The organism is Frigidibacter oleivorans, from assembly GCF_003993775.1.
Lineage (GTDB): Bacteria > Pseudomonadota > Alphaproteobacteria > Rhodobacterales > Rhodobacteraceae > Frigidibacter > Frigidibacter oleivorans.
On sequence record NZ_RJRZ01000007.1, the window covers coordinates 1 to 56293 of the forward strand.

Here is a 56293-nt window from a genome sequence, read left to right on the forward strand (position 1 = left end):
GCTGGGCGCTGCCGGGTCTGGCCGGGGCGATGGTGCGGGCCGGGCGCACGGGCCGGGCCGGCGGCCGGGGCCTTTACCTCTGGCGGCAGGGGCGGCCCCTGCCGGACCCGGAGGTGGAGCCGCTGCTGGCGGCCTGGCGGCGGGGTGCGGGGATGGGGCCGGGTGCCGCGCCCGTGACCGGGGACGAAATCGCCCCGGCGGTGCTGGCGGCGCTGGCGGCCGAGGGCGCGCGGCTGATCGGCGCGGGCCGGGCGGCGGATGCCGGGGCGGTGGACCTGCTGGCCATGGCGGTGCTGGGTCTGGATGCCGGGCGCGACGGGCCGATGAGCCGGGCGGCGGAGCAGCCGGCGGACCTGACCGCCGCGCTGTCGGCGCGGATCGCCGGGGCCCTGCCCCCGGCGCGGCGCGGCTTCTGGCGGGGCGCGGCGGAGATCAGCCGAGGATGATGCCCAGCACCACCAGCATCAGCCCGAGCATCGAGACCATCAGCGCCCCGAGGTTCAGCGCAACCGCCCGCTGCAGCGCCGCCCGCAGCCCCGCATCGTCGAGCCCCGCGCGGCGTGCCCGGTGCACCCGCGCCGCGCCCCAGAGGATACCCGCGAGCCCCGCGGCCGAGACCGCCGCGCCGATCCAGATCAAGATCTCCATGCCCGTCCTTGCCCCCGCATTCCCTGTTCCGGGCCTGTTGCCGCAAGCCGCCCCGCTGCGCAAGCCTCGCATCGCCCGCGCGGGTCTTGCGGCCGGTGGGCATCGCGTCTAGCACACGGTCGATCTTCGACAGACGCGCAGGAGAGGCAGATGAACAGCCCCGTCACCGACACCGCCTACAATGTCACCGCCGACGAACTGCGCCAGTTCATCGAGCAGTACGAACATCTGGAGGCGGAGAAGAAGGACATCACCGAACAGCAGAAGGACGTCATGTCCGAGGCGAAGGCCCGGGGCTATGACACCAAGGTGATGAAGAAGATCATCGCGCTGCGCAAGCGCGACAAGAACGACCTGGCCGAGGAGGAGGCGATCCTCGACCTCTACAAGGCCGCGCTCGGGATGGGCTGAGCCCCGGCGAGGCGGGCGACGCGGGGCGGCGGCTCAGCCGCCCCGGCCGGATGTCCGGCCCCTTGCGGGGGAACGGGCCGTCCGCCGGTCGGGCGGACGGGCCGGATCAGATCGACGCCCAGTCGGTGTAGCGCGCCGATCCCTGCTGCATCTGTTGCGGGGCCGCGCCCGCGCCCTGCTGCTGCCGGGGGGCCGTCGCCGCCGCCTGCTGTTGCGTCGCACCATGCTGCCCCGCGCCGGGGGTCGCCGGGGTGGTGGAATTGTCGCTCATCACTCGAGTCCTGCCTCTGCCTTGCCCGCGCGGATTTGACGCGCCATCAGGGCGCCGTCGCGATGCGCTGGCGGAGATAGGGCCGGATCGGACTTTCGTCAATGCACTTCCGCGTGCGCCCCGCCGGGTGTGGCGGGAACCCCCGCTGCCGCCTGAACCGGGGCGTAGCCGGCGGCCGCCATCCCCGGCCCCGCCACGATGCCGCGGGCGGGGCGGGGCGCGCAGGCAAGGATCGTTTCCAGCCGCCCGTTCTCGGCGCACAGTTCCGCCAGCGTCACCGCGTCGAGCGTGGAATAGAAGGCCTCCAGCGCCCGTTCCAGCACACCCTTCAGCCGGCAGCCGCCGGTCAGCGGGCACTGGTTGGCATGGGGATCGAAGCATTCGCTGAAGGGCAGGGGCGATTCGAAGGCGCGGAACACCTGCCCCACGGTGATCTGCTCGGCCGGGCGGGCCAGCCGCATGCCGCCCGACCGCCCCCGCTGGGTATCGACGAAATCGAGGTTGGCCAAGGCGTTGATCACCTGCGCCAGGTGATTTTCGGATGCGTTGCAGGCCACCGCGATCTCGTGCTTGCGGACATAGCGGTCGCGGTTGATCGCGCAATACATCAGCGCGCGCATGGCAAGGTTGGTGCGGATCGTCAGGCGCATGATACTCTTCCCCCGTTCGAACTGCGGCCAGACTAGGCCGCGGCACGAGGGGCCGCCTTGATGCAGATCAGATACGGATTGCCGGGCGGGGGCGGTGCCGCCCCCGGTCAGACGCGGTAATAGTCGCGATACCAGTCGACGAAGCGGCCCACGCCCTCGGCCACGCCGGTCTGCGGGCGATAGCCGGTCAGCCGCTGCAGCAGCGTCGCATCGGCCCATGTCGCCGGCACGTCGCCCGCCTGCATCGGCAGCATGTTCAGCGTCGCGCCGCGCCCGGTGGCGGCCTCGATCGCGCCGATAAAATCCATCAGCGCCACGGGTTCGGAATTGCCGATGTTGACGATGCGGAACGGGGCCACCGGCGACAGGCTGTCGCCCTCGGGCACCTGCCCGTCCCCGGGCCGGACCGGGGCCACGTCGATCAGCAGGCGGATGCCCTCGACCAGATCCTCGACATAGGTGAAGTCGCGCCGCATGTCGCCGTGGTTGAACACGTCGATGGGTTCGCCCTGCAGGATGTTCTTCGTGAACTTGAACAGCGCCATGTCGGGCCGGCCCCAAGGCCCGTAGACGGTGAAGAAACGGAACATCGTCACCGGCAGACCGTAAAGATGCGCATAGGAATGGGCCATCGCCTCGTTGGCCTTCTTCGTCGCCGCGTAGAAGGACATCTGCGTGTCGGCCTTCGCGGTTTCGGCATAGGGCATGTCGGTATTGGCGCCGAAGACCGAGGAGGTGGAGGCCAGCAGGAGATGTTCCGGCGGATGGGCGCGGGCGGCCTCCAGCAGCTCGAACGTGCCGATCAGGTTCGCCTCGACATAGGCGCGGGGGTTGTCGATCGAATAGCGCACCCCCGCCTGCGCGGCCAGATGCACCACCACCTCGGGCCGGTCCTCGGCCATGACCTGCATCAGCAGGCCGGGGTCTTCCAGTTTCGCGTGGAGGAAGCGGAACCCCTCGGCCTGCATCAGCATGGCGCGGCGGCGCTCTTTCAGCGCCACGTCGTAGTAGTCGTTGAGGCTGTCGAGCCCGATCACCCGGAACCCGTCCGCGATCAGCCGGCGGCACAGGTGGAAGCCGATGAAGCCCGCCGCCCCGGTGACGAAGGCGGTGCGGGGGCGGGTGGCGTCGGTCATCGGCAGTCTCCCGGTCTGGCTGGCCGGGCGTCAATGGGCGGGGGTCAGCGCCTCGGCGTCGAGCATCTTCTGCAGGAGCGCGGTCTTTTCCGCAAGCAGCCGCGCATCGCCGCGCGTCTCGACATTCAGCCGCACCACCGGTTCGGTGTTGGACGAGCGCAGGTTGAACCGCCAGTCGGCGAATTCGAGGCTGACCCCGTCCATGTCGTCGCGCGACTGCGCCTGCGGCGCGAAGGCATCGACCACCGCGGCGATGGCCGCCTTCGGGTCCGGAAGGCGGAAGTTGATCTCGCCCGAGGAGGGGAAGGCCGCCATCCGGGCGCCGACCAGATCGGCGAGGCTGGCGCCGCGGCGGCCCATCAGCTCGGCCACCAGCAGCCAGGGGATCATGCCGCTGTCGCAGCAGACGAAATCGCGGAAATAGTGATGCGCCGACATCTCGCCGCCATAGACGGCACCGGTCTCGCGCAGGGCGCGCTTCAGGAAGGCGTGGCCGGTGCGGGCCTGCACCGCCCGCCCGCCCGCCGCGGCGATCACGTCGCGGGTGTTCAGCACCACGCGCGGATCGTGGACGATGGCCGCGCCCGGCTGCTTTTCCAGGAAGGCCGCCGCCAGCAGCCCCACGATGAATTCGCCGTCGATGAAGCGGCCACCGGCATCGAAGAGGAAGCAGCGGTCGAAATCGCCGTCCCAGGCCACGCCCATGTCGGCCCCCGCCGCGCGCACGGCCTCGGCCGTCGCGGGCTGGTTTTCCGGCAGCAGCGGGTTCGGGATGCCGTTCGGGAAGCTGCCATCCGGGTCGTGATGCATCCGGACGAAGCGCAGCGGCGCGTCCCGGCGGTCGAGCTCGGCGGCGATGGCGTCGAAGGTCGGCCCCGCGGTGCCGTTGCCGGCATTGACGAGGATGGTCAGCGGGCGCAGCGCGGCGATGTCGACGAAGGACAGCACCCGGTCGACATAGGCCGCCCGCGCCTCGGGCACCGGGGTGACGGTGCCGCCGGGCCGGGCCGGGGCGAAGGCCTGCGATTCCGCCAGCGCCTTGATCCGCGCCAGCTCGCCCTCCGGGTCCAGCGGCGCCGAGCCGCGCATCACCAGCTTCATCCCGTTGTAATCCATCGGGTTGTGCGAGGCGGTGATCTCGATCCCGCCATCGGCGTCGAGATGGGTGGTGGCGAAATACATCTCTTCGGTGCCGGCAAGGCCGAGGTCCAGCACCTCGACCCCCGCAGCGATCAGCCCCTCGCACAGCGCCGCCCACAGCGCATCCGACGAGGCGCGGCAGTCCCGCCCCGTCACCACCCGCGCGGCGCCCAGTTCCTCGGCGAAGGCGCGGCCGATGCGGCGGGCGATGTCCTCGTCAAGGTCGATACCGAGCCGCCCACGAATGTCGTAGGCCTTGAAGCAGGTGAGCGTCATGCCGGAACCTCAGTCGGTGTAGTACTTCTTGCCATAGGCCGAATAGGCGCCGTAGCTGTCGCCGTAGCCATAGCGCTTCATCCCCTGCGGCGAGATCTGGCTCAGCACCAGCCCGGTCACCTTCAGGTTCGCGGTGTCGAACAGGCGCATCGATTCCTCGACCTGCACCTGCGAGGTGGAGTCCCATTTCACCACGAACAGCAGCGCATCTGCCTGATGGCCGATGATCCGCACATCGGGCACCACCAGAACCGGCGGCGTGTCGATGATGATGAAGTCATAGAGCGCGCGCATGTCGCGCACGAAGCCGGCGAAGCGGTCGGAGGAGAAGACGTCGGCGGCATTGGCCTTGGTCTCTTCCCCGATCAGCACGTCGCCGACGCGGGGGTCATGCGCGACCACATCCTCGACCCGCGTCTCGCCGGCCAGGACCGACAGCAGGCCCTTCTTCCCGTCGAAGCGGAAATACTGGCTGAAGACGCGGCGGCGGATGTCGCCCTCGACCAGCAGCACCTTGCGGCCCATCTGCGTCAGGTTCTGCGCCAGCGCCAGCGCCGTGGTGGTCTTGCCCTCGCCCGGCACCGCCGAGGTGGTGACGATCACCTGCGGCTGGCTGTCGAGGTTCGACAGCAGCACCGATGTGCGCAGGTTGCGCACCGCCTCGGCCGCCGAGGAGGTGGGCTTGTCGGCGAGATAGGCGATGGCGTCCTTGCGCGAGCGCGAGGGGATCATCGGGATCTGGCCCATCACCGTGCGGCGGGTGGACAGTTCCAGATCGCGGGCGGTGCGATAGGTGCTCTGCCGCGATTCCGTCACCAGCACGATGCCGGACCCGAGCATCAGCCCGAGGATCATCGACATGGCGAGGATCAGCGGCTTGTTGGGGGCCGAGGGCGCGCCCGGCACCACCGCCTGCGACAGGATGCGGCTGTCGGCCTGCTGGATGCCCTGCTGGACCGAGGTCTCCTTCATCCGCGACAGGAAGTATTCATAGATCAGCCGGCTCGATTCCGCCTCGCGGGTCAGCTGCTGCTGCGTGATCAGGTCCGCCGATTGCGACTGGATCTGGCCCTCGAACTCCTGCAGGCCGGTGCGCAGCGACACGAGCTGGTCGGCGGCCCGCTGCGCGTCCAGCCGCGCGCGGTCGATCAGGGTCTGATAGCGCTGGTCGAACAGCGCGGCATCCTCGGCTGAAAGCGGTTCCGCACCGGTGCCCGCCAGCCGTTGCAGCACCGCGTCGCCGCTGATCTCTGCCCGTTCGGCGAGGCTCGTCGCCGCTTCCAGCCGGGCCACGCGATCGGTGGCGGCGGCGGCCTGCTGTTCGGCCGCGCCGATGCGGTCGCGCAGTTCCTTGGCCTGCCGGTCCAGCGCCAGCAGCGTCTGTTCGTCCACCAGCTGGGTCGAGGCGCGGAAATCCTGCAGCCGCTGTTCTGAGCTTTCCAGTTCGGTGCGCAGTTCCGCCACCCGGTCGGACAGCCAGTCCGTCGCCTGTTCGGTCGCCTCGAACTTCACCTGCAGCTGGTCGAGGATGTAGGCATCGGCGATCGCATCGGCGAGAAGCTTGGACTTCACCGGGCTTTCCGTCTCGACCGAGATCTGGAAGACCATGCTCTGCGGCACGTTGCGGATGCTGGTCCGTTGCAACAGCGCGCTCACCACGCGGTCGCGGGCGCGCGCCTCGGCCAGGTCGGGCGGCAGTTCGGGGGCGGGCGCCGAGGGGATCAGCGAGGTGACCATCGCCTTCAGCCGGTCCATGGTGCCTGGCTGCTGCAGCGCGCTGTTGAATTCGGGGTCCTGCATCAGGCCCGTCGCCTCGACGACCTGTGCCATCAGCTGGCGGCCGCGCAGCACCTCGACCTCGGTATTCACCACGGAGGTGTCGCCCGACAGGCCGCCGATGACGTCCTCGAGCCCCGAGACCTCGGATTCCCGGCTTTCCAGCATGACGACCGAGGTGGAGGTGAAGGTGGGCACCGCCGCCACGAAGGCGAAGTAGCCGCCGACCAGCATCGCCGCGAGGGTGACGCCGCCGATCAGGACCTTTCCGCGCCAGAGGGTGCCCAGGACCTGACCCAGGTCGATGACGTCATCTGCCGGTTCGGCCGCGGCGCGGGGGGCGGTGGTCGTCGCGCCGTCTTGAAACATTCTGTTCACGTTCACTCTGGTCACTTGCCCGTACGGTTCAGCACGGCGCCTGCCGTCTGGAGGATGATCCGCAGATCCGCCAGCAACGACGCCGTCTGCAGGTATCTTACATCAAGGGCCACGCGCTCGGCATAGCTGACATCGTTGCGGCCCGACACCTGCCACAGGCCGGTAACGCCGGGGCGCACCGCGCAATAGGCATCCCGGTGCTTTCCGTAGCGCTCCATTTCCTCGGAGATCACCGGACGGGGGCCGACAAAGCTCATATCGCCACGGATGACGTTCCAGAATTGCGGAAGTTCGTCGAGGCTGGTCTTGCGCAAAAAGCCGCCGATGCGGGTGATCCGCGGATCGCGCGCCAGCTTGAAGTCGCGCGCCCATTCCGCCGCCGCCTCGGGATCGGCGAGAAGATGTTCGCGCAGCCGCGCCTCGGCATCCGGCACCATGGTGCGGATCTTCCAGCAGTGGAACATCCGGCCCCCGCGGCCGACGCGGACATGACCGAAGAAGCCCGGCCCGCCGTCCAGGCGCACCAGAACCCAGAGAACCGCGATCACCGGCGCGATGACCGGCGCCAGGAACACCGCCAGCACCAGATCGAAGGCGCGCTTCGGCAGGTCCAGGTAACGCGGGCGGCCGCGGCTCTCGATCTCGATCCGTTCGAAAGTTTCGGGAACGGCGAAGTCCTTCATGGTCCCTCCGGACAGGTTAGGCAGCAGTCGGGCGCCATACGGGCAGAAATTTCCAGTTACGCGGCGACACGCGCATCCCCCTATCAAGAATTCATTGGGGCGGCTTGAAACGCAAGTCGAATAACGCTGCACCTGCATGGTCGGCGGGTTCGCGCCGCAGACGGCAAATGCCGCGATACGGGGCTGCTACTGCCGCAATCGGCGTGTTTTTGCCAGTCGGCCGGAATTGTGCACCGCGCGGTGCTGCAGTGCAGCAACAGGGGAAACGATCAGGTCGAAATGAAGCGGACGGGCGCGTCCGGGGCAACGATGGCCGCGGTCAGCATCCCCGTCGCATAGGCGCCGGTATCGACGCAGATCCGGCCCTGCGCGACCAGCGGCGCCCTCACGATCGTGTGACCGTGGGTGATCCACAGGCCGTCGCTGCGGGGCAGGTCGGGGAATCGCTCGTCCCCCCACAACAGCGCGGTGCGCGGTTGCGCGGCGATCGGCAGCGACGGCACCGCCCCGGCATGGACCACGGCCACGTTGCCGCTGCAATAGGTCAGGGGCAGCCCCCGCAGCCAGGCGATCAGCGGCTCGCCCATCGCCTGTGCCAGGTCGTCGCGCAGCGCCACCAGCCGCGCGCCGCGCGCGCCCTCGCTCGCCCCGCCCAGGCCGAAGCTCGCCAGCGTCTGCAACCCGCCGTGACGCAGCCACCGCGGACCGTGCGCCTCGGGTTCGTCGAGGAACATCAACAGCATGTCCTCGTGATTGCCGGCGATACACGCCACCTCGTCGCGGCTGGCCGCGTCCATCAGCACCCGCAGGACCGAGGCGCTGTCCTCGCCGCGGTCGACATAGTCGCCGACGCAGACGATACGCGCCTCGGGCGCCTCGTCGAGGATCCGCCCGGCCAGCCGCTCCAGCGCCGACAGGCTGCCATGGATGTCGCCGATCACGCAGAGCGGTTCCGCCGGGGCGGGCGGCGCCAGACGGGCGGCCGCCTCCTCCGGGGCCGGGAGAGGCCCGGCAGGTGTCCCGGCGCGGGACGGTCGCAGCAATCCGGCGAGTTTTCTCATGATGGCGAAATTAGGGCGCGCGCGCGGGGAAGCCAAGCCCGGGTGCCTGCGGCAGGTTCGCGTGGGCGCGGGGTCGGGCCCGGGGGCAAAGCGCGGCCCTGAGGCATCATGTCGGAGGAAAGCCGCCGCCTGTACCGCATCCCGCTTGCTCCGTCGCCGCACCGCCAATAACAGGGACTGAACGAACACGGGACAGTGAGGATCATGCGCGGCAGCGAAGACGGCCCATCGCCCGCCCGGTCGCATCCGGCCCCGTCGCGCCCGTCCCGGTCGCGTGGGGGCAGGTCGGCGCGCCGGCGATTCGCATTGCGGCTGGCCTTGCTGATGCCGGGGCTGTGGCTCGCCTTGCCGCCGGGCGCCGGCGCGCAGGACCGGCCGACCTATTCCACCTACGGCACCCCCGGCCTGATCGACATGCCGACGGCGGAAATGGCGCCGGACGGGCAGCTGGCGCTGTCCTCCGCCTATCATGACGGGTCGCTGAAAAACACGCTGACCTTCCAGATCTGGCCGCGCGTTTCCGGAACCTTCCGCTATTCCTGGTTTCAGGAATACCTGTCGAGCGGGCAAGACCTCTATGACCGCAGCTTCGACCTTGCGGTGCTGCTGTTCGACGAGGGGTCCTGGACTCCGGCGGTGGCGATCGGCCTGCGCGACTTCGGCGGGACCGGGGTGCTGGCCTCGGAATATGTCGTGGGGACGAAGCATCTGGGGCGGGGCGTCACCGTCTCGGCCGGGATCGGCTGGGGCCGGCTTGGTACCTATGGCAGCTTCGACAACCCGCTGGGCGTGATCAGCGATGCCTTCGATACGCGGGGCGGCTTCGACGGGATCGAGGAAACCGGCCAGGTCTCGTTCGACTCGTTCTTCCGGGGGCCGGCGGCGTTGTTCGGCGGGGTCGAGTGGCGGCCGAACGAAAGGCTGTCGTTCAAGGCCGAATATTCCTCGGACGATTACGAGACCGAGGTCGAGCGGATGGGCTTCGAGCGCCGCACGCCGCTGAACTTCGCCGCCACCTGGCGCACGCCGCGCGGGGTGGACCTGACGGCCTATGCCCTGCATGGCGCGCAGTTCGGGATGGTGGCGACGCTCGCCTTCGATCCCGGCCGTGCGCCCTTTCCCTCGGGGCGCGAACCGGCCCCGCCGCCCGTCTACCGCATCGACCCGGCCTCGGCCGCGGCGGGCGCGAGCTGGGGCCAGGCCGGGGCGGGCGGCCGTCCGGTAGTGGATGTCACCCTGAACGAGATGGCGCGGCAGGCGCTCGACGCGCAGCGGATCACGCTCGACTTCCTGACGATCGAGGGCGATGCCGCAACGGCGCGGATCCAGGCCGGCGCCTACGATTCCGAGGCGCAGGCCATCGGCCGGACCGCCCGCATCCTGACGCGGACGCTGCCGCCCAAGATCGGCACCTTCGACATCGTGCTGGTGCGGCAGGGTCTGCCGCTGTCCTCGGTCCGGATCCGCCGTGCCGACATGGAAGAGCTGGAATTCGCGCCGGACAACAGCTGGCAGTCCTTCGCCCGCGCGCAGTTTTCCGACGCCTCGGCGCTGTCGAGCCTGTCGGCGCCCGGCGAGGTCACGACCTATCCGGCCTTCGACTGGCAGCTGTCGACCTACCTTTCGCCCTCCTATTTCGACCCGGACCAGCCGGTGCGCGCCGATTTCGGGGCCCAGCTGTCCTTCGGGGTCGATCTGGCGCCGGGCGTGATCCTGTCGACCTCGCTGCGGCAGAAGATCGTGGGCAACCTCGACCAGGTCGAAAGACGTTCGGATTCGGTCCTGCCGCATGTCCGGTCGGACTATGCGCTGTACGACAAGACCGAAGGTCTGGAGATGACGCATCTGACCGGCGAATACTTCTTCCGGCCGGGCACCGATCTCTATGGCCGGATGACGGCGGGCTATCTGGAACGGATGTATGCGGGCCTGTCCACGGAACTGCTGTGGAAGCCGGTCGACAGCCCGCTCGCGCTTGGCGCCGAGCTCAACCATGTCGCGCAGCGCGACTATGACACGGGCTTCGGGCTGCTCGACTACGAGGTGACGACGGGCCATGTCTCGGCCTATTACGACTTCGGCAAGGGCTATCTGGGGCAGGTGGATGCCGGGCGCTATCTGGCCGGGGACTGGGGGGCGACCTTCTCGCTCGACCGCGAATTCGGCAACGGCTTCACCTTGGGCGCCTTCTTCACGCTGACCGACGTGTCCTTCGACGATTTCGGCGAAGGCTCGTTCGACAAGGGCATCCGCTTCGTCGTGCCGCTCAGCTGGATCGCGGGCGAGCCGTCGAACCGTGCGCTGGCGCAGACGATCCGCCCGACCACCCGCGACGGCGGACAGCGCCTGGCGGTGCGCAACCGGCTTTACGGCCTGGTCCGCGACACGCACGCGCCGGAGATGCAGGACGACTGGGGGAGATTCTGGCGATGATGCGACCGCCTCGCCGGTCCGGCGCCCCGACCCTGCCGCGCCTGATCGCCGGCGCGGTGGGCCTGTCGCTGCTGACGGCCTGCGTTCCGGTCCAGCAGGGGGTGAGCCGGGTGGCCGGGCTCGGCCCCTCGGCGACCGAGGTGGGTAGTTCCACCCGGCAGTTCGTCGCCCGGGTCGAGGCCGGCGCGCCGGTCAAGATCGTGGCGCTGGAGGATCGCGGCGGCGCGCTGACCTCGATCGTCCAGATGACGGATAGCGCGCAGGGCGGCCAGTGGCGCACCCCTGACAATGTCGGCTTCGCGCTGCAGGACGGGTTCCTGCTAGGCACGGCGGCGCTCGGCAACGACCTGATGACCGCCGACATCGCCGAGACGCGGGCGCTGGTGCTGGCGGGGCGCGACGGGCTGGCGGTGCGGGTCCATCGCTATCTGGACGGGCAGAACGCCACGCTGATCCGCAGCTTCGTCTGCGATGTCACCATCGGCGGACCGGCGCCGCTGGTGCTGGACAACCGCAGCTTCGACACGCGGCTGGTGACCGAGACCTGCCGCAACCCCGACCTGTCCTTCGAGAATTACTACTGGATCGGCGGGGGCCGCATCTTGCAGTCCAAGCAATGGGTCGGCCCGCAGGTCGGCTATGTCTCGATGCGCGAGGTCATCCTCGGATGACCCGCCGTCCCAATCCACCGCCGGCCGCCTCCGGCCGTGGCGCCCTGATCGGAGGTTTCCCCTTGCGCAGTCTCGTTTCCCTTGGTCTCGCCGTGCTGCTCGCCGGATGCGGCACCATCTACCAGACGCCCGGGGTCCGCGAGGGTGTGACCCGCGGCTCGAAGGTGCAGGTGGTGCCGATCACGCCGGAAACGCTGCTGGCCGCCAACCGCTCGTCCTACGAACCGCGTCCGCTGCCCGCGATCTTCACCGCGACCGCCGGCGCGGGCGGGGCGCTGCGCGGGGCGGGGGCGCTGCCCGACCCGGCCTTCCTGCCCGAGGGACGCCCCGAGGCGATGGAAACCCGCATCCCGCCGGAGGTGCCGGACCGGCCCTACACCATCGGCGTGGGCGACGTGATCCTGCTGGCCACCCCCACCGCCGGCAGCACCGTCGAGGAACTGACCGGCCTGCTGGCCGCGCAGAACTCGCGCCAGGGCTATACGGTGCAGGACGATGGCGCGATTGCGGTGCCGGATGTGGGCCGCGTGCAGATCGCCGGGCTGACGCTGGAAGAGGCCGAGGCGGTGGTCTTCCGCCGGCTGGTCGAGGCGCAGATCGACCCGGCCTTCAGCCTCGAGGTGTCGGGCTTCAATTCCAAGCGCGTTTCCATCGGCGGCGCGGTGGGCACGCCCACGGTGGTGCCGATCACGCTGACGCCGTTGCGGCTCGACGCGGCGCTGGCGGCGGTGGGCGGCGTGCAGGTCGCGGATCAGGACTATGCGACGATCCGGCTGTATCGCGACGGCACGCTCTACCAGATCCCGATGCGGGAATTCTTCGCCAACCCGGCCTATCAGAAGATCCGCCTGACCGATGGCGACAGCGTCTTCGTCGATACCGAATTCGATCTGGAAAAGGCGCAGTCCTATTTCCAGGAACAGATCGCGCTGGCCGACTACCGGCTGGAGGCGCGGACCCAGGCGATCAGCGAACTGAACACGGAAATCCAGATCCGCCGCGCCGACCTGTCCGAGGCGCGCGAGAACTTCTCGACCGGGCTGGAACTGGGCGCGGTGGATCGCGACTATGTCTATCTGACGGGCGAGGTCGGCGAACAGTCGCGCTTCGCGCTGCCCTTCGAACAGCGGGCGACGCTGGCCGACGCGCTGTATGACCAGGGCGGCGGCGTGCCGAACCAGACCGGCAGCGCCGGCCAGATCTACGTGCTGCGCGGCTCGCAGGACCCGCGGGAATTCGGCGCGGTGACGGCATGGCAGCTCGACGCGCGCAACGCCGCGAACCTGACGATGATGACCCGGTTCGAACTGCGCCCCAATGACGTGATCTTCGTGGCCGAACAGCCGATCACCCGCTGGAGCCGCGTGGTCAACCAGATCACGCCGTCGATCATCAACATCACCGCCAACGCGGCCAACGGCAACTGAGCCGGGCAGGCCCGCACGCGACTGTTGCCGCGGCGGGCCACAATGCCGCAGAATTTCCGCAATTGCCCGGGCGGCGGTCAAGAAACCGCCGCCTGTTTCTGTCATAGCGGGCAGAGCGATAGAGAAGGCGACGGGGCGCGGGACGGATGAAGATGCAGCCGGTGCTGGTGGTGGATCTGGACGGGACGCTGATCCGCACCGACATGCTTCACGAAACCTTCTGGTCGGCCTTCGCGAAAGACTGGACCACGCCCCTCCGCGCGCTGGCGGCGCTCGGCCGGGGCCGGGCCGCGCTGAAGCAGGTGCTGGCCGACCGGGCCGCGGTGGATGTGGCGACGCTGCCCTATGACGAGGGCGTGCTCGCGCGGCTGCGGGACTGGCGCGCGCAAGGCGGGCGCACCGCGCTGGTCTCGGCGGCGGACGAACGGCTGGTGGCGGCGGTGGCGGCGCATCTGGGGCTGTTCAACCATGCGGTCGGCACCACCGCCGGCCACAATCTGAAGGGCGAGGCCAAGGCCGCGCGTCTGGTCGAACTGTTCGGCACCGACGGCTTTCACTACATGGGCGATGCCGAGGTGGATCTGCCGGTCTGGCGCGCGGCGGGCGCCGCGATCACCGTCAACGCCCCGCCGGACCTGCAGCACCGGGTGACGCAGGCGGTGCCGGGGGCCGAACATCTGCGCACCTTCACCCGCAGCGGCCGCGACTATCTGCGCGCGCTGCGCCCCCACCAGTGGCTGAAGAACCTCTTGGTCTTCGTGCCGATGCTGGCGGCGCATGACCTGACGCCCTTCACCGCGCTCTATGCGCTGACCGCCTTCGTGGCCTTCAGCCTGATCGCCTCGAGCGTCTATGTGCTGAACGACCTGCTGGACCTCGGCGCCGACCGCGCCCATCCGCGGAAATGCCGCCGCCCCTTCGCTTCGGGCGCGGTGCCGGTCGCGCATGGCACCGCGATGGCCGCGCTGCTGATCGGGGCCGGGATCGTGCTGGCGGCCCCGCTGGGAATGGGCTTCGTCATTGTGATGGCGGGCTATTTCGGCATGACGCTGGCCTATTCGCTGTATCTCAAGCGGCGGCTGGTGGTGGATATCTGCGCGCTTTCCACGCTTTACACCTTCCGCATCCTCGCGGGCGGGGCGGCGACGGCGCTGCCGATCTCGGTCTGGCTGCTGGCCTTTTCGGTGTTCTTCTTCTTCGCGCTGGCGGCGGTGAAGCGGCAGGCGGAGCTGGTGGACAGCGCGGCGGCGGGCGGGCTCGGCGCCCATGGCCGCGGCTACCGGGTCGAGGATCTGCCGCTGGTATCGATGATGGCCATCGCCGCGGGCTATGTCTCGGTGCTGGTGATGGCGCTCTATGCCAGTTCCGACGAGGTGACGCGGCTTTATTCCGCGCCGCACATGCTGTGGGGCATCTGCCTCGTGCTGCTCTACTGGCTCAGCCGGATGGTGATGCTGACCCATCGCGGCCGGATGCATGACGACCCGGTGGTCTTCGCGGTGATGGACCCGGTCAGCCGCAGCTGCGTGATCATGGTTCTCGCGCTCGGCATCGCGGGGTCGCTGCTGTGACGACGATGACGCTGACCCTGCGCTATGCGGGCTTCGCGCTCTTGGCGACGGCGCTGAACCTCGCCGTGCAGCGGGCGGTGCTGGCCGCGATGCCCGGCACGGCAGGCTTCGCCCTGGCGCTGGTGGCGGGCACGGGCGCGGGGCTGGTGGCCAAATACCTGCTCGACAAGCGCTGGATCTTCGGCGACCGCGCCACCGGCCTTGCCGCCCATTCCCGCCGCTTCGGGCTCTATGCGCTGATGGGACTGGCCACCACCGCGATCTTCTGGGGGACGGAGACCGCGGCCTATGCGATCTGGCGCAGCGACGCCGCGCGCGAGGCCGGGGCGATCCTCGGCCTGGCCATCGGCTATGCGGTGAAATACCGGCTGGACCGGCGGTTCGTGTTCGCGGCGGAGGGGGCCGCATGAACCTGTCCGGCTGGGGCCGCTTCCCGCAGGTCGACAGCCGCGTCCTCCGGCCGCGGACGCCGGAGGCGGTCGCCGATGCGCTGGCCGGGGGGCGGGCGATCCCGCGCGGCAACGGGCGGGCCTATGGCGATGCGGCGGTATCGCACGGGGTGACGCTGGACCTGCGCGGGCTCGACCGGATGCTGGCCTTCGACCCCGCCACCGGGCAGCTGGTGGCCGAGGCCGGGGTCCTGCTGTCGGACATCATCGACGCCTTCCTGCCGCGCGGCTGGTTCCCGCTGGTCACCCCCGGCACCCGCTTCGTCACGCTGGGGGGGATGATCGCCGCCGATGTCCATGGCAAGAACCATCACCGCGCCGGGTCGATGGCCGAAAGCGTCGACTGGGTCGAGGTGATGGTGGCGCCGGGGCAGGTGCGGCGTGCCGCGCGGGACGAGAATCCCGAGCTGTTCGAGATGACCTGCGGCGGCATGGGCCTGACCGGGCCGATCCTGCGCGCCGCGATCCGGCTGCAGCGGGTGGACAGCGGCTGGATCCGGCAGGACAGCATCGCCGCCCCCGACCTCGACGCGGCGCTTGCCGCCTTCGAGGCGCGGATGGCGGCCACCTATTCCGTCGCCTGGATCGACTGCCTCGCCTCCGGGCGGTCGCTCGGCCGGTCGATCGTGATGACCGGCGAACATGCGCGGCTGGCGGAACTCGACAACCGCCGCCGGCTGCGGCCCTTCGCCATCCCGGCGAAGCGGCGGTTGAGCGTGCCCTTCGACCTGCCGGGCCTCGCGCTCAACCGCTGGACGGTCGGTGCCTTCAACGCCGCCTACTGGCGGCAGGGGCGGCGCGGCGCCGGCCCGCGGCTGGTGGACTGGCAGAGCTATTTCTACCCGCTCGATGCCATCGACGGCTGGAACCGCATCTATGGCCGGCGCGGTTTCGCGCAATGGCAGGTGGCGCTGCCGCTGGACCGCGCGGCGGTCGGGCTGCGGGCACTGCTGGCGGAAATCGCGGCAGCGGGGCAGGGGTCTTTCCTCGCGGTGCTGAAGCGGTTCGGTCCCGGGCGCGGCGGCCTGTCCTTCCCCGTCGAGGGCTATACGCTCGCGCTCGACTTCCCCGCCACCCCGGCCGCGCTGGCGCTGATGGATCGGCTCGACGCGCTGGCGCTGGCCCAGGGCGGGCGGTTCTACCTGGCCAAGGACGCGCGGATGACGGCCGCCACCTTCGCCAGGGCCGAACCGCGCCTCCCAGGCTTCCAACGCTTCCGCAGCGCGGCGGGGCTCGACCTGCGCTTCGCCTCGGCCCAATCCGAAAGGCTGAACCTGTGACCCAAGACCTTGCGAAATCGCCGGTGCTGATCCTCGGCGGGCGGTCCGATATCGGCCTCGCCTGCGCCCGCGCCTTCGCCGCCGCCGGCCATCCGCTGCAACTCGCCGCCCGGAACGCCGCGACGCTGGAGCCGGCCGCGCAGGACCTGCGGCTGCGCGGCGGCGGCGCGGTCAGCCTGCACGAGTTCGACGTGCTGGACATCGCCGGACACGCGGCCTTCCTCGATGCGCTTCCCGAACCGCCGGGCATCGTCCTTTGCGCGGTGGGCGCGATGGGCGACCAGGAGGCGAGCGAGCGCGACCCGCAGGCCGCGGCCCTGGTGATGCGGGCGAATTTCGAGGGCCCCGCGCTGATCCTGGGCGAGATCGCCAACCGGATGGAGGCGGCGGGCCGGGGCGTGATCGTCGGCATCTCCTCGGTCGCGGGCGACCGGGGCCGGGCCACCAACTATGTCTACGGCGCCGGCAAGGCGGGCTTCACCGCCTTCCTGTCCGGCCTGCGCAACCGGCTGGCGCGGACCGGGGTGCAGGTGGTGACGGTGAAGCCCGGCTTCGTCGCCACCCGGATGACCGAGGGCATGGACACGCCCGCCCCCCTGACCGCCCAGCCCGAGGAGGTCGCCCGCGCGATCCTGCGGGCGATCCGCACCGGCGGCACCGTCGTCTATGTCCGCCCGGTCTGGCGGCTGGTGATGACGGCGATCCGCGCGATCCCGGAACCGCTGTTCAAGCGGATGAAGCTGTAGGAGTGGTCACTCCCATGGTGCCGGCTCGGCGCTGGTGACCTGCCCGAAGACCATCTCACGGTGCCATTTCAGATAGGCCGGGTGCGGATGATTGATAGGGTCGCGCGGCAGGCACAATTTCCCGCCCGGCACGATCAGCCGCCGCACGACATCCCCCGGCACCTTGTTGTGCGACACGAGGATCATGTGATCCTCGGCCACCGACAGCAGGCCGCGGTCGAACATCCAGTGCAGCGTCCCGGACAGGGCAAGGCCGTTGCGCACCGCGTCGCTGCCTTGCCGTTCGACCGGTCGGATATGTGCGGCCTGGACCTCGGGGCGGCCGCCCCCGTTGCGCAGCTGCAGGCCGGACATTGCACATCGGTAGTCATAAGCCGCGCGCACCTTGCGGCGGAAGGCGACCTCCCGGTAGGGGCGGCGCATCAGGCGCTCGATCACAGGCCGCTCGAAGGGCGCGGGCGACTCCTGAAGCGAGGGATCGTAGCGTCGGGCTTCTTGCGCCTCCAGATCGGGCGGCAGGCCCAGACTGATGATGCGGGCGAAATCGGCCTCGTCGAGCCGGCGCACTGCCGACTGCGTGAGGCCGCCGCTGACCGGCAGCCCGTCCGGACCGGTCAGCCGCGACTCCAGCGGGCGCCCTTCGGACAGGCGCGGCACCTCGCGGTCGAAGGGCAGGAACGTCCCCGGCGCCATCAGCGCGAGAAAGCGTCCGGGCATGTCCGGCTTCGGCACCACATCCGCAATCTGGGCTGTGGCGAAATAGCCGCGCGGGCCGGCCTTCACTGGTTCATAGTAGATGATCCAGTCGCCGATTGCCTCGCGCACGGCCGTTAGATAGGCCCTGGGAAAATCATAGACCGTCTCGGGTTCGTCTTCATAGATCGACCCGGCCTTGTGCAGCAGAACGAGCTTCGTCATGCGAGATAGAAAGGCTGAGCCTCGCGGCAAAAAGCAAGCCGAAAACGTCCTCCGCCCGCCTGCCCCCCGCCTCAGCCGTTCACCGGCGTTCCGCCGTTCGGATGGATCACCTGCCCGGTGATGTAGCTCGCATCCTCGCAGGCGAGGAACAGGAAGGCGGGCGCGACCTCGTTGGGCTGGCCGGGCCGGCCCAGGGGGGTGTCGGTGCCGAAGTCGGGCAGGTCCCCGGGTGCCATCGTCTCGGGGATCAGCGGGGTCCAGATCGGGCCGGGGGCGACGCCGTTGACCCGGATCCCGCGCGGGGCGAGGTTCGCCGCCAGCGACCGCAGCAGCCCCAGTTCCGCGCCCTTGCTGGCGCTGTAGTCGATCAGGTCCTTGTGGCCGCGATAGGCGTTGACCGAGGTGGTGCAGACGATCGACCCGCCCCGTGCCATATGCGGCAGCGCCGCCTGCACCAGCCAGAGATAGCCGAAGACATTGGTGCGGAACAGCTGCTCGACCCCGGCCTCGTCGATCCGGGTGACATCGGGCTGGAAGGTCTGGATCGAGGCGTTGCAGACCAGCACGTCGAGGCTGCCGAACCGCTGGACGGTGGCGGCGATGGCCGCGAAGCACGAGGCGCGGTCGGCGGCGTCGAGCGGCAGGACCAGGACCTCGGCCCCCTCGGCCCGGGCCAGCGCCGCCACCTCGCGCGCCTCGGATTCGTCGCTGTGCCAGGGGATCGCCAGCCGCGCGCCTTCCCGCGCGAAAAGCTCCGCCACCGCCCGGCCGATCCCGGACGAACCGCCCGAGACGAAGGCCGTCCGCCCGGCGAGGCGGCCCGAGCCGGGATAACGTGGCGCGTGGTCGGCGGGGGCGTTGGCGTCCATTCCGGGCTCCTTGCAGGTCTGTCCTGTCGGGTCTGTCTTGCGGGTTCTGGCGGGCGGCCGGCGGCGGGCCGGCGCTGCCGCGGGACCAAGTGCGGCACGCCCGGATTGTTCCCTCGCGTCCTGCCCCTGCCGCCACGTCCGTCCGCCGCCCCGCCGCCCGTCGATGCAGCCGCGGCGATGCGGGAACCCTCGGCCCCGGCAAGGGTTTGATCCCGTGCCCCTTTCGCGGAGTTCCTCCCTTGCCGCACCCATCCCCCTTCGCCGCCTCCGAAGCGACGCCGTCCTCCGCTGCCCGCGCCGCCCCGGCTCTGCCCACACCTGCCTGGGGCGCGGTGCGCGAGGCGGGGCAGGACTGGCGGTTCCGCCTGTGGGCGCCCTCGGCCGAAGACGTGCAGGTCAGCCTCAACCACCACCGCCTGACGGCCGAGCGCGAAGCGGGCGGCTGGTGGGTGGCGCGCGGTCCGGCCGAACCGGGGACGCGCTATGGCTTCGCCGTCGACGGCGCGCTGTATCCCGACCCGGCGGCGCGGGCGCAGGCGGGCGACGTGCACGGTCCCTCGCTGCTGGTCGATCCGTCGCTCTGGCACTGGAAATCCGACTGGGCGGGGCGGCCCTGGGACGAGGCGGTGATCCTGGAGCTGCATGTCGGCACCTTCACCCGCGAGGGCACCTTCGCCGCCGCCGCCCGCCGCCTGCCCGATCTGGCGCGGATGGGCATCACCGCGGTGGAGCTGATGCCAGTGGGCCAGTTCACCGGGCGGCATGGCTGGGGCTATGACGGGGTGCTGCCCTATGCGCCGCATCCGGCCTATGGCACCCCCGACCAGATGCGCGGCTTCGTCGAGGCGGCGCAGGAGCTGGGGATCATGGTGCTGCTGGACGTGGTCTACAACCATTTCGGCCCGGACGGGGCCTATCTGCACAGCTATGCGCCGGAATTCTTCGACGGCGCCCGCCAGACGCCCTGGGGCGCGGGCATCGACTATACCCGCCGCCCGGTGCGGGACTATTTCATCGACAACGCGCTGATGTGGCTGGTGGAGTATCGGCTGGACGGTCTGCGGCTGGATGCGGTGGACCAGATCCGCGATCCGTCGCGGCCGGAACTGCTGGTGGAACTGGCGCAGGCGGTGCGGGCGGCGGGCTTCCCGCGGCCCATCCACCTGACGACCGAGGACAACCGCAACATCACCCGCCTGCACCGGCCCGAGGCGGGGCTGTACACGGGCGAGTGGAACGACGACTGGCACCACTGCATCCATTGCGCGCTGACGGGCGAGTCGGAAGGCTATTACCGCAGCTTCGCCGCCGATCCCGTGGCCGACCTTGCGACCGCGCTGGCGGACGGGTTCGTGGAACAGGGCCAGTCGCGCCCGGGTGCGGACGGGCCGGCCGAGCCGCGGGGCGAGCCGTCGGACCATCTGCCCTGGCAGGCCTTCGTCAACTTCAACCAGAACCACGACCAGATCGGCAACCGCGCCATGGGCGAGCGGCTGGCGGCGCTGGCCGAGGATCCGCCGCTGAAGGTGGCCCATGCGCTGCTGCTGACCGCGCCCTTCACCCCGATGCTGTTCATGGGCGAGGAGGAAGGCTGCCGCGCGCCCTTCCTGTTCTTCGCCGATTTCGTCGGCGAGCTGGCCGAGGCGCTACGAAAGGGCCGGGCCGAGGAATTCCGCGACTTCACCGCCTTCGGGGCCGAGGTGCCCGACCCGACCGAGCCCGAGACGCTGCACCTGTCGCGCCCCTATCGCGACAGCGATGAGCCGCGGGCCGGGGAATGGCGGGCGCTGACGACGCGGCTTCTGTCCTTCCGCGCCGACCGGATCGTGCCCCTGTCGAAGTCGGCCCGCGCCGGCGCGGCCGTCGCGGCGCGGACAGGCCCGCGATCCGTGCGTGCGGCCTGGCCCTTCACCGCCGGGCGGCTGACGGTCTGGGCGAGCTTCGGCGACGGCGCGCGCCCGCCCGCCGATGCCGGCCTGCCCGCGGATGCGCCCGACCTGGTGGTGGAAACCGGCGCGGCCGATCACGGCTTCGCCCTGTGGCTGGAGATTACCGATGTCTGACGACCCTTCGCTGCCCCCGGCCACCGCCAGCTACCGGCTACAACTGCGCAACGGCGTGGGTTTCGCCGAGGCCGAGGCGATCCTGCCCTACCTCTCCGGCCTCGGCATCGACCGGCTGTTCCTGTCGCCGATCCAGACGGCGCGGGACGGGTCCACCCACGGCTATGACATCGCCGACCCGACGCAGATCGACCCGGTTCTCGGCGGGCGCGAGGGCTTTTCGCGGCTGGCGGCGGCGGCGAAGGCGCGGGGGATCGGGCTGATCCTCGACATCGTGCCCAATCACATGGCCTTCGACCTGAACACGCCCTGGCTCGCCGATGTGCTGCGCCACGGGCAGGACAGCCGCTATGCCCGGCATTTCGACATCGACTGGTCCGACGCGCTGCGCCTGCCGATCCTCGCCGCCCCGCATGACGAGGTGCTGGAATCGACCGAGGCCGAGGTGGTGGCGGGGCCGGACGGTCCGGTGCTGCGGCTGGAGGGGCTGGAACTGCCGCTGGCGCCGGGCAGCGAGGAGGGCTTTCGCGCCGATCGCGCGGGCGCGCTGCAGGCGCTGGTCGAGGCGCAGCCCTGGGCGCTGCGCCACTGGAAGACGGAACGGCGGCGGCTGAGCCACCGGCGCTTTTTCAACGTGACCGACCTGATCGGCGTCCGGGTCGAGGATCCGCAGGTCTTCGACGACACGCATGCGCTGATCTTCGAACTGGTCGCGGCGGGCGAGGTGGCGGGGCTGCGCGTCGATCACATCGACGGGCTGGCCGACCCCGCCGCCTATCTGCGGGCGCTGAGGGCGCGGGTGGGCGACCTGCCGGTCTGGGTCGAGAAGATCCTGACCGGGGACGAGGCGCTGCGCGACTGGCCGGTGCAGGGCACCACGGGCTATGAGGCGGCGCGGGCGCTGGCGCGGCTGTTGACCGATGCCGGCGGCCTTGCGCGGATCGAGGCGGCCTGGCGGCGCGCGACCGGCTACGAGGGCGATTTCGCGGCGACGCTGGCCCGGGCGAAGCGGGTGATGCTTGATGGCGACCTGGCGGCCGAGGTGGCGGCGCTGACCGGCATGGCGGCCACGGCGACCGGCCTGCCGGCCGAGCAGGTGAAGGCCGCGGTGCGGGCGCTGCTGATCGCCTTTCCGCGCTATCGCACCTATTTCGACGGCGGCGCTCCGCATCCCGAGGACCGGGTGCTGATGATCGAGACCGAGGCGCGCGCCACCGGCCATGCCGATGCCGGGGTGCTGGCCGCCGTGGCGCGGCTGGTCGCGGGGCCGCAGGACGACCCGATGTTCCGCACCCGGTTCCAGCAGGTCACCGGCGCCCTGACAGCCAAGTCGCATGAGGATACCGCCGAATTCCGCTTCAACCGCTGCCTCGCCCATAACGAGGTGGGGGCCGATCCCGACGAGCCGGTCCTGACGCCCGCGGAATTCCAGCACTGGTTCCGCGACCGGATCGCCCATGCGCCGGACGCGATGGTCCTGACCTCGAGCCACGACACCAAGCGGGCCGAGGATGCGCGGATGCGGCTGGTGGCGATGACGCATGATCCGGTCGCCTTCGCCGAACTGTGGCAGGCGGCGCAGGACCTGCCGGGGGCGGCGGATGTGCCGGTCAACATGCGCTGGTACGCGGTGCAAAGCTGGCTTGCCATCTGGGAACCGGACCGCGACGACCTTGCCGACCGTCTGGCCGCGCATCTGCAAAAGGCGCTGCGCGAGGCGAAGGAGATCACCACCCATGCCGAACCGGACGAGGCCGCCGAGGCGCCGGTGCTGGCCTTCGGCCGCAGGATGGCGGATCGCTGGGCGCGGCCGCCCGCGCCGGCGGACCGGCTGATCGCGGTCGGCGCGCATCTGTCGATGGCGCATCTGGCGCTGCGGCTGATGCTGCCGGGCCTGCCCGACATCTATCAGGGCGGCGAGGACGCAGCCTTCCACCTGACCGATCCCGACAACCGCCTGCCCGTCGATTTCGCGCGGCTGGCGGAGGAGGGGCCGGCAAGCGAGCTGGGACGGGCCAAGACCGCGCTGATCCGGCGGATGCTGGCGTTGCGGGCGGCAGAGCCGCGGCTGTTCCGCTCGGGCGAGGCGGCGATGGGCGGCAGCCTTGCCGAGGGGCTGTGGCTGGAACGCTCGCTGGGGGGGCGCCGGCTGCGGCTGCAGATCGCGCCCCCGGCGCGCAGCGACGGCCGGCCCGGCGCGGGGCTGGAGATCGCGGCAACCGGGATGGTGGAGCCGTCGCTGCGCCCGGCGGTGCCCACGACCTGACCCGGTCGCCGCACCGCCGGCCGCACCCCCGGCCGCATCTCAGGCCGCGCGTTCGGCCAGCCGCGCCTCGGCAAAGCGGCGCAGGCGGGTGACGGCCTCGGCCACGGCCTCATCCGGGATGGTCATCGCCACCCGCAGATGCCCCGCCGCCGGTGCGCCGAAACTTTCGCCGGGCATCACCGCGATCCGCTCCTCCTCCAGCAGGCGGGCGGCGAAGGTGTCGCCGCTGAGGCCGGTGGCGCGGATGTCGAGCATTACATACATCGCGCCCTCGGCCGGGATCGCGCGGATCGCGGGCGAGCCCTCGACCAGCCGCAACGCAATGTCGCGGCGGCGGCGGAAGGGGGCGCCGACCCGTTCCTCGAAGTCGGGCCCGAGGCCGAGCGCGAAGATCGACGCCGCCTGGATATAGGGCACGACGCCATAGGTGGTGACGGTGGCCAGCGCCTCGACCGCGCGGGCGATCTCGACCGGGGCCACGATCCAGCCGAGCCGCGAGCCGGTCATCGCATGGCTTTTCGACATCGAGCCGATGACGACGGTGCGGTCGGTGAGGCCGGGCAGGGCGCGCGGGCTCAGGTGCCGACCCTGCCAGACCTGGGTGTCGTAGACCTCGTCCGAGATCAGCCACAGCCCCGCCTCGCGTACCGCGCCGCCGATGCCTTCCAGCGTGCCGGGGGCATAGACGACGCCGGTGGGATTGTTGGGGGTGTTGATCAGCAGCGTCCGCGCCCGGGGGCCGGCGGCGGCGAGGATCGCGTCGGGCTGCGGCTGGAAGGCCTGGGACGAGCGGGTGGGCACTGCCACCGCCTCGGCCCCGCCGGCGCGGATCGTGCCGGGATAGGTCGGATAGAAGGGCGCGCAGTAGATCCCGGCATTGCCCGGGTCGAGCAGCGCCATATGCGCCGCAAAGAGCGCGGCCTGTCCGCCCGCCGTCACCACCACATTCTCGGGCCGCGTCGCCACGCCGGTCCGCGCCGTCACCCGGTCGGCGATGGCGCGGCGCAGTTCGGGCAGGCCGGGGCCGAAGGTATAGCCGGTCAGCCCGCCCTTCGCGGCCCGGTCCATCGCGTCGAGGATCGCGGGATCGGTCTTCACGTCATGTTCGCCGATGGTCAGGTTCAGCACCGGCACCCCCGCCGCCTCCAGATCGCGGGTGCGGTAGTAGATCGCCCAGCCATCGCCGCCCCCGCCCGACAGGCGGCCGATGCGGTCGGCGATGCGGGGGGCGGTCGGGAGGGTCCGGGGGGTGGCGGTCATGGGTCGCTCCTGTCCGTTTGCCGCAGGGAAGCGGGAACGGGCGGCGGGGGCAAGGGCGGCGATGTGACGGGCACAATCCCGGACCCGCTTCAGTCGAAGGCCGCGAGCCCCGCCTGCACCTTCTTCGGCAGTCCCGCGCGGATGATCCGGTAAGAGGCGGCGAGGCGGTGGCGCAACTCGTCCTCCGCGGTGCCCGCCGGCAGATGCACCCAGGACCGGTGGAAATAGGGGGCGCGGACGGCCAGCCCCATGTCGATCAGATGCGCCGCCGTCTCGGCGCTGTCGGTCTTGACGGACACGCCGGTCTGCACCGCGCCGACGCTGGCGAACATCTTGCCCCCGACCTTCCAGGCGTCATGGCCGCCGCCCCAGGGGTCCGAGACCTCGGCCCCCGGAAAGGTGGCGCAGATCGCGTTGACGATGGGGCGCAGGTCGTCGGGATGCGGGTCGCGGGTCATGGCGGCAGTCTGGCCCGCCGCCCGCCTTGGCGCAAGCAAGAGGCTTGGCAGCCGGGCCGCGCCGCGCTATGCCCTGCCCATGGAACCGCGCCAGCGCATCGCCCGCATCTGCTGCATTACCGGCTGACCCGCCTTTGGCGGGCGTCAGGCGGTGCGTCCGGTATCCACGCCATCGACCCGACCCCCGCGACAGGCGCAGGCCGCGAGCAGCCCGCGAGGCCAAGGAGGGATCATGGTCGAGATCAGGCTGACCAACAGCCGCACCCGCCGCAAGGAGGTCTTCACGCCGATCGACGCATCGGATGTGCGGATGTATGTCTGCGGACCCACCGTCTATGACCGCGCCCATCTGGGCAATGCCCGGCCGGTGGTGGTGTTCGACATGCTGTTCCGGCTGCTGCGCCATGTCTACGGGCCGGACCATGTGCGCTATGTCCGCAACTTCACCGACGTGGACGACAAGATCAACGCCGCGGCGCAGGCGCGCAAGGCGGCGGGGGCCGGGGGCTCGCTCGAGGAGCTGATCCGCGCCCGGACCGAGGAAACCATCGGCTGGTATCACGCGGACATGGCCGCGCTCGGCGCGCTGCCGCCCACGGCGGAACCCCGCGCCACCGACTTCATCGGCCAGATGATCGCGATGATCGGCATCCTGATCGAGCGCGGCCATGCCTATGCGGCCGAAGGGCATGTGCTGTTCCGCGTCCGCAGCTATCGCGACTATGGCGCGCTGTCGGGGCGCAGCGTCGACGACATGATCGCGGGCGCCCGGGTCGAGGTCGCGCCCTTCAAGGAAGACCCGATGGATTTCGTGCTGTGGAAGCCCTCGGATGCGAGCCTGCCCGGCTGGGACAGCCCCTGGGGCCGGGGGCGGCCCGGCTGGCATATCGAATGCTCGGCGATGTCGCATGAATTGCTGGGCGACAGCTTCGACATCCACGGCGGCGGCATCGACCTGCAATTTCCCCACCACGAGAACGAGATCGCGCAAAGCTGCTGCGCCCATCCCGAAGGCGGCTTCGCCCGGGTCTGGATGCATAACGAGATGCTGCTGGTCGAGGGCAAGAAGATGTCGAAATCGCTCGGCAATTTCTTCACCGTCCGCGACCTGCTGGACCGGGGCGTGCCGGGCGAGGTGATCCGCTTCGTGTTCCTGTCCACGCACTACGGCAAGCCGATGGACTGGACGGAGAAAAAGCAACTTGAGGCATCGAAAGCCATCAGGAAGATGGCAGGGATGCTGGGCATGCGCGGCACCGAATTCCTAACGGGTCTAGAAGAGGGTAAGCCGCTCAATTCCGTTGTCGATGCACTGGCCGACGACATGAATACGCATGGGGCGCTGCATGCGTTGGACCGATCAACGCTGCAATTGGCTTATCGTGAGCTCGATCTGATCGACATCATCCCCGACATTTACGCATCGCAAAGACTGCTAGGTTTCGATCTAAAAGGTCATCCCGAGGCATGGGCACGCGCAATCCAGCATGATGAGACGATGGGAATTGTCCGATCAAGGGCGCCATCGACCAAGCCTGAATTGCTTGTCGACCTAGAAGTCCGGATGGTCCAGCTCAGGGCAGAGGCCACCAGCAGCAAAAACTTCTCCGCCGTCGATGCGCTGAAGGCCGCGTTGACTGCGGCGGGGGTCGAGGTGCGGATGTCGAAGGCGGGGGTCGAGCTGTTGCCCGGTCCCGGCTTCGACCCTTCCAAGCTGGAGGCGCTGAAATGACCTGTCGCGCAACAGAGGGCAGTGCCCGCTCCGCGGGCGGACCGGGCGGGTCGGGCGGCACGGATCGCGCCTCCTCCCGAGGCTATGGGCGAACACAAGATGCGAGGGATGCGGCATGACCCGCGAGCGCCTCTGGCTTTACGACACCACGCTGCGCGACGGGCAGCAGACGCAGGGCGTTCAGTTCTCGGTGGCCGAGAAGACGCGCATCGCGCGGGCGCTGGACGATCTGGGGATCGACCATATCGAGGGCGGCTGGCCCGGGGCGAACCCGACCGACAGCGACTTCTTCGCCGCCCGGCCCATGACGCGGGCGGTTTTCGCGGCCTTCGGCATGACCAAGCGGGCGGGGCGGTCGGCGGCGAATGACGATGTGCTGGCGGCGGTGCTGAACGCGGGCACGCCGGCCGTCTGCCTCGTCGGCAAGACCCACGATTTCCATGTGGAAACCGCGCTCGGCATCACGCTGGCCGAGAATGTCGAGAACATCGCCGCCTCGATCGCGCATGTCGTGGCAGGGGGGCGCGAGGCGCTGTTCGATGCGGAACATTTCTTCGACGGCTGGCGGGCGAACCGGGCCCATGCGCTCGATTGTCTGCGGGCGGCGCTGGATGCCGGCGCGCGCTGGATCGTCCTTTGCGACACCAATGGCGGCACCCTGCCGGCCGAGATCGGCCGCATCACCGCCGAGGTGATCGCGGCGGGCATCCCGGGCGAGAGGCTGGGCATCCATTGCCATGACGATACCGGCACGGCGGTGGCGGGGTCGCTGGCCGCCGTGGATGCGGGCGCGCGGCAGATCCAGGGCACGCTGAACGGTCTGGGCGAGCGCTGCGGCAATGCCAACCTGACGACGCTGATCCCGACGCTGCTGCTGAAGGAACCCTATGCCAGCCGGTTCGAGACGGGCGTGCCGCGCGACCGGCTGCCGGGGCTGGTCCGGATCAGCCGGATGCTGGACGAGATCCTGAACCGGGTGCCGCTGCGGCAGGCGCCCTATGTCGGTGCCTCGGCCTTCGCGCACAAGGCGGGGCTGCATGCCTCGGCGATCCTGAAGGACCCGGCGACCTATGAACATGTCGATCCGGCCTCGGTGGGCAACGAGCGGGTGATCCCGATGTCGAACCAGGCGGGCCAGTCGAACCTGCGCGCCCGGCTGGCGGCGGCGGGGATCGCGGTGGCGGCCGATGACCCGCGGCTCGGCACCATCCTGCAGGTGGTGAAGGCGCGCGAGGATCGCGGCTATGCCCATGACGGCGCGCAGGCCAGTTTCGAGCTGGTGGCGCGGCGGGAACTGGGGCTGCTGCCCGCCTTCTTCGAGGTGGAACGCTATCGCGTCAGCATCGAGCGGCGCGGCGGCCAGACCCTGTCGGAAGGGGTGGTGGTCGTCCGCATCGGCGGCGCGCGGATGCTGTCGGTCAGCGAAAGCCTCGACGCCGCCGGCAGCGACCGGGGGCCGGTCAACGCGCTGTGGCGGGCGCTGGCCAAGGACCTCGGCCCCTATCAGGCGCTGATCGACGACATGAAGCTGGTGGATTTCAAGGTCCGGATCACCCAGGGCGGCATCGAGGCCGTCACCCGCGTCATCATCGACAGCGAGGATGCGGCGGGGCATCGCTGGTCGACCGTGGGCGTCAGCCCCAACATCGTCGATGCCAGCTTCGAGGCGCTGGTCGATGCGGTCAACTGGAAGCTGGTGCGCGACGGGGCGGCGCCGGGGATGGTGGCGGCCTGATGCAAGACGACATCGCCGCCTGCGCCCGGCTGGTCGAGGCGGGGGATCCCGACCGCTTCGCCGCGACCATGGCCGCCCCGGCGGCGGCGCGGCCGCTGCTGTGGCCGGTCTATGCCTTCAACCTCGAGATCGCCCGCGCGCCCTGGACGGCGAGCCAGCCGATGATCGCCGAGATGCGGCTGCAATGGTGGATCGACCGGCTGGCCGGGATGGGGGCGGGCGCCGAGCCGCTGGCGCATGAGGTGGCCGGGCCGCTCGCCCGGCTGATCGCGGCGCGCGGGCTCGACGTGGCACCGCTGATCGCGGCGGCCGAGGCGCGGCGGTGGGATTGCTGGGACGCGCCCTTCGCGGACGAGGCCGACCTCTGGGCCTATCTCGACGCGACGGCGGGCGGGTTGATGGCGGCGGCGGGGCAGGCGCTGATGCCGGACGCGCGGGCGGGGCCGGTGCTGCGCGATATCGGCGCGGCGCAGGGGCTGGCGGCGCTGCTGCGGGCCACGGCGGAACTGCGGGCGCGGGGCAGGGCGCCGCTGCCCGACCCGACGCCGCAGGGCATCGCGCGGCTGGCCCGTGACGGGCTGGCGCGGCTGGACCGGGCGCGGGCGCGGCGGGGGCTGGTGCCGGATGCGGCGCTGCCCGCGATCCTGCCGGCCTGGCAGGCGGGGCCGCTGCTGCGGCAGGCGATGCGCGCGCCGGAGCGGGTGCCGGAGGGGCGGCTCGCCCTGTCGGAATTCGCGCGGCGCGGCCGGCTGCTGGCCGTGGCGCTGAGCGGGCGCTGGTAGGGCTAGCCGCCGAGCGCGCCGCGGATCGGCGCCAGGTCATAGCCGGCCCCGGCGGCGGCGGCGACGATCTCTTCCGCCGGGCGGTGACCGGCCTCGGCCAGCGCCCAGAGAAAGGTCGACCGCGTGCCCGACCGGCAATAGGCCAGCACCGGGCCGGGGCAGTCGTCGAGCGCGGCACGCATCCCCTCGATCATCGCGGGCGGAAAGCCCTGCGCGATGGGCAGGAAGCGGTATTCCATCCCCGCGGCCCGGGCGGCGGCCTCCATCGAGGCGCGGTCGGGCTGGCCGGGCTGTTCGTCATCGGGACGGTTGCAGATCACCGTGCGGAAGCCCTGCGCGGCGACGGCGGCCATATCCTCGGGCTGCAGTTGCGGCGCGGCGGCAAAGCCGGGCACGACGGGGCGAATATCCATCGGCGGTCCTCATTCGCGGCCGCGCGGCGCGCGGCGGTCGACAGATGCGTTTGGCGATCTGTTGCATCTGCCGGGCCGCACCGCAACCGCAATCGCGGTCAGCCCTCCGCCGGTGGCAGATGCCGGGCGCAGATGTCGGCGACAAGGTCGGGCAGGGCGGCGAAGCGGGTGAAACTGGCGGCGGGGGCGAGGTCCGCCACGCTGCGGTGGCGATAGCCGCCCTCGAACAGCAGGAAGGGCAGGCCGGCGGCGCGCGCGGTTTCGGCATCCACCTCGCTGTCGCCGACATAGAGCGCGGGGCCGCCGCCCGCCCGCGCCACCGCCTGCGACAGCGGCGCGGGATCGGGTTTGCGCGCGGGCAGCGAGTCGCCGGCGACGATGGCGGCAAAGCGCGCGCCCCAACCCAGATGCGCCAGCAGGGATCGCGTCGCGGCCATCGGCTTGTTGGTGCAGAGCGCGAGGGGGTGCCGGACCGCGAGGATGTCCAGCGCCTCGGGCACGCCCGGGTAAGGCAGGGTGCGGGTGACAGAGGCGGAATAGACCGGCGCGAAGCGGTCGATGGCGCGGTCGAGCCCGTCGCCCTCCGCCGGCAGGCCATGCGCCGCAAGCGACTTTGCAAGAAGAACCCGCATCCCGTTGCCGATGAAGGACTTTACCTGGTCGAGCGGCAGGGGCGGCAACCTGTCCTCCGCCAGGACCTCGTTGACCGCGGCATGGATGTCGGGGGCGCTGTCCACCAGCGTGCCGTCGAGGTCGAAGACGATCGCGCCGCCCGTCGTCACGCGGCCTTCCACTTGATCGAGCAGCCCATCGACGGCACCTGTTCGGCCGGTCCCTTGCCGGTGGCGGCGATGGTGCGCATCGCCTCGACAAGGTCCAGCCTTGTGTCCGGCCCGCGCGGATCCCGCCCGGCGGAATCGAGCCGGCCGCGATATTGCAGGCCCAGCGTCGCGTCGAAGCCGAAGAAATCCGGCGTGCAGGCCGCGCCCCAGGCCCGCGCCACCTGCTGGCTTTCGTCATGCAGATAGAGGAAAGGGAGGTCATGGTCGCGGGCGAAATCCCGCATCCGGGGGAAGGAATCCTCGGGATAGGCCTGCGCGTCATTGGCGCAGATCGCGGCAATGCCGATGCCTTCGGCCTGCAGCAGGCGCGCATCGGCCGCGATCCGGTCGATCACCCGCAGCACATAGGGGCAGTGGTTGCAGATGAACAGGATCAGCGTGCCGCGCGGGCCGGCGATGCGCTCGAGGCTCCAGTCGGTGCCGTCGGTACCAGGCAGGGTGAAGGCGGGTGCCTTCCAGCCGAAGTCGCAGATCGGGGGCGAAACCGCCATGACAGCCTCCTTTCAATGGCTTGCGGTGGAAAGCTCCGCTGTCGCCGCAGCCTCGGCCGCAGCCCGGATCGCGGCGATGTTGCGGCCGTAGACCTCGGGCGCGTCCACCGAACCGCCGGAAAACACCGCCGAGCCCGCCACCAGCACATCCGCCCCGGCGGCAGTGACCAGCGGCGCGGTGTCGACCGTCACGCCGCCGTCGATCTCGATATGCACCGGCCGGTCGCCGATCAGCGCGCGCAGGGCGCGGATCTTGCCGATCTGGCTGGCGATGAACTTCTGCCCGCCGAAGCCGGGATTGACCGTCATCACGCAGATCAGGTCCACCATGTCGATCAGATGCGCGACCGCGTCGATACCCGTCCCGGGGTTCAGCGCCAGCCCCGCCTTTTTCCCTGTTGCGCGGATGGCTTGCAGGGTGCGGTGAATGTGCGGTCCGGCCTCGATATGCGCGGTGATGACGTCGGCGCCGGCCTTGGCGAAGGCCTCGATATAAGGATCGACCGGCGCAATCATCAGATGCACGTCCATCGTGCCGCGGATATGCGGCCGGATCGCCGCGCACATCGCCGGGCCGAAGGTCAGGTTCGGCACGAAATGCCCGTCCATCACGTCGACATGCACCCAATCCGCGCCCTGCGCCTCGATCGCGCGGCATTCGGCGCCGAAATTGGCGAAATCGGCGGAGAGGATCGAGGGCGCGATGCGGATGCGCCGATCAAGGCTGCGGTCGGAACTCATGGGCGGGCCTTTCGGAACGGATGCCAGCGGCATAGCCCGAAGCGCCCCGCCGGTCCAGTCCGCCGGGGGGCGCGAAGCCGGGGATGCGGGCCTCAGTACACCCGGCCCCCATAGCTTTCCGCGGGCGCCAGCACCCGGACCGGCACCCCGTCGCGCACCCGCTCGTAGAGGTCGATCACGTCCTGATCCAGCATGCGGATACAGCCGGAGGATACTGCCTTGCCCAGATATTGGGGCTCGCACGCGCCGTGGATGCGATAGAGCGTATCCTCGCCGTTCTGGAACAGATAGAGCGCGCGGGCGCCGAGCGGGTTGCCCGGTCCCGGATCCATGCCGCCATTGGCGATGGAATAGGGCTCCAGCGAGGGGTCGCGGGCCACCATCTCGTCCGGCGGGTTCCAGCGCGGCCATTTGCGGCGGAACTGCAGCCGGGCATCGCCATTCCAGGCAAAGGCCGCCGCGCCGGTGCCGACGCCATAGCGCAGCGCGGTGGCCGCATCCTCGACCAGATACAGATGCCCGGCCGAGGGATCGACGACGATCATCCCCTCGGTCAGGTCCGGCCAGGGGTTCGTCACCTGCTGCCGCCACAGCCGTTCCGGCACCACGCCTTCGGGCACGGCGGGCACCGGATAGGGCTCATCCGGGATCGCGCCGTAATGCGGGGGCAGCGGCGGAATCCGGCTGGGCGGCACGACGCTGCGGCTGGTGATGTCGAGCGGATCGCGCGAACAGGCGGCAATGGCGGAAACGGCCGACATCGCGGCGAAGGAACGTCTGGTAAGCATTCGGTATGTCCTGATCTTGTGGTGTGACACGCGGCGGGATCAGGCAGATCTGGGCGGCGTCAGGGGCGGCTTCGGCGCAAGGCCCGCGGGCAGCGCCGCATCCTGCGGCCGTTGCCACGACGGGCCGGATGGCGGGTGTCGGGACCCGGCGGTCGCCGCGACGGGCGCCATGTCATGGTGACAGGACGACCCCGGCAGCATCGGGCCGCGACAGCGCGGCACGGGCTGGACCCGGGCCGGCAGATGATCCGGTACATCCGACAGCGCGGCCTCGACCGCAACCTCGACGGGCGGCGCGGTGCCGTGGCCGCCGGCATAGGCGCCCCAAGGCAGGGCCAGCGCAAGCAGCAGCGTCAGGAATAGCGTGCGGATCGGTGCCATGCCCGAGCCTTGCCAGAGCTTTCGCATCCTGTCGACGGTGCGGCGGAAAACTTCCCGTGATGCGGGGCGGCACGGGCTGGCGATCCGCTTAAGTTACATAATACCGATTATAAGTATTACGGACAGACCGAACCGGCGGCCGTGCCGGGCCGCCTATTCCGGGATCATGTCCTCGTAGCGCGCGTCGGTCAGCGTGTTCAGGAAGGCCACGATGGCATCCACCCGCCGGTCGTCCAGCGCCGGCCCGTGTTCCAGATCCTCCAGCGACAGGTTGCGATCCACCTCGGGCGCGGCCCAAGGGCTGCCGGTCTCGGGGTTGATCAGCCGGTCCGGGTTCTTGCTGTTGTAGTTGTTGTAGAACAGCACGACCGTCCGCAGGTCCGCGAAGACGCCGTTATGCATATAGGGTCCGGTCACCGCGACATTGCGCAGGCCCGGCACCTTGAACCGGCCCTCCAGCGCCGCGGGGTCGCCCTCCGCCGCCGGGTTCTGCGCGAGGCCCAGATCCGGCAGCGTCACCCCGTTCGCCGCCCGCGCCGCCGCGTTGGCGGGCACGCCGATATTGTGGAACTCGTAATTGCTGAAGGTCTCGTCCGCCGCCACCGGGCTTTGCCGCAGCTGATGGCAGCGGTTGCAGTTGGTGAACTGGTCCGAGAAGAACAGCACCCGGCCCAGCTCCTCGTTGCGCGTCATCTGGTACTCGCCGCGCAGCCAGCGGTCGTATTTGCTGTCGAAGGGCGCAAAGTCCGCCGTGCCCTCATAGGCCGCGATGGCATTGCCGAGCGCGACATAGGCCGCCGCCGGATCGTCGAGGATGCCGGCGCCATAGAGCGCGCGGAACGCGGCCGCGTAATCGGCATCCTCCGCCAGCCGGGCCACCACCGCCGCGCTGTCCGGCATCGCCATTTCCAGCGGGTTCAGCGGCGGCCCCCCGGCCTGTTCGGCAAGGTCGGCCGCCCGCCCGTCCCAGAACTGTCCGCCGGCGAAGGTGCCGTCCTCGGCCCGGTGGAACGGCGGCGAGAACCGGGCATAGGCGATCCCCGGCGCGTTGCGGTCGCCGAGAGAGGCGCCGTCATCGCCCAGGCTGAGGGCATGGCCGGCCACCGTCTCGCGCGGGTCGGCATAGCCCGCGCCCGGATCGTGGCAGGTGGCGCAGGACTGGGTGCGGTTCAGCGACAGGATCGGATCGAAGAACAGCGCCCGCCCCAGATCCTCGGCCGTGGGATAGGCCAGCGCCGGCCCGGTCCGCGCCCCGTCCGCGCCGCCGGCGGGCAGTGCCACCGCCAGACAGCCTGCCAGCACCAGGCCGCCCATACCGGCCGCAACGGGATCGGGCAGGACGAAACCGGGCAGGACAAGATCGGACAGGCGCAGACGGCGCATGGGACACTCCGGAACCGGGCATGGCCGGTTTCCCCGGCCGGGTCGCCCTGCCCCGTTTGTTGAGCAATCCGGTCAGGGTTGCAAGCGGCAGACCGCCGCAGCCCCGCCGCTTCAGTTCTCGGGCAGCAGCACGGTGAACTTGCTGCCCTTGCCCTTTTCGCTTTCGATCTTCAGCCGGCCGCGATGGCGGTTGACGATATGCTTGACGATGGCGAGGCCGAGCCCGGTGCCGCCCTTTTCGCGGCTGCGATGCGCGTCGACCCGGTAGAAGCGTTCGGTCAGCCGCGGCAGGTGCACCGCCTCGATCCCCTCGCCGCGGTCGATCACCTCGAACCGCACCGCAGGGCCGCGCAGGCCGATCTCGCGCGGCTCGCGGGCGATGGCGACGGTGACATGCCGGCCGCCGCCGCCGTATTTCACCGCATTCTCGATCAGGTTGGAAAAGACCTGCATCATCTGGTCGGGATCGGCCAGAAGCAGGATCGGCTGGTCCGCTCCGGTCAGCTCGATCTCGACCTTCGCCGCCTCTGCCACCGGCTTCAGCGCCGCGATGGCGCCGCGGACCACGGCGCTCATGTCGATGCGCTCGCCCGGGCGCATCCGTTCCTCGGCCTCGACCCGGCTCAGCGACAGCAGGTCGCGCACCAGCCGGTTCATCCGGCCGGCCTCGCGTTCCATGATCGTCAGGAACCGCTCGCGTGCCGCCGCATCGTCGCGGGCGGCGCCCTTCAGCGTCTCGATGAACCCCAGCAGCGCGGTCAGCGGCGTGCGCAGCTCGTGGCTGACATTGGCCACGAAATCGCGGCGCATCTCCTCGGCCTTTTCCAGATCGGTCACATCCTCGAAGGCCAGCAGCGCGCCATGCGCCTGCTCGGACTGCACCGGCGAGGCGGTGACGCGATAGATCGTGTCCTGCGTCCCGGTGACGAGGAAGCGGGCGCGATTCACCTGGCCGTCGCGCAGCGTCGCCTCCATCGCGTCCAGCAGCGCCGGCTGGCGGATCACGGTCAGTACTGCCCTGCCCTCGATCCCCTCGCCGAACAGCCGTTGCGCCGCGGCATTGGTCGAGCGGATCCGCTCGTCCGGCCCCACGATCATCAGCGGCAGCGGCACCCCGGCCAGAAGCGATGACACCAGATCCGAATTCACGCCGCGCCCTCCCGCATCCGACAGGCGCAAGGCCGTCGCGGCGCGACCATGGGCGATGGTCGGGCGAAAGGCAATCGCGCCCGGCCGGCCTCGTCAGTCGATACGCGCGAGCCCGGCGCGGAAGCGGGCGGCATTGGCCCGGTAATGCGCGGCCGAGGCCATCAGCCGGGCCTGCGCCGCCTCGTCCAGCTGCCGCACCACCTTGCCCGGCGCGCCCATCACCAGGCTGAAATCCGGGATCTCCTTGCCCTCGGTCACCAATGCGCCCGCTCCGATCAGGCAGCCGCGGCCGATCCGCGCGCCGTTCAGAATCGTGGCGCCCATGCCCACCAGCGTGCCCGCGCCGATGGTGCAGCCGTGCAGCATCGCCTTGTGGCCGATGGTGCAGTCGGGTCCCACGGTCAGGGGAAAGCCGATGTCGGAATGGCAGACGACATGTTCCTGCAGATTGGTGCCCTGCCCGATCCGCATCTCTTCGTTGTCGCCGCGCAGGGTGCAGCCGAACCAGATGCTGGCACCGGGTTCCAGCACCACCCGGCCGATGACATTGGCATCCGGCGCCACCCAGGCGTCGGCGGCGATGTCGGGCACGATCCCTTCCAGCGCATAAATCATGTCAGGCCCTCGAACTCCCTGTTCAGGCCGCGCACGAACTCGCCGAGCCAGGGCTGCCGGTCGCGTCGCGCCCGTTCGGCCCTCAGGATCGTGCGCAGCTCCTCCTCCGCGGCATCGGCGTCGCGATTGACGACGACATAGTCATATTCGGCCCAATGGCTGATCTCGTCACGGCTTTTCGCCATGCGCGCGGCGATAACCGCCTCGCTGTCCTGGCCCCTGCCCCGCAGCCGGGTTTCCAGTTCCGCGATCGAGGGCGGCAGGATGAAGACCGACACCACATCGCGGCCGAGCGCGGAGGAGCGGATCTGCTGCCCGCCCTGCCAGTCGACGTCGAACAGCGTGTCGCGCCCGGCGGCCATCGCCTGTTCCACCGGCGCGCGCGGCGAGCCGTAGAGATTGCCGAAAACCTCGGCATGTTCCAGCATCTCGCCCGCCGCCACCATCGCCTCGAATTCGGGGCGGCTGCGGAAATGGTAGTGCCGGCCGTCCACCTCGCCCGGCCGCGGCGGCCGGGTAGTGGCCGAGACCGAGAAGGCCAGCGTCGGGTCCCAGGTCATCAGCCGCCGCGACAGCGTCGACTTGCCCGCACCCGAGGGCGAGGACAGGATCAGCAGCAGCCCCTTGCGCTGCGGGCCGCCCGGAACGGGCTGCGATGCAACGGCGGTCGGGGCGGGATCGGCATCGCTGGGGGCCATGGTCATTCCACGTTCTGCACCTGCTCGCGCATCTGGTCGATGACATGTTTCAGGTCAAGCCCGATCGCCGTCAGCCCGGCATGGCCCGACTTGGAACAGAGCGTGTTGGCCTCGCGGATGAATTCCTGCATCAGGAAGTCGAAGCGGCGCCCCACCGGCCCCTCGGCGACCATGAGCGCCCGGGCGGCGGCGACATGCGCGTCCAGCCGGTCCAGTTCCTCGGTCACGTCGGATTTGACCGCCAGCAGCGCCAGTTCCTGCGCGATGCGGGCGGGGTCAGGCATCTCGGTCCCGGTCAGGGCGGTGATCCGTGCCAGCGCCGCCGCCAGCGCCTGCGCGGCATCGTCGCGCCGGGCCTGGCCCATGTCGCGCGCGGCGGTGGCCAGGGCCGCGATCCGGTCGATCTGCGCGCCCACCAGCGCCGCCAGCGCCCGCCCCTCGGCGGCGCGGCTGGCATCGAAGGCGTCGAGCAGCGGGTCGAGATCGGCCAGGATCGCCGCGACCAGCGCCGTATCCTCGCCCGGTTGCGGATCGGCCTCGCCGCCCGTGTCGGTGACGCCGCGCAGGGACAGGACGGCCGCCGCGCTGATCGGCGCCGGGATCAACCCCTGCCGCCGCAGCGCCGCCTCGACCTCGGCCAGCGCCGCCAGCGCGGCGGTCAGCCCGGCGGGGTTCAGCCGCGACCCCTCGCCCGCCGCGCCGCGCGTCAGCCGCAGGTTCAGCGTCACCGAGCCGCGGGCGATGCGCTGGCCCAGCCGGGACCGCAGCGCCGCCTCCAGCCCGTCGATGCCCTCGGGCAGCCGCAGCCGCAGGTCCAGCCCCTTGCCGTTGACCGACCGCAGGTCCCAGGTCCAGGCCGCGCCGCCCGGCCCGGTGCCGCGCGCGGCGGCAAAGCCCGTCATCGACCGCAGCCCGGTCGCCTCTGCCGTGGCCTTAACCATCCGCGTCCTTTCCTCTCCTCCGGGCGGGCCGGCGCGGCTATGTTAACATCCGCGTAACGTTAACAGTCTCGTAACCATTCGCGGCCCACGGTTAACAAAGGCAGATCGCGCCTGCAATCGACGGGCGCGCTCGCCGGGAGAGCAAGGAAGATGCGCCGCTGCCGCCAGATCGAGGAGATCCGCGCCTATTGGGAAGCCCTGCGCGGCAGCCGCGACATGCCGGGCCGGGCCGAGGTCAATCCCCGCGGGATCGAGGGCGCGCTCGATTGCGCCTTCCTGGCCGAACGGGTCGCGCCGGGCATCGCGCGCTTCCGGCTGGCCGGCCAGTGTCTGACGGACCTGATGGGCATGGATGTGCGAGGGATGCCGCTGACCACCTTCTTCACCGCCCCGGCGCGCGCGCCGGCAATGGCCCGGATCGAGGCGGTCTGCGCGGACCCGGGCACGGCGGTGCTGGATCTTGTCGCCGATACCGGCTTCGGCCGTCCGCCCTTGCAGGCGGCGATGCTGCTGTTGCCCCTGCGCAGCGATCTCGGCGATGTCAGCCGGATCCTCGGCTGTCTCGCTGCGGAAGGCGGGACGGCGGAAGGCGGCGTCGGCCGCCCGCCCCGCCGTTTTGCCATCGCTGCTGCCCGCTGCGAAACCCTGCCCGGCGGTCGGGCCCCGGCAACGCAGCCGGCCTGGCCGATGCCGGGGTTGGCCGATCCGCCGGCCGCGTTTCTGCCCGCGACGCCCGAGGCGCGGCGCGCGATGATCCGGCTGGTGAAGACCGACGAGGGCGGCTGAGGCGCCGCCCCCGGGGCAATCAGAACCCGGCGGCCCGCCGATTCGCGCTGCGGCGCGCGTTCAGCTCCTCGGCCACGAGGAAGGCCAGTTCCAGCGACTGGCTGGCGTTCAGCCGCGGATCGCAGGCGGTGTGATAGCGGTCCGACAGATCCTCGTCGGTGACGGCCCGCACCCCGCCGGTGCATTCGGTCACGTCGCGGCCCGTCATCTCGAAATGCACGCCGCCGGGGATCGTGCCCTCGGCCTTGTGGATCGCGAAGAACTCGCGCACCTCGCGCAGCACGCTTTCGAAGGGCCGGGTCTTGTAGCCCGAGGCCGACTTGATCGTGTTGCCGTGCATCGGGTCGCAGGACCAGACGACCTGCGCGCCTTCTTCCTGCACGGCGCGGATCAGCCGCGGCAGGTGATCGCCCACCTTGCCCGCGCCGAAGCGCGCGATCAGCGTCAGGCGGCCCGGCTCGTTGCCCGGGTTCAGCCGCGCCATCAGCACCTTCAGATCCTCGGCCGTGGTCGAGGGCCCGCATTTCAGCCCGATCGGGTTCTGCACGCCGCGGCAGAATTCCACATGCGCGCCATCGGGTTGCCGGGTGCGGTCGCCGATCCAGATCATGTGGCCCGATCCCGCCACCGGCAGGCCGGTGGTCGAATCGATCCGCGCCAGCGCCTCTTCGTATTCCAGCAGCAGCGCCTCGTGGCTGGTGTAGAAATCGACGGCGCCCAGTTCATGCGCGGTTTCCGAGGTCACCCCCGCCGCGGTCATGAAGTCCATCGCGTCCTGGATCCGCGTCGCCACGTCCTTGTAGCGGGCCGAGGCGGGTTCTTCGGTGAAGCCCGCGATCCAGCTTTGGACCCGGTGAATGTCGGCATAGCCGCCGGTCGAGAAGGCGCGCAGCAGGTTCAGGCTGGCCGCGGCCTGGGTATAGGCCTGCAGCATCCGCGCCGGGTCCGGCACCCGCGCCGCCTCGGTGAAGTCGAAGCCGTTGATGATGTCGCCGCGATAGCTGGGCAGTTCCACCCCGTCCATCACCTCGGTCGGGGCCGAGCGCGGCTTGGCGAACTGACCGGCGACGCGGCCGACCTTGATCACCGGCAGCTTCGCGCCCCAGGTCAGCACCACCGCCATCTGCAGCATCACCTTGAAGGTGTCGCGGATGTTGTCGGCCGAGAATTCGGCGAAGCTTTCGGCGCAGTCCCCGCCCTGCAACAGGAAGGCCCGTCCGGCCGCGACCTCGGCCAGCTGCGTGCGCAGCTTGCGCGCCTCGCCCGCAAAGACCAGCGGCGGATATTTCGCAAGCTGCGCCTCGACGGCATGCAGCGCGGCCTGATCCGGATAGTCAGGCATCTGCACCCGCGGTTTGGCGCGCCAGTCGGCCTTGCTCCAGCCCTTGGTCATGTCGGCTCTCCCGTCAGCGGTAACGGCGGGCTTATAACGCCGGTCCCCTGCCCTGCCTAGCCCCGCAACGCGCCGCGCCGCAGCGCGCCGGTCAGGTCGCCCGCGCGGCAGGGGGCGCGGGCTCTCTCGCCGGCCGGCGGCGTGCGGCACCGTTCAGCAGGAACTGAAGCCAGGGCCGGGCCGCGACCGCCTGTGCCAGCGCCCAGGACAGAAGGAAGGTGCCGGCGATGATGACGAGGTACTCGGCGGCCGGCGGCAGGGCCAGCCACAGGAACAGGCTGCCGAGGATCACCACCAGCGGCTGGTGCACGAGGTAGATGGTGAAGGAGGCATCGACCAGCCGCCGCACCGTCCGGTTCTCGTTGTCCGACACCCGCCGCAGCAGGCCCAGCACCACCGCCGAGACGAGGATCGCCGCCGCCGGCTGGAACAGCCAGGCGAGCCGCCCCTCCTGCGTCGCCGCGGCATGCAGCGACAGGCCGAGGGCGGCCGCCGCGAGCAGCAGGACCGGCGGCGACAGCGTGGCGAAACCCTCAAGCGCGGCGCGGTCGAGCCAGAACCAGACGCCGAGCGCGAAGAACGGCAGATACAGCACGATCGCCTCGACATAGACGAAGCCCATCGCCGTCTTCACCGGCAGGCCGAACCGGTCGCGCAGCAGCATCCAGTCCTGCGACCACAGCGTGACCGCCACGACCAGCACCGCCAGCGCCACAAGACGCGGCAGCCGGGGCAGCCCGCGCGCTGGCGGCAGCCGCCAGCCCGTCGCCTGCAGCGCCATCGTGGCCGTGGCAAAGCCGAGGCTCAGCCAGAACAGCGTGAGCAGAAACCACAGATGGCCCCAGTTCCACCAGGGCTGGCGCAGCTGATACAGGAATTCGCCCGGCCGGGTCCCGGGCGGCGCGCCGGGCTGCAGGAAAGCCTCGGCCGCGATCTGGAAGGGGATGATCAGAATCATGGCCGCGACGAAGGGCAGCAACAGCCGTTGCATGCGCTGCCGCATCCAGGCCTCCGGCGTCCGCCGGCCGATCATCATCGCGGAAAAGAACCCGGCGATGATGAAGAACAGCTGCATCCGGAAGTTGCTGGAGGCCTGCGACAGCAGGCCGAGGGCCATGCTGTCCTGCGGCGAATCTGCCCGCCAGCTCATGCCCGGATGGTAGATCAGCCCGGCGTGGTAGGGGATGCCCAGCACCATGCACAGCGCGCGGGCGGAATCGAGGAAATGAAAGCGTTCTGAAGACGACACGACCGATCCAATAAATCGAAGAATGACGACGGCAAATGCACGGTCGGCACCGAAAGTTCCCCGCCCTGCCGCGCTGCGGCATCCGGGGGGCGAAGCCTGCCTGTTCCTGCGGCAGAACCCGCCGAAGGGCGCCCGCCGGCCGGGCATCGGCAGCATGGGCGTGCCGGGCGCCGGGGCGGTTCACGCGAAGGGCATGAGCGGCCCCTTGCGGGCGGGTGAAATATGCTGCTTCTGTGCATGTAACGACATCTTCAGGTCGCAAAATGCGCGAGCCCCGGTCCGCCGACATGACAAGCCACCCCAAGCTGCGCAGTGCCGATCCCCTGCGCACCGCGCCCATCTTCTCGCCGCCGCCGCCGCGCGCCGTGATCCCCGGCGGCGGATCGGATCCCCGCGCCCCCGCCGAGGGGCAGAAGCCGCGCCGCTTCGTCTTCCTGCTGCTCGACCGGTTCACGATGCTGGCCTTCGCCGGCGCGATCGAGCCCTTGCGGCTGGCCAACCAGGTGGCGGGCAAACCGCTCTATTCCTGGCGGCTGGCGGGCGAAGGCGGGACCGAGGCCATCTGTTCCAACGGCGTGGCCTTCCGTCTGGACATGGGGCTCGAGGAGATCGAGCGCGAGGACACCGTCTTCGTCTGCGGCGGGCTCGACGTGGCAGAGGCGACGACCCGGGGCGTGCTGAACTGGCTGCGGCGCGAGGCGCGGCGCGGCGCGACCATCGGCGGGCTCTGCACCGGATCCTGGTCGGTGGCCAAGGCCGGCCTGCTCGACGGCAAGCGCGCGACGATCCACTGGGAAAACCAGGACAGCTTCCTCGAGGAATTCGAGCAGGTGAAGCTGACGAAATCCGTCTTCGTCATCGACGGCAACCGCATCACCACCGCCGGCGGCACCGCGACCATCGACCTGATGCTGAAGCTGATCGCCGCCGATCATGGCGAGGATCTGGCCAATACCGTGGCCGACCAGCTGATCTACAACACCATCCGCACCGACCAGGACGCGCAGCGCCTGTCGATCCCGACCCGCATCGGCGTGCGGCATCCGAAGCTGAGCCAGGTCATCCAGATGATGGAGGCCAATATCGAGGAGCCGATCAGCCCCGCCGACCTTGCCGAGGATGTGGGGATGAGCACGCGGCAGCTGGAACGGCTGTTCCGGCGTTATCTGAACCGCAGCCCCAAGCGCTATTACATGGAATTGCGGCTGCAGAAGGCGCGCAACCTGCTGATGCAGACCGACATGAGCGTGATCAACGTGGCGCTGGCCTGCGGCTTTGCCAGCCCGTCGCATTTCTCGAAATGCTACCGCGCGCATTATTCCACCACGCCCTACCGCGAACGCGGCAGCCATGGCAGCCATCCTGCCGCGGTGCAGCGCCTGTCGATCTGAACCGGGCCGCTCCGGGACCTGACCCCAGGGCAGGTGACGCGGACAGGCCCGATTCCGCCGCACATGCGCTTCACAAGCGGAGGACCGCGCACTAGCATCCGCCGCAGGACAATGATCCAACAAGGGAGTTCACCAATGAAAAGGCTGCTTCTGGCCTCGGCCGCCTCGCTCGTGGCCGCGTCTGTCGCGGGTGCCGAGGAAATCAAGCTCGGCATCTCGGTCGGGTTCACCGGCCCGCTGGAATCGATGGCACCGCAGATGGCAGAGGCCGCCGAGATGGCGATGGCCGAGGTAACCGAATCCGGCAAGCTGCTGGACGGCTCGACCCTCGTGCCGGTCCGCGCCGACTCGACCTGCATCGATGCCGCCGCCGCCACCGCCGCGGTGGAACGCATCGTCACCACCGACCGGGTGAAGGGCATCGTCGGCGGCATGTGCTCGGGCGAGACCACGGCGACGCTGCAGAACGTCGCGATGCCGAACGGCGTGGTGATGATCTCGCCCTCGGCCACCTCGCCCGCGCTGTCGACGCTGGAGGATAACGGGCTGTTCTTCCGCACCTCGCCCTCGGACGCGCGGCAGGGCGTGGTGATGACGGAAATCATCATGGACCGCGGCATCGACAACGTCGCCGTGACCTATACCAACAACGACTACGGCAAGGGCCTGGCGGACAGCTTTGCCGCGGCCTTCACCGAAGCCGGCGGCACCGTCACCATCAACACCCCGCACGAGGACGGCAAGGCCGACTATTCGGCCGAGGTGGGCGCGCTGGCCTCGGCCGGCGGCGACGCGCTGGTGATCGCGGGCTATGTCGACCAGGGCGGCGCGGGCATCCTGCGCGGCGCGCTCGACACCGGCGCCTTCGACACCTTCGTCTTCCCCGACGGCATGGTGGGCTCGGCGCTGGAAACCAACTTCGGCACCGAGATCGAAGGCTCCTTCGGGCAGAACCCGGCCTCGGCCGGCGCCGGCCGCGACGCCTTCCTCGCCATGGCGACCGAGGCGGGCTTCGACGGTACCTCCTCCTTCGCGGCGGAATCCTATGACGCGGCGGCGCTGATCATGCTGGCGATGGCGGCGGCGGGATCGTCCGACCCGGCGACCTACAAGGAAAAGGTGATGGAGGTCGCCAACGGCCCCGGCGAGCCGATCCTTCCGGGCGAACTGGGCAAGGCGCTGGACCTGATCGCCGCGGGGACCGACATCGACTATGTCGGCGCCACCTCGGTCGAGCTGATCGGCGCGGGCGAAAGCGCCGGCTCCTACCGCGAGATCGAGTTCGCGGGCGGCAAGCTGACCGAGGTCGGCTACCGCTGAACCGGCGGATGGCGCTTGGGCAGTCCGGGACACCCGGACTGCCTTTTTCCTTATAATAAAGCCCGATAACGGGCGTCTTTCGTGCAGCGCACGAAAATCAGGGGTTCCTTCATCGCATGATCGTCGTTGACGACCTTCACAAGCATTTCGGCGGATTCCGGGCCGTCGATGGCGCCAGCCTGCGGATCGAGACGGGCTCGATCACCGGGCTGATCGGGCCGAACGGCGCCGGAAAATCCACGCTGTTCAACGTGATCGCGGGCGTTCTTCCCCCGACCTCGGGCCGGGTGGTGATGGATGGCGAGGACATTACCGGCCTGCCGCCGCATGAGCTGTTCCACAAGGGGCTGCTGCGCACCTTCCAGATCGCCCATGAATTCAGCTCGATGACCGTGCGCGAGAACCTGATGATGGTCCCCGCCGGCCAGTCGGGCGAGACGCTGTGGAACGCCTTCTTCCGCCGCGCCGCGATCCGCGAGGAGGAGGCCGCGCTGCGTGCCAAGGCGGACGAGGTGCTGGATTTCCTGACCATAAGCCATCTGGCCGAGGAAAAGGCCGGCAACCTGTCCGGCGGGCAGAAGAAACTGCTGGAACTGGGCCGCACGATGATGGTCGAGGCGAAGATCGTCTTCCTCGACGAGGTCGGCGCCGGGGTGAACCGCACCCTGCTGAACACCATCGGCGACGCGATCGTGCGGCTGAACCGCGAACGCGGCTATACCTTCTGCGTGATCGAGCATGACATGGATTTCATCGCCCGGCTCTGCGACCCCGTCATCGTGATGGCCGAGGGCAAGGTTCTGGCCGAGGGGCCGGCCGACCACATCATGGAAAACGAGGCGGTGATCGAGGCCTATCTGGGCACCGGGCTGAAGAACAAGGTGAAGGCGGCAGAAACCGCGGCGGGGGCCGGCGCATGAGCGCCCCCTATCTGAGCGCCGAGGGCATGACCGGCGGCTATGGCGCGGCCGACATCCTGCACGACTGCACCCTGACCGTGGATCGCGGCCAGATCGCGGTGATCGTCGGCCCCAACGGCGCGGGCAAGTCCACCGCGATGAAGGCGGTCTTCGGGATGCTGCGGCTGCGGGCCGGGCGGGTGACGCTGGACGGCGAGGACATCACCGCGCTGTCGCCGCAGGCCCGGGTGGCCAAGGGCATGGGGTTCGTGCCGCAGGTCGCCAATGTCTTCCCGACGATGAGCGTCGAGGAAAACCTGGAAATGGGCGCCTTCCTGCGCCGCGACGACATCCGCGCGACGATGGAACAGGTCTATGCGCTGTTCCCGATCCTGCGCGACAAGCGCCGCCAGAACGCGGGCGAACTGTCCGGCGGCCAGCGCCAGCAGGTCGCGGTGGGCCGGGCGCTGATGACCCAGCCGAAACTGCTGATGCTGGACGAACCCACGGCGGGCGTGTCGCCCATCGTCATGGACGAGCTGTTCGACCGGATCATCGAGGTGGCACGCAGCGGCATTTCCATCCTGATGGTGGAACAGAACGCCCGGCAGGCGCTGGAAATCGCCGACCGCGGCTATGTGCTGGTGCAGGGCGCCAACCGCTTTGCCGATACCGGCGCGGCGCTGCTCGCCGATCCCGAGGTGCGCCGCACCTTCCTGGGGGGCTGAGATGCGCCACCCGATCATCGCACTTCTCGCCTCGTTCGCGGCGGCCGGCCCGCCCGCCACGGCGCAGGACATGAGCACCGACCCCGCCTATGTGCTGCGCTGCCATTTCATCCGGTCCTGCATCGGCGGCGGCTGTGGCGAGGAAGATTACGACACGCTGCTGGAAATCGACGGCGCGGCGGCCACCTTCCGCGACGCCCAGGTGGAACTGCCGATGCTGGGCGGGTTCGACCCGTTGAGCGGTCAGGTCAGCTTCGCCTCCGAACCCGCGGATGACGCGGCCTATTTCATCACCGTCTTCGAAGATGGCGCGGCGATCCTGTCGATCCATGCGCGGGCCGATGGCGACGCCGTCGGCATCACCTTCGACGGTGCCTGCCGGGAAGACATCTGATGGACATCCTGAACGCGATCGTCGCGCTGGCCAATTTCGTGCTGATCCCCGCCGCGGCCTATGGCGCGCAACTGGCGCTCGGCGCGCTCGGGGTGACGCTGATCTATGGCATCCTGCGCTTTTCCAACTTCGCCCATGGCGACACCATGGCCTTCGGCACCGCGATGGTGATCCTCGTCACCTGGGCGCTGCAGGGCGCGGGCATCGGCATCGCCCCCCTGCCCACGGCGCTGCTCGCCCTGCCCTTCGGCATCGGGCTGACGGCGGCGCTGGTCTTGGGCACCGACCGGGCCGTCTATCGCTTCTACCGCCGGCAAAAGGCCGCGCCGGTGATCCTAGTCATCGTGTCGATGGGGGTGATGTTCGTGATGAACGGGCTCACGCGCTTCATCATCGGGGTCGAGGACATCGCCTTCGACGACGGGGCGCGCTTCATCGTCAATGCCCGCGCCTTCCGCGACGCGACGGGGCTGGACGAGGGGCTGGCCCTGCGGTCCACGCAGGTGATCACGCTGGTCACGGCGCTGGTGGTGGTGGTCTGGCTGTTCTGGTTCCTGAACCGCACCCGCACCGGCAAGTCGATGCGCGCCTTTTCCGACAACGAGGATCTGGCGCTGTTGTCGGGCATCAACCCGGAACGGGTGGTGATGTATGCCTGGCTGATCGCCTCGGCGCTGGCCACCATCGCCGGCACGCTCTATGGCCTCGACAAAAGCTTCAAGGCCTTCAACTACTTCCAGCTGCTGCTGCCGATCTTCGCGGCGGCCATCGTCGGCGGCCTCGGCAACCCGGTCGGCGCCATCGCCGGCGGCTTCCTGATCGCCTTTTCCGAAGTGGGCGTCACCTATGCCTGGAAGAAGGTCGCAGGCTATGTCCTGCCCTTCTGGGAACCGGACGGCCTGCTGCAGCTGCTGTCCACCGAATACAAGTTCGCGGTCAGCTTCGTGATCCTGATCGCGGTGCTGCTGTTCCGCCCCACGGGCCTGTTCAAGGGGAAATCGGTATGAGCGGACGGGTCGCAACCTCGGGGGCCTCGCGCGCACGGACGGCGCTGCTGTTCGCCGGCATGGCCGCGCTGATCCTGCTGGAGGGGCTGACGGGCGGCTGGAACACCGCGCTCGGCATCCTGAACATGGGGCTGATCTCGGCGGTGATGGCGCTCGGCGTCAACATGCAATGGGGCTATGCGGGCCTCTTCAACACCGGGGTCGTGGGCTTCGTCGCCATGGGCGGGCTCGCCCCGGTGCTGATCGCCATGCCCCCGGTGCGCGAGGCCTGGGCCGCGGGCGGGCTGCGGATGGGGCTGGCGCTGGTCTTCGCCGTGGCCGTGGTGGCGGCGGCGGTGCAGGTCTGGCGGCGGCTGCAGGGCCGGTCACGCGGGCTTGCCACCGCGGGCGTGCTGGTCGCGGGCTTCTTCGCCTATCGCGCGCTCTTCGACCCCGCGGTCGCGGCGATCGAGGCGGTGAACCCCGCCGCCGCGGGCTATCTCGGCGGGCTCGGCCTGCCGGTGCTGCTGTCCTGGCCGGTGGGGGCGATCCTCGCCGCCGGCGCCGGCTGGATCGTGGCGAAGACGGCGCTTGGCCTGCGGTCGGACTATCTGGCCATCGCCACGCTGGGGATCGGCGAGATCATCGTGGCGATCCTGAAGAACGAGGACTGGCTGGACCGGGGCGTGAAGAACGTCATCGGCATCCCCCGCCCCGTCCCCTACGAGATCGCGTTGCAGAACGACCCCAGCTTCGTCGCCCGCGCGGCGAGCCTCGGGATCGATCCGGTCACCGCTTCGACCGTCTGGGTGAAAATCCTCTATGCCGGGATTTTCGCCGTGGTGCTGCTGGCGCTGATCTGGCTGCTGGAGCGGGCGCTGAATTCGCCCTGGGGCCGGATGATGCGCGCCATCCGCGACAACGAGACGGCAGCCGAGGCGATGGGCAAGGACGTGAAGCGCCGGCACCTGCAGATCTTCGTGCTAGGTTGCGCGGTGATCGGGCTGGCGGGCGCGATGATGATCACGCTCGACGGGCAGATGACCCCGGGCAGCTATACGCCGCTGCGCTTCACCTTCCTGATCTGGGTGATGGTGATCCTCGGCGGCTCGGGCAACAACTGGGGCGCGATGCTGGGCGGCATGCTGGTCTGGTACCTCTGGATCAAGGTGGAACCCTGGGGCAATGCGCTGATGGGCCTCGTCACCTCGGGCATGGCCGACGGATCGGCGCTGAAGGCGCATCTGATCGCCTCCTCGGCGCATATGCGGCTGCTGACCATGGGGCTGATCCTGCTGGTGGTGCTGCGCTTCAGCCCGCGGGGACTGCTGCCGGAGAAGTGAGGCTGTCCTCCGGTCGCCGGGGCGGCGCCGATACCCTTCGGCGGGGCCGTCCTTGCGCTTGTCTTTTTTTGTAGTAACATCAAATGAGCAAGGTCGAGTTCGATCCGTCGAAGCGCAAGGAAACGCTCGAGGTCAGGGGGCTGGACATGGCCGAGGCGGCCGACGTGTTCGCCGGCCCCCACCTGACATTCGAGGATGACAGGCGCGACTATGGCGAACGCCGGTTTCTGACCGTGGGCTTCATGGCAGGCAGGATGGTCCTGATTGCCTGGACCCCGCGCGGTGCCCGCCGCCGCATCATCAGCATGAGGAAGACCAATGAGCGAGAGCAAGCGATCTGCGGCCCCCTCCTTGGATGACCGGCCGGATGACGATCTGCCGGACATGTCCGCGCCCTACTGGACGGAAAGGATCGGCAAGGCCGAGGTGACGCGGGGACGGCCGAAATCCGACCGGACGAAGATCAGCACGACGATCCGCCTGAGCCCCGAGGTCATCGCGCATTTCAAGGCGGGCGGCCCCGGCTGGCAGAGCCGGATCGACGAGGCGCTGCGCAAGATCGCCGGGCTGTAGCCGGCCCGTCCGGCGCCCGCCAAAGGGGCTGCAGGGTCGGCCCTTGGGCGTCGATATCCCTTTCTTGCGCAGCAAAACCCTGTCTCCGACATTCGGTGTCGCAATCCGCCTTGCCTCCTGTCGCCCCGCGGGATGATCTGGCCGGGAAACCCCGCGCCGCGAACAGGAGACCGCGATGAAATCCCATACCCGTGTCTGCGTGATCGGCGGCGGCGTCGTCGGCTGTTCGGTGCTGTATCACCTGACCCGGCTCGGCTGGTCGGACGTGATGCTGATCGAACGGTCGGACCTGACCTCGGGCTCGACCTGGCACGCGGCGGGCGGGTTTCACACGCTGAACGGCGACACCAACATGGCGGCGCTGCAGGGCTACACGATCCGGCTCTACAAGGAGTTGGAGGCGATGACGGGCCTTAGCTGCGGGCTGCACCATGTGGGCGGGGTGACGCTGGCCGACAATCCGGCCCGGTTCGAGATGCTGAAGGCCGAACGCGCCAAGCACCGCTACATGGGCCTCGATACCGAGATCGTGGGGCCCGAGGAGATCCTGAAGCTGACCGAGGGGATGGTGAATCTCGACGGCATCATCGGTGGGCTTTACGACCCGCTCGACGGGCATCTGGACCCCTCCGGCACCACGCATGCCTATGCCCGCGCCGCAAGGATGGGCGGGGCCGAGATCGTGCTGCACAACCGCGTGCTGGAAACCAATCCCCGCCCCGACGGGTCGTGGGAGGTGGTGACCGAACAGGGCACGGTGATTGCCGAACATGTGGTCAATGCCGCCGGCCTGTGGGCGCGCGAGGTGGGGGCGATGGCGGGCGTCTATCTGCCGCTGTTGCCGATGGCGCATCAGTACCTCGTCACCGACGACGTGCCCGAGATCATGGATATCCTGAAGGCCGGCCGCGAGTTTCCGCATGTGATGGACCCGGGCGGCGAAAGCTATCTGCGGCAGGAAGGCCGGGGCTTCTGCATCGGCTTCTATGAAAAGCCCTGCGAACCCTGGTCGGTGGACCGCACGCCCTGGGAGTTCGGCCACGAACTGCTGAACGAGGATTTCGACAAGATCGAGGAGTCCGTCGCCTTCGCCTATCGCCGCTTCCCGGTGCTGGAACGCGCAGGGGTGAAGCGGGTGATCCACGGTCCCTTCACCTTCGCCCCCGACGGCAATCCGCTGATCGGGCCGGTGCCGGGCCTGCGCAACTACTGGTCGGCCTGCGCGGTGATGGCGGGCTTCAGCCAGGGCGGCGGCATGGGTCTGGCACTGGCCCAGTGGATGATCGAGGGAGAGGTCGAACGCGACCCGCGGGGCTTCGACGTGGCGCGCTTCGGCACCTGGACGACGCCGGGCTATACCGTGCCCAAGGTGATCGAGAACTACCAGATGCGCTTCTCGGTCAGCTATCCGAACGAGGAACGCCCCGCCGCCCGGCCGTTCCGGATGACGCCGATGTACGACATCTTCGACGGCATGGGCGCGGTCTGGGGCCAGCAATACGGGCTGGAAGTGGTGAACTACTTCGCCCGGGGCGACGAGCCGCGCCATGAGGAGCCGACCTTCCGCCGGTCCAACGCCTGGGAGGCGACGGCGCGCGAGGTGGCGGCGGTGCGTCAGGGCGTCGGCATCAACGAGCTGCAGAATTTCGGCAAGTATCTGGTGCGGGGGCCGAAGGCGCGCGACTGGCTGAACCGGATCATGGCGGGCGCGATCCCGAAACCGGGGCGGATGTCGCTGACCCCGATGCTGGCCGACAGCGGCAAGATCATCGGCGATTTCACCGTGTCCTGCCTGTCCGGGACGGAATTCCAGCTGACCGCCAGCTATGGCGCGCAGGGCTGGCACGGGCGCTGGTTCGACAGCCATGCCGAAGAGGGTGTGACGGTCGAGAACATCTCGGACAGCCGCTCGGGCTTCCAGATCGCCGGGCCGAAGGCGCGCGAGCTGCTGGCCCGCGTCACCCGATCGGATGTGTCGGCCGATGCCTTCCGCTTCATGGACGTCCGGCCGATGACGGTGGGCATGGCGAAATGCCTCGTGCAGCGGGTCAGCTATACCGGCGATCTGGGGTATGAGATCTACTGCGACCACATGTCGGTGCGGCATCTGTGGGACGTGCTGTGGCAGGCGGGGCAGGATCTGGGCCTGACCCCGTTCGGGATGCGGGCGATGATGTCGCTGCGGCTGGACAAGTGGTTCGGCTCCTGGGGTCGGGAATTCGCGCCGGATTACACGCCGGCCGAAACCGGGCTCGACCGCTTCATCCGCTGGGACAAGGAGTTCATCGGCAAGGCCGCCGCGCAGGCCGAGCGCGAGACAGGCCCCGCGCGGGAACTCGCCCGCTTCGTGGTCGAGGCCGACGGGGCCGATGTCGTGGCGTGGGAGCCGATCTGGCTGAACGGCGCGGTCGCGGGCTTCTGCACCTCGGGCGGCTATTCGCACCATACCGGCCACTCCTGCGCCATGGGCTTCCTGCCCGCCGGCGCCGCGCGTGAGGGGCTGGCGGTGGAGATCGAGATCCTCGGCCAGCGCCGCCCCGCCCGGCTGGTGACGGCGCCGCTGTGGGATGCGGACGGCGCGCGGATGCGCGGCTGAGCCGGCTCGCAAGGCAGGGCGGCAAAGGGGGCGCCTTTTCAGGCGGACCGCGCCGCAGCGGTCCGGGTGACAGGGCCGCGGGTCGTGCTATATCGCGTCTGCTGGCGCGGGACATCGACCGCCGCGGATCGGCCGTCGGTACGCTCGGGGCGTCATGGTCGGGGACGCGCCAGCACCGCCCCTACCGGGATATCTGGGTCAGGAGCAGTGAGCATGACCATCCCCCTTGCCCTGATCTGCGCGGCCGGATCGTCCTCGCGGATGCGCGGCAGCGACAAGCTGATCCAGCAGGTGGACGGCGTGCCGGTGCTGCGCCATGCGGCAGCGGCGGCCCGGGCGGCGGGGATGCTGGTGGCGGTGGCGCTGCCGGCGGCGGGGCCGTTCCGCGCCGGACGGCTGGCGGCGCTGCAGGGCCTCGAACTGACGGCGCTGCCGGTGCCGGAGGCGGCCGAGGGGATTGCGGCCTCGATCCGCGCCGGGGCGGCGGCGGCGGAGGCGGCGCCGGGGATCATGGTGCTGCTGGCCGACATGCCCGAGATCGGTGCCGAGGATCTGGCGGCCGTGCTGGCGGGCTGGTCGGGCGACCCCGACCGCGTCGCCCGGGCCACGGCGGCGGACGGGCGGCCGGGCCATCCGGTGCTGTTTCCCCGCCGGCTGTTCCCGCGGCTGGCCACGCTCACCGGCGATGCGGGCGCGCGCGGAGTGCTGGCGGGCGAGGATGTGCTGCCTGTCCCCCTGCCCGGCAGCCGCGCGCTGACCGACCTCGACACGCCCGAGGACTGGGCCGCGTGGCGGGCGCGGTCGGGGCGCTGATCCGGCGCGCCGATCCGCCTCAGGCGGCGAACAGCGCCCGCGCCTCGTGCCGCTTCAGGCTGGGCCGGGCGGCGTGCCAGCCCGCGAGGTCCGGGACGCCGGAGAGTTCGGGGAAGATCCGCAGCAACTCGTCGCGCTGCGGGTCGTCCATGCCGCCGAGGCTGCGCGCGCCGGGCTGGAAACTTTCGGTCCAGGCGCCCTCGGCGCGGATGATCTCGTGCCGGTCGAACAGCAGGTGCAGGTAGGTCACCGCACCGGTGCGGCGGCGGCTGACGCCCGGAAGTCCGCACAGATGCAGCGCCGCCACCAGCACCTCGGGCTCGCCGAACAGCAGTTCCGCGCGGCTGCCCTCGACCAGCATCCGGTGCTGCGGCGACACCTCGATATCCCGTGCCGGCAGCCCCTCGCCGAGCGCGCCGGCCGCGATCCGCACCGGGGCAAGCCGCGGGTCGGCGGCGACGGTCGCGGCGGGGATGGTCCGCGCGCCTGCCCAGCGGACCGGTTGCAGCCCGTGGTCCCGGGTCAGCACCAGATCGCCCGCCGCCAGCGTCTCCACCGGGCGGGGCCCGTCGGCGGTGTCGATCAGCGCGCCGGGGGTGAAGCAGGTGACGATCGTCTCGATATTCTGGAATGTCAGCGTGCCCGCAAGATTGCCCTGCGCGTCGTAATACTGGACATAGCCGTCGCGGCCGTTCCCCTCGGCATCGAGACCGGTATAGGTGATCCGCTTCGACCCGCCCGGCAGGTTCGAGCCGCTCAGGTCCAGCACATCGGCGTCGATGCCGGTGCCGCTGCCGACGATGGTGTCGCCGATGCCGTCGCCGGGCGCGGCGATGTAGATCACATCGGCATCGTCGCCGCCCTCGATCAGGTCGGCGCCGGCGCCGCCCACAAGGGTGTCCGCGCCCGTTCCGCCGCGCAGCGTGTCATTGCCGCTGCCGCCCGCCAGATAGTCGGCACCGCTGCCGCCGAGGATCGAGTCATTGCCCTCGTCGCCATAAAGCAGGTCGTCGCCGCCCGCGCCGTCCAGCGTGTCGTTGCCCCCGCCGCCGTAGAAGACGTTGGTATAGACGTCGCCGCCGCTGCCCTGCCCGTCGAAGCCGGTGACGCGGTCGCCATAGGCCGAGCCATAGACGCCGTCGATGCCGGACAGCACGTCGCCCTGCGCATCGCCGCCCGAGGCGGTGTTGGTGCCAAGGTTGACGGTGACCCCCGCGCCCGAGGCGCTGTAATCGGCATAGTCCATGCCGGTGCCGCCCGCGAGCGTGTCGGCCCCCGCCCCGCCCGCCAGCGTGTCGTCGCCAAGCCCGCCGTCGAGGGAATCGGCATCGGTGCCACCCGACAGGCTGTCATTGCCGTCATCGCCGGACAGCGTGTCCGCGCCCGCACCGCCGGACAGGGTGTCGTTGCCGGTGCCGCCGGACAGGTTGTCGGCGCCATCGTCGCCCGACAGGCTGTCGGCGCCGTCATTGCCCTGCAACGTGTCGTTGCCCGCGCCGCCGGACAGGGTATCGTTGCCGGTGCCGCCGATCAGGCTGTCGGCGCCGTCGCCGCCTGACAGGCTGTCGTTGCCGTCATCGCCCAGCAACGTGTCGTTGCCCGCACCGCCCGACAGCGTGTCCGCCCCGGCGCCGCCCGAGAGGCTGTCATTGCCGTCATCGCCCGACAGGCTGTCATTGCCGTCGTTGCCCGACAGCGTGTCATTGCCGAAGCCGCCGGCGATCGTGTCATTGCCGCCGCCGCCCGTGACCACATCGGCATCGGGGGCGGGAACGGCGGTGAACTGCACGTCGCTGACGGTGACGAGCTGCCCCCCCGTCCAAGTATTGGCATAGCCGATCTCGATCCGGCTGACCGGCCCCGGGATGCTGACCAGTACCGAGCCATTGGCGCTGCTGGCGCTGTCCTGCGTCAGCCCGGCGGTGATCGTGTTGCCGCTGACCGCGTCATTGCCCGCCGGGGTCAGCGTCACCGGAACCGCATTGCCATTGGCGTCATAGGCGGTGACGGTGACGATGTCGCGCCAGTTGTTGCGCGAGGCGTCGATGTCGTTGATGCGGAAGCTGACGTTCTGGACGCTGTCGCTGTAGAGGCTGCCCGAGGAGGCCGCGAAGTCGAGGCTGACGGTCGAGGTCGCGCCGGATTGCCCGCCGCCGTCCAGCCGCGCCGCCGAATTGGTGGCATAGCTCTCGCCGTTGGCGCGGTACTGGGGGTTGCTGGTTTCGACCCGCAGGCCGGTGCCGCCGCCGGTGTCCTGGTAGCCGACGGTCACGTCGATGCCGCCGGTGTTCTGGGTGAAGCCGCCCGAGATGTCGGCCTCGTCCGCGCCCGCCTGCGACCAGTTCAGGTCGAGCTGGGTGGCGGTGGCACCCGAGGCCGGCCCCGCGACGATCGTGTCATTGCCCTCGCCGCCCGAGATGGTGTCGTTGCCGGCCCCGCCGGTCAGCGTGTCGGCCGCAGAGGTGCCGGTGATCGATTCATTGTCGGACGAACCGGTATAGGTCGCCATTGCCTTCCGCCCTTCTAGCGGCGGTCCCGCCGTTGGAACGGAAAAGGGACCGCATGATTGATGCGATCCCTAGGGGGCAATTCTGGCGGAATCTCGGCGCGCCCGCGTCGTCTTTGCGCGCGCGCCGGGTGCGGAGCGGGCCGTCAGCGACCCAGCAGCGCGGCCTCGTGACGCTTCAGCGTGCGGCGGGCGGCGGCATAGCCGTCGATGCCCTCGCGCTGGCGCAGTTCGGGGAACAGTTCGAAGATCTCGCCCCGCTGCGCATTGCCCATGCCGGCCAGCGTCTGCTCGCCGGGCTGGAAGCTTTCGGTCCAAGCACCGTTGGCCAGCACCACCTCGTGCTGGTCGAACAGGAAGTGCAGGTAGGTCACGCCGAGCGCATCGACATTGCGGACGCCGCGGTTGTCGACCAGATGCTTGGCCGCCACCAGAACCTCGTGCTCGTCGAAATACAGCGCGGTGCGGTCATTGGCGACCAGCATCCGGTGGTTCGGGCTGACCAGCATGTCGCGTTCCGGCAGGCCGTTGCCGAGGCTGCCCTGACGGATCAGCACCGGCTTCAGATGGCTGGCGCGGCCCAGGGCAGCGTGGTCCAGCGACTTGCGGCCGATCCAGCGGATTTCCTGGATGCCGTTGTCGCGGGTGATGATCCGGTCGCCGATGCGCAGTTCCTCGACCAGACGTTCGCCCTGCGGGGTGGCGATGGCGGTGCCGGGCGTGAAGCAGGGCACGAGGTTCTCGATCTCGTGGAATTCCAGCGACCCGGTCAGGTTGCCGTCCTTGTCGTAATAGTCGACGAAGCCGTCCTTGCCGTTGCCGTTGGAGTCGGTGGTGACGTCGCGCAGCTTCAGATAGCCGTCGGGCGCCGCCGATCCGGTCAGGTCAAGCGTGTCGTAATCGTCGCCGCCGGCGCCGCCATCGACGGTATCGCCGATGCCCTCGCCCTGCCCCACATGGATGGTGTCGCGCCCGTCGCCGCCGCCGACGCTGTCGGCGCCCGCGCCCGCGTCGATCCAGTCGTTGCCGGTGCCGCCGAGGACGGTGTCCTCGCCCGCGCCGCCCGACAGCGAGTCATTGTCCGCGCCGCCGTCGATGAAGTCGTCGCCGCCCTTGCCGGTGATCGTGTCGTTGCCGGCATTGCCCCAGAACTGGTTGGTGTAGGTATCTTCCGGCGCGGTGCCCTGATGGTCGAAGCCGGTCAGCGTGTCGCCGTATTTCGAGCCGATGACGCCGTCGATGCCGCTTTCGATCTTGTCATTGGCCGCGTCGCCGCCCGCCAGGCTGCCCGTGGTGAGGTCGACCTGCACCGCCGCGTTCGAGGCGGAGTAGTCGAGGTTGTCCTGCCCGGTGCCGCCGACGAAGGTGTCCGCGCCCGCGCCGCCGACGAAGCGGTCGTCGCCCGCGCCGCCGTCCAGCCGGTTGGCCCCGGTGCCGCCGATCAGCACGTCGTTGCCGGCCTCGCCATAGATCGTGTCGTTGCCGTCGCCGCCGTTCAGCGTGTCGTTGCCGGCGCCGGTCTCGGCGGCGCCCGTGTCGAAATAGACGTCGGAGACATAGACGGTGGAGTCGCCCGAACCGACATTCTCGTGCACGATCTCGATCTTCGAGACCGGGCCGGGAATGGTCACGGTGATCGAGGATTGGGCGTCGGTCTGGGAATAGTCGGTGGTGCCGCTGGCGGTCGCCGTCTCCTTGCCGGCGACACCGTCCTTGTCGCTCAGCGTGATCTTGCTGCCGCCCGCGATCTCGACCGGGATCTTGTTGCCATGTTCGTCATAGGC

The 56293-nt window shown here is 70.1% G+C and carries 52 protein-coding genes and 1 pseudogene (1 of these 53 cut by a window edge); 26 read left to right on the top strand and 27 right to left on the bottom strand.

Annotation, left to right across the window (positions count from 1 at the left end):
• Positions 1-446: pseudogene (locus EEY80_RS20085) on the top strand (hypothetical protein); the annotation flags it as partial.
• On the opposite strand, the gene EEY80_RS10470 reads toward EEY80_RS20085, so the two are convergent.
• Positions 433-648: a hypothetical protein gene (locus EEY80_RS10470; RefSeq protein ID WP_126976522.1), complete on the bottom strand. Its 216-nt coding sequence runs from the start codon at positions 646-648 to the stop codon at positions 433-435. The pseudogene EEY80_RS20085 and the gene EEY80_RS10470 sit on opposite strands and share 14 nt — an antisense overlap.
• 150 nt (positions 649-798) lie before the next feature.
• On the opposite strand from EEY80_RS10470, the gene EEY80_RS10475 reads away from it, so the two are divergent.
• Positions 799-1059 (top strand): DUF2312 domain-containing protein, encoded by a 261-nt coding sequence (locus EEY80_RS10475; protein WP_126976523.1) that lies wholly within the window; start codon positions 799-801, stop codon positions 1057-1059.
• Between the two features lie 106 nt (positions 1060-1165).
• Here the strand turns inward: EEY80_RS10475 and EEY80_RS20090 are convergent, their stop codons facing one another.
• The 7 genes from EEY80_RS20090 to EEY80_RS10505 all read right to left on the bottom strand — a co-directional run bounded on the left by EEY80_RS20090 (position 1166) and on the right by EEY80_RS10505 (position 8310).
• Positions 1166-1330 (bottom strand): hypothetical protein, encoded by a 165-nt coding sequence (locus EEY80_RS20090; RefSeq protein WP_164738219.1) that lies wholly within the window; start codon positions 1328-1330, stop codon positions 1166-1168.
• A gap of 98 nt (positions 1331-1428) precedes the next feature.
• Positions 1429-1980, bottom strand: a complete 552-nt coding sequence (locus EEY80_RS10480) for an RrF2 family transcriptional regulator (RefSeq protein ID WP_126976524.1) — start codon at positions 1978-1980, stop codon at positions 1429-1431.
• A 107-nt stretch (positions 1981-2087) separates the two neighbouring features.
• On the bottom strand, positions 2088-3116 hold the full coding sequence (locus EEY80_RS10485; RefSeq protein ID WP_126976525.1) for an NAD-dependent epimerase: 1029 nt from the start codon (positions 3114-3116) through the stop codon (positions 2088-2090).
• A 30-nt stretch (positions 3117-3146) separates the two neighbouring features.
• The gene (locus EEY80_RS10490) at positions 3147-4532 is read right to left on the bottom strand and encodes a phosphohexomutase domain-containing protein (RefSeq protein WP_126976526.1); all 1386 of its coding nucleotides are present in this window, start codon (positions 4530-4532) and stop codon (positions 3147-3149) included.
• A gap of 9 nt (positions 4533-4541) precedes the next feature.
• On the bottom strand, positions 4542-6677 hold the full coding sequence (locus EEY80_RS10495; RefSeq protein ID WP_126976656.1) for a GumC family protein: 2136 nt from the start codon (positions 6675-6677) through the stop codon (positions 4542-4544).
• Between the two features lie 20 nt (positions 6678-6697).
• Complete coding sequence (locus EEY80_RS10500; protein ID WP_126976527.1) at positions 6698-7369, bottom strand: sugar transferase; 672 nt, start codon at positions 7367-7369, stop codon at positions 6698-6700.
• 269 nt (positions 7370-7638) lie between these two features.
• Positions 7639-8310 (bottom strand): metallophosphoesterase, encoded by a 672-nt coding sequence (locus tag EEY80_RS10505; RefSeq protein WP_235829788.1) that lies wholly within the window; start codon positions 8308-8310, stop codon positions 7639-7641.
• A 426-nt stretch (positions 8311-8736) separates the two neighbouring features.
• On the opposite strand from EEY80_RS10505, the gene EEY80_RS10510 reads away from it, so the two are divergent.
• From EEY80_RS10510 to EEY80_RS10540, 7 genes are all read left to right on the top strand, one after another.
• Positions 8737-10863 (top strand): YjbH domain-containing protein, encoded by a 2127-nt coding sequence (locus EEY80_RS10510; RefSeq protein ID WP_235829789.1) that lies wholly within the window; start codon positions 8737-8739, stop codon positions 10861-10863.
• The gene (locus EEY80_RS10515) at positions 10860-11534 is read left to right on the top strand and encodes a YjbF family lipoprotein (RefSeq protein ID WP_126976529.1); all 675 of its coding nucleotides are present in this window, start codon (positions 10860-10862) and stop codon (positions 11532-11534) included. Before EEY80_RS10510 ends, EEY80_RS10515 begins: the two co-directional genes overlap by 4 nt.
• 62 nt (positions 11535-11596) lie before the next feature.
• Positions 11597-12961 carry a polysaccharide biosynthesis/export family protein gene (locus EEY80_RS10520; RefSeq protein WP_235829790.1) on the top strand — a complete coding sequence of 455 codons (1365 nt, stop codon included), beginning with the start codon at positions 11597-11599 and terminating at the stop codon, positions 12959-12961.
• A 146-nt stretch (positions 12962-13107) separates the two neighbouring features.
• Complete coding sequence (locus tag EEY80_RS10525) at positions 13108-14532, top strand: UbiA family prenyltransferase (protein WP_126976530.1); 1425 nt, start codon at positions 13108-13110, stop codon at positions 14530-14532.
• Positions 14533-14537: 5 nt separating this feature from the next.
• A complete protein-coding gene (locus tag EEY80_RS10530; protein ID WP_328590524.1) occupies positions 14538-14942 on the top strand; it encodes a GtrA family protein in 405 nt (134 codons plus the stop codon).
• A complete protein-coding gene (locus EEY80_RS10535; protein WP_126976532.1) occupies positions 14939-16261 on the top strand; it encodes an FAD-binding oxidoreductase in 1323 nt (440 codons plus the stop codon). Before EEY80_RS10530 ends, EEY80_RS10535 begins: the two co-directional genes overlap by 4 nt.
• Complete coding sequence (locus EEY80_RS10540) at positions 16258-17007, top strand: SDR family oxidoreductase (protein WP_126976533.1); 750 nt, start codon at positions 16258-16260, stop codon at positions 17005-17007. The genes EEY80_RS10535 and EEY80_RS10540 overlap by 4 nt, the downstream gene beginning before the upstream one ends.
• Before the next feature lie 6 nt (positions 17008-17013).
• Here the strand turns inward: EEY80_RS10540 and EEY80_RS10545 are convergent, their stop codons facing one another.
• A complete protein-coding gene (locus tag EEY80_RS10545; RefSeq protein ID WP_126976534.1) occupies positions 17014-17925 on the bottom strand; it encodes an HNH endonuclease in 912 nt (303 codons plus the stop codon).
• A gap of 71 nt (positions 17926-17996) precedes the next feature.
• Entirely contained in the window at positions 17997-18794 is a 798-nt protein-coding gene (locus EEY80_RS10550; RefSeq protein WP_126976535.1) for an SDR family oxidoreductase, read from the bottom strand.
• A gap of 239 nt (positions 18795-19033) precedes the next feature.
• On the opposite strand from EEY80_RS10550, the gene treZ reads away from it, so the two are divergent.
• Positions 19034-20857, top strand: coding sequence for a malto-oligosyltrehalose trehalohydrolase (treZ, locus tag EEY80_RS10555; RefSeq protein WP_235829791.1), 1824 nt, complete (start codon positions 19034-19036; stop codon positions 20855-20857).
• Entirely contained in the window at positions 20850-23123 is a 2274-nt protein-coding gene (gene treY, locus EEY80_RS10560; RefSeq protein ID WP_164738220.1) for a malto-oligosyltrehalose synthase, read from the top strand. The genes treZ and treY overlap by 8 nt, the downstream gene beginning before the upstream one ends.
• Before the next feature lie 39 nt (positions 23124-23162).
• On the opposite strand, the gene EEY80_RS10565 is transcribed toward treY, so the two are convergent.
• A complete protein-coding gene (locus tag EEY80_RS10565) occupies positions 23163-24383 on the bottom strand; it encodes a pyridoxal phosphate-dependent aminotransferase (RefSeq protein WP_126976537.1) in 1221 nt (406 codons plus the stop codon).
• An 89-nt stretch (positions 24384-24472) separates the two neighbouring features.
• Positions 24473-24841 carry an MmcQ/YjbR family DNA-binding protein gene (locus EEY80_RS10570; protein WP_126976538.1) on the bottom strand — a complete coding sequence of 123 codons (369 nt, stop codon included), beginning with the start codon at positions 24839-24841 and terminating at the stop codon, positions 24473-24475.
• A 232-nt stretch (positions 24842-25073) separates the two neighbouring features.
• On the opposite strand from EEY80_RS10570, the gene cysS reads away from it, so the two are divergent.
• The 3 genes from cysS (at position 25074) to EEY80_RS10585 (ending at position 29090) form a co-directional block, all read left to right on the top strand.
• On the top strand, positions 25074-26573 hold the full coding sequence (gene cysS, locus EEY80_RS10575; RefSeq protein WP_126976539.1) for a cysteine--tRNA ligase: 1500 nt from the start codon (positions 25074-25076) through the stop codon (positions 26571-26573).
• Between the two features lie 115 nt (positions 26574-26688).
• Positions 26689-28308, top strand: coding sequence for a citramalate synthase (cimA, locus tag EEY80_RS10580; RefSeq protein WP_126976540.1), 1620 nt, complete (start codon positions 26689-26691; stop codon positions 28306-28308).
• The gene (locus EEY80_RS10585; RefSeq protein WP_126976541.1) at positions 28308-29090 is read left to right on the top strand and encodes a squalene/phytoene synthase family protein; all 783 of its coding nucleotides are present in this window, start codon (positions 28308-28310) and stop codon (positions 29088-29090) included. Before cimA ends, EEY80_RS10585 begins: the two co-directional genes overlap by 1 nt.
• 2 nt (positions 29091-29092) lie before the next feature.
• Here EEY80_RS10585 and EEY80_RS10590 read toward each other — a convergent pair whose 3' ends face one another.
• The 11 genes from EEY80_RS10590 to EEY80_RS10640 form a co-directional block, all read right to left on the bottom strand.
• Positions 29093-29503, bottom strand: coding sequence for a TIGR01244 family sulfur transferase (locus tag EEY80_RS10590; RefSeq protein ID WP_126976542.1), 411 nt, complete (start codon positions 29501-29503; stop codon positions 29093-29095).
• Positions 29504-29601: 98 nt separating this feature from the next.
• Complete coding sequence (gene gph, locus EEY80_RS10595) at positions 29602-30285, bottom strand: phosphoglycolate phosphatase (RefSeq protein ID WP_126976543.1); 684 nt, start codon at positions 30283-30285, stop codon at positions 29602-29604.
• Positions 30282-30836, bottom strand: a complete 555-nt coding sequence (locus tag EEY80_RS10600) for a thioredoxin family protein (RefSeq protein WP_126976544.1) — start codon at positions 30834-30836, stop codon at positions 30282-30284. Before EEY80_RS10600 ends, gph begins: the two co-directional genes overlap by 4 nt.
• Before the next feature lie 12 nt (positions 30837-30848).
• Positions 30849-31577 (bottom strand): ribulose-phosphate 3-epimerase, encoded by a 729-nt coding sequence (gene rpe, locus EEY80_RS10605; protein WP_126976545.1) that lies wholly within the window; start codon positions 31575-31577, stop codon positions 30849-30851.
• Positions 31578-31669: 92 nt separating this feature from the next.
• Positions 31670-32365: a L,D-transpeptidase gene (locus EEY80_RS10610; RefSeq protein ID WP_126976546.1), complete on the bottom strand. Its 696-nt coding sequence runs from the start codon at positions 32363-32365 to the stop codon at positions 31670-31672.
• Between the two features lie 39 nt (positions 32366-32404).
• Positions 32405-32746 carry a hypothetical protein gene (locus EEY80_RS10615; protein WP_126976547.1) on the bottom strand — a complete coding sequence of 114 codons (342 nt, stop codon included), beginning with the start codon at positions 32744-32746 and terminating at the stop codon, positions 32405-32407.
• Positions 32747-32899: 153 nt separating this feature from the next.
• Positions 32900-34129 carry a cytochrome-c peroxidase gene (locus EEY80_RS10620; protein WP_235829792.1) on the bottom strand — a complete coding sequence of 410 codons (1230 nt, stop codon included), beginning with the start codon at positions 34127-34129 and terminating at the stop codon, positions 32900-32902.
• Positions 34130-34240: 111 nt separating this feature from the next.
• The gene (locus EEY80_RS10625; RefSeq protein ID WP_328590522.1) at positions 34241-35278 is read right to left on the bottom strand and encodes an ATP-binding protein; all 1038 of its coding nucleotides are present in this window, start codon (positions 35276-35278) and stop codon (positions 34241-34243) included.
• A gap of 93 nt (positions 35279-35371) precedes the next feature.
• Positions 35372-35893: a gamma carbonic anhydrase family protein gene (locus tag EEY80_RS10630; protein ID WP_126976548.1), complete on the bottom strand. Its 522-nt coding sequence runs from the start codon at positions 35891-35893 to the stop codon at positions 35372-35374.
• Positions 35890-36597: a guanylate kinase gene (gmk, locus tag EEY80_RS10635; protein WP_235829793.1), complete on the bottom strand. Its 708-nt coding sequence runs from the start codon at positions 36595-36597 to the stop codon at positions 35890-35892. Before gmk ends, EEY80_RS10630 begins: the two co-directional genes overlap by 4 nt.
• Entirely contained in the window at positions 36594-37532 is a 939-nt protein-coding gene (locus EEY80_RS10640) for a YicC/YloC family endoribonuclease (RefSeq protein WP_235829794.1), read from the bottom strand. Before EEY80_RS10640 ends, gmk begins: the two co-directional genes overlap by 4 nt.
• Positions 37533-37682: 150 nt before the next feature.
• Here EEY80_RS10640 and EEY80_RS10645 point away from each other — a divergent pair, with 150 nt between their 5' ends.
• The gene (locus EEY80_RS10645) at positions 37683-38318 is read left to right on the top strand and encodes a PAS domain-containing protein (RefSeq protein WP_126976549.1); all 636 of its coding nucleotides are present in this window, start codon (positions 37683-37685) and stop codon (positions 38316-38318) included.
• Between the two features lie 19 nt (positions 38319-38337).
• Here the strand turns inward: EEY80_RS10645 and EEY80_RS10650 are convergent, their stop codons facing one another.
• Complete coding sequence (locus EEY80_RS10650; RefSeq protein WP_126976550.1) at positions 38338-39711, bottom strand: class II 3-deoxy-7-phosphoheptulonate synthase; 1374 nt, start codon at positions 39709-39711, stop codon at positions 38338-38340.
• Positions 39712-39802: 91 nt separating this feature from the next.
• Positions 39803-40960, bottom strand: coding sequence for an acyltransferase family protein (locus EEY80_RS10655; RefSeq protein ID WP_164738221.1), 1158 nt, complete (start codon positions 40958-40960; stop codon positions 39803-39805).
• A 455-nt stretch (positions 40961-41415) separates the two neighbouring features.
• Here EEY80_RS10655 and EEY80_RS10660 point away from each other — a divergent pair, with 455 nt between their 5' ends.
• The 11 genes from EEY80_RS10660 to EEY80_RS10710 all read left to right on the top strand — a co-directional run bounded on the left by EEY80_RS10660 (position 41416) and on the right by EEY80_RS10710 (position 52003).
• Entirely contained in the window at positions 41416-42351 is a 936-nt protein-coding gene (locus EEY80_RS10660) for a GlxA family transcriptional regulator (RefSeq protein ID WP_235829800.1), read from the top strand.
• 135 nt (positions 42352-42486) lie between these two features.
• Entirely contained in the window at positions 42487-43671 is a 1185-nt protein-coding gene (locus tag EEY80_RS10665) for an ABC transporter substrate-binding protein (protein WP_126976553.1), read from the top strand.
• 116 nt (positions 43672-43787) lie between these two features.
• Positions 43788-44591, top strand: a complete 804-nt coding sequence (locus EEY80_RS10670) for an ABC transporter ATP-binding protein (RefSeq protein WP_126976554.1) — start codon at positions 43788-43790, stop codon at positions 44589-44591.
• Complete coding sequence (locus EEY80_RS10675) at positions 44588-45298, top strand: ABC transporter ATP-binding protein (protein ID WP_126976555.1); 711 nt, start codon at positions 44588-44590, stop codon at positions 45296-45298. The genes EEY80_RS10670 and EEY80_RS10675 overlap by 4 nt, the downstream gene beginning before the upstream one ends.
• A gap of 1 nt (position 45299) precedes the next feature.
• Positions 45300-45692 (top strand): hypothetical protein, encoded by a 393-nt coding sequence (locus EEY80_RS10680; RefSeq protein ID WP_126976556.1) that lies wholly within the window; start codon positions 45300-45302, stop codon positions 45690-45692.
• On the top strand, positions 45692-46699 hold the full coding sequence (locus EEY80_RS10685; protein ID WP_126976557.1) for a branched-chain amino acid ABC transporter permease: 1008 nt from the start codon (positions 45692-45694) through the stop codon (positions 46697-46699). Before EEY80_RS10680 ends, EEY80_RS10685 begins: the two co-directional genes overlap by 1 nt.
• Complete coding sequence (locus EEY80_RS10690) at positions 46696-48021, top strand: branched-chain amino acid ABC transporter permease (RefSeq protein WP_126976558.1); 1326 nt, start codon at positions 46696-46698, stop codon at positions 48019-48021. Before EEY80_RS10685 ends, EEY80_RS10690 begins: the two co-directional genes overlap by 4 nt.
• An 83-nt stretch (positions 48022-48104) precedes the next feature.
• A complete protein-coding gene (locus EEY80_RS10695; protein WP_126976559.1) occupies positions 48105-48380 on the top strand; it encodes a BrnT family toxin in 276 nt (91 codons plus the stop codon).
• Positions 48373-48594: a BrnA antitoxin family protein gene (locus EEY80_RS10700; RefSeq protein ID WP_235829795.1), complete on the top strand. Its 222-nt coding sequence runs from the start codon at positions 48373-48375 to the stop codon at positions 48592-48594. The genes EEY80_RS10695 and EEY80_RS10700 overlap by 8 nt, the downstream gene beginning before the upstream one ends.
• 175 nt (positions 48595-48769) lie before the next feature.
• Positions 48770-51190 (top strand): GcvT family protein, encoded by a 2421-nt coding sequence (locus EEY80_RS10705; protein WP_126976561.1) that lies wholly within the window; start codon positions 48770-48772, stop codon positions 51188-51190.
• A gap of 213 nt (positions 51191-51403) precedes the next feature.
• Complete coding sequence (locus EEY80_RS10710) at positions 51404-52003, top strand: nucleotidyltransferase family protein (protein ID WP_126976562.1); 600 nt, start codon at positions 51404-51406, stop codon at positions 52001-52003.
• Positions 52004-52022: 19 nt separating this feature from the next.
• On the opposite strand, the gene EEY80_RS10715 is transcribed toward EEY80_RS10710, so the two are convergent.
• Positions 52023-54512 carry a Hint domain-containing protein gene (locus EEY80_RS10715; protein ID WP_126976563.1) on the bottom strand — a complete coding sequence of 830 codons (2490 nt, stop codon included), beginning with the start codon at positions 54510-54512 and terminating at the stop codon, positions 52023-52025.
• 143 nt (positions 54513-54655) lie between these two features.
• On the bottom strand, positions 54656-56293 hold the 3' portion of the coding sequence (locus EEY80_RS10720; protein ID WP_126976564.1) for a Hint domain-containing protein. It continues 678 nt past the right edge of the window; 1638 of the gene's 2316 nt are visible here — the last part of the coding sequence; its start codon lies beyond the right edge, outside the window; its stop codon occupies positions 54656-54658.

Excerpts from the sequence above, each read along its gene's own strand:
- EEY80_RS10515 (WP_126976529.1), top strand. The coding sequence starts at position 10,860 with ATGATGCGACCGCCTCGCCGGTCCGGCGCCCCGACCCTGCCGCGCCTG.
- EEY80_RS10705 (WP_126976561.1), top strand. The coding sequence starts at position 48,770 with ATGAAATCCCATACCCGTGTCTGCGTGATCGGCGGCGGCGTCGTCGGC.
- EEY80_RS10565 (WP_126976537.1), bottom strand. The coding sequence starts at position 24,383 with ATGACCGCCACCCCCCGGACCCTCCCGACCGCCCCCCGCATCGCCGAC.
- cimA (WP_126976540.1), top strand. The coding sequence starts at position 26,689 with ATGACCCGCGAGCGCCTCTGGCTTTACGACACCACGCTGCGCGACGGG.
- EEY80_RS10650 (WP_126976550.1), bottom strand. The coding sequence starts at position 39,711 with ATGACCAAGGGCTGGAGCAAGGCCGACTGGCGCGCCAAACCGCGGGTG.
- EEY80_RS10545 (WP_126976534.1), bottom strand. The coding sequence starts at position 17,925 with ATGACGAAGCTCGTTCTGCTGCACAAGGCCGGGTCGATCTATGAAGAC.
- EEY80_RS10525 (WP_126976530.1), top strand. The coding sequence starts at position 13,108 with ATGAAGATGCAGCCGGTGCTGGTGGTGGATCTGGACGGGACGCTGATC.
- EEY80_RS10630 (WP_126976548.1), bottom strand. The coding sequence starts at position 35,893 with ATGATTTATGCGCTGGAAGGGATCGTGCCCGACATCGCCGCCGACGCC.
- cysS (WP_126976539.1), top strand. The coding sequence starts at position 25,074 with ATGGTCGAGATCAGGCTGACCAACAGCCGCACCCGCCGCAAGGAGGTC.
- EEY80_RS10615 (WP_126976547.1), bottom strand. The coding sequence starts at position 32,746 with ATGGCACCGATCCGCACGCTATTCCTGACGCTGCTGCTTGCGCTGGCC.
- EEY80_RS10685 (WP_126976557.1), top strand. The coding sequence starts at position 45,692 with ATGGACATCCTGAACGCGATCGTCGCGCTGGCCAATTTCGTGCTGATC.
- EEY80_RS10710 (WP_126976562.1), top strand. The coding sequence starts at position 51,404 with ATGACCATCCCCCTTGCCCTGATCTGCGCGGCCGGATCGTCCTCGCGG.
- EEY80_RS10550 (WP_126976535.1), bottom strand. The coding sequence starts at position 18,794 with ATGGACGCCAACGCCCCCGCCGACCACGCGCCACGTTATCCCGGCTCG.
- EEY80_RS10645 (WP_126976549.1), top strand. The coding sequence starts at position 37,683 with ATGCGCCGCTGCCGCCAGATCGAGGAGATCCGCGCCTATTGGGAAGCC.
- treY (WP_164738220.1), top strand. The coding sequence starts at position 20,850 with ATGTCTGACGACCCTTCGCTGCCCCCGGCCACCGCCAGCTACCGGCTA.
- EEY80_RS10480 (WP_126976524.1), bottom strand. The coding sequence starts at position 1,980 with ATGCGCCTGACGATCCGCACCAACCTTGCCATGCGCGCGCTGATGTAT.
- EEY80_RS10670 (WP_126976554.1), top strand. The coding sequence starts at position 43,788 with ATGATCGTCGTTGACGACCTTCACAAGCATTTCGGCGGATTCCGGGCC.
- EEY80_RS10490 (WP_126976526.1), bottom strand. The coding sequence starts at position 4,532 with ATGACGCTCACCTGCTTCAAGGCCTACGACATTCGTGGGCGGCTCGGT.
- EEY80_RS10610 (WP_126976546.1), bottom strand. The coding sequence starts at position 32,365 with ATGCTTACCAGACGTTCCTTCGCCGCGATGTCGGCCGTTTCCGCCATT.
- gmk (WP_235829793.1), bottom strand. The coding sequence starts at position 36,597 with ATGACCATGGCCCCCAGCGATGCCGATCCCGCCCCGACCGCCGTTGCA.
- EEY80_RS10640 (WP_235829794.1), bottom strand. The coding sequence starts at position 37,532 with ATGGTTAAGGCCACGGCAGAGGCGACCGGGCTGCGGTCGATGACGGGC.
- EEY80_RS10475 (WP_126976523.1), top strand. The coding sequence starts at position 799 with ATGAACAGCCCCGTCACCGACACCGCCTACAATGTCACCGCCGACGAA.
- EEY80_RS10620 (WP_235829792.1), bottom strand. The coding sequence starts at position 34,129 with ATGCGCCGTCTGCGCCTGTCCGATCTTGTCCTGCCCGGTTTCGTCCTG.
- EEY80_RS10660 (WP_235829800.1), top strand. The coding sequence starts at position 41,416 with ATGCTGGCCTTCGCCGGCGCGATCGAGCCCTTGCGGCTGGCCAACCAG.
- EEY80_RS10570 (WP_126976538.1), bottom strand. The coding sequence starts at position 24,841 with ATGACCCGCGACCCGCATCCCGACGACCTGCGCCCCATCGTCAACGCG.
- EEY80_RS10600 (WP_126976544.1), bottom strand. The coding sequence starts at position 30,836 with ATGGCGGTTTCGCCCCCGATCTGCGACTTCGGCTGGAAGGCACCCGCC.
- EEY80_RS10690 (WP_126976558.1), top strand. The coding sequence starts at position 46,696 with ATGAGCGGACGGGTCGCAACCTCGGGGGCCTCGCGCGCACGGACGGCG.
- EEY80_RS10500 (WP_126976527.1), bottom strand. The coding sequence starts at position 7,369 with ATGAAGGACTTCGCCGTTCCCGAAACTTTCGAACGGATCGAGATCGAG.
- EEY80_RS10715 (WP_126976563.1), bottom strand. The coding sequence starts at position 54,512 with ATGGCGACCTATACCGGTTCGTCCGACAATGAATCGATCACCGGCACC.
- EEY80_RS10535 (WP_126976532.1), top strand. The coding sequence starts at position 14,939 with ATGAACCTGTCCGGCTGGGGCCGCTTCCCGCAGGTCGACAGCCGCGTC.
- EEY80_RS10585 (WP_126976541.1), top strand. The coding sequence starts at position 28,308 with ATGCAAGACGACATCGCCGCCTGCGCCCGGCTGGTCGAGGCGGGGGAT.
- EEY80_RS10485 (WP_126976525.1), bottom strand. The coding sequence starts at position 3,116 with ATGACCGACGCCACCCGCCCCCGCACCGCCTTCGTCACCGGGGCGGCG.
- EEY80_RS10495 (WP_126976656.1), bottom strand. The coding sequence starts at position 6,677 with ATGTTTCAAGACGGCGCGACGACCACCGCCCCCCGCGCCGCGGCCGAA.
- EEY80_RS10675 (WP_126976555.1), top strand. The coding sequence starts at position 44,588 with ATGAGCGCCCCCTATCTGAGCGCCGAGGGCATGACCGGCGGCTATGGC.
- EEY80_RS10695 (WP_126976559.1), top strand. The coding sequence starts at position 48,105 with ATGAGCAAGGTCGAGTTCGATCCGTCGAAGCGCAAGGAAACGCTCGAG.
- EEY80_RS10590 (WP_126976542.1), bottom strand. The coding sequence starts at position 29,503 with ATGGATATTCGCCCCGTCGTGCCCGGCTTTGCCGCCGCGCCGCAACTG.
- EEY80_RS10470 (WP_126976522.1), bottom strand. The coding sequence starts at position 648 with ATGGAGATCTTGATCTGGATCGGCGCGGCGGTCTCGGCCGCGGGGCTC.
- EEY80_RS10680 (WP_126976556.1), top strand. The coding sequence starts at position 45,300 with ATGCGCCACCCGATCATCGCACTTCTCGCCTCGTTCGCGGCGGCCGGC.
- EEY80_RS10530 (WP_328590524.1), top strand. The coding sequence starts at position 14,538 with ATGACGCTGACCCTGCGCTATGCGGGCTTCGCGCTCTTGGCGACGGCG.
- EEY80_RS10665 (WP_126976553.1), top strand. The coding sequence starts at position 42,487 with ATGAAAAGGCTGCTTCTGGCCTCGGCCGCCTCGCTCGTGGCCGCGTCT.
- EEY80_RS20090 (WP_164738219.1), bottom strand. The coding sequence starts at position 1,330 with ATGAGCGACAATTCCACCACCCCGGCGACCCCCGGCGCGGGGCAGCAT.
- rpe (WP_126976545.1), bottom strand. The coding sequence starts at position 31,577 with ATGAGTTCCGACCGCAGCCTTGATCGGCGCATCCGCATCGCGCCCTCG.